The 56,742-nt window shown below is 67.3% G+C and carries 58 protein-coding genes (2 of these 58 running past the window's edge); 29 read left to right on the plus strand and 29 right to left on the minus strand.

The genetic code is table 11. The features are described 5' to 3' along the window. The 3 genes from ABZ827_RS15785 to ABZ827_RS15795 form a co-directional block, all read right to left on the minus strand. Positions 1-688, minus strand: partial view of an NADP-dependent malic enzyme gene (locus ABZ827_RS15785; RefSeq protein WP_357237718.1) — the 5' portion only. It extends 518 nt beyond the left edge of the window; 688 of the gene's 1,206 nt are visible here — the first part of the coding sequence; it begins with the start codon at positions 686-688; the stop codon falls past the left edge of the window. Between the two features lie 477 nt (positions 689-1,165). Further along, positions 1,166-1,432 (minus strand): hypothetical protein, encoded by a 267-nt coding sequence (locus tag ABZ827_RS15790; protein WP_357237485.1) that lies wholly within the window; start codon positions 1,430-1,432, stop codon positions 1,166-1,168. Next, the gene (locus tag ABZ827_RS15795) at positions 1,429-2,283 is read right to left on the minus strand and encodes a PHP domain-containing protein (protein WP_357237486.1); all 855 of its coding nucleotides are present in this window, start codon (positions 2,281-2,283) and stop codon (positions 1,429-1,431) included. The genes ABZ827_RS15790 and ABZ827_RS15795 overlap by 4 nt, the downstream gene beginning before the upstream one ends. Positions 2,284-2,345: 62 nt before the next feature. Here ABZ827_RS15795 and ABZ827_RS15800 point away from each other — a divergent pair, with 62 nt between their 5' ends. Next, positions 2,346-3,419, plus strand: a complete 1,074-nt coding sequence (locus tag ABZ827_RS15800) for a magnesium and cobalt transport protein CorA (RefSeq protein ID WP_357237487.1) — start codon at positions 2,346-2,348, stop codon at positions 3,417-3,419. A gap of 11 nt (positions 3,420-3,430) precedes the next feature. Here the strand turns inward: ABZ827_RS15800 and ABZ827_RS15805 are convergent, their stop codons facing one another. From ABZ827_RS15805 to ABZ827_RS15815, 3 genes are all read right to left on the minus strand, one after another. Further along, positions 3,431-4,012, minus strand: a complete 582-nt coding sequence (locus ABZ827_RS15805) for a suppressor of fused domain protein (RefSeq protein ID WP_357237488.1) — start codon at positions 4,010-4,012, stop codon at positions 3,431-3,433. Between the two features lie 3 nt (positions 4,013-4,015). Next, positions 4,016-4,507, minus strand: a complete 492-nt coding sequence (locus ABZ827_RS15810) for a general stress protein (protein WP_357237489.1) — start codon at positions 4,505-4,507, stop codon at positions 4,016-4,018. An 85-nt stretch (positions 4,508-4,592) separates the two neighbouring features. After that, entirely contained in the window at positions 4,593-5,537 is a 945-nt protein-coding gene (locus ABZ827_RS15815; protein WP_357237490.1) for a CoA ester lyase, read from the minus strand. Positions 5,538-5,590: 53 nt separating this feature from the next. Here ABZ827_RS15815 and ABZ827_RS15820 point away from each other — a divergent pair, with 53 nt between their 5' ends. From ABZ827_RS15820 to ABZ827_RS15865, 10 genes are all read left to right on the plus strand, one after another. After that, positions 5,591-6,871: a CBS domain-containing protein gene (locus ABZ827_RS15820; protein ID WP_357237491.1), complete on the plus strand. Its 1,281-nt coding sequence runs from the start codon at positions 5,591-5,593 to the stop codon at positions 6,869-6,871. Then, positions 6,868-7,479: a DUF1003 domain-containing protein gene (locus ABZ827_RS15825; protein ID WP_357237492.1), complete on the plus strand. Its 612-nt coding sequence runs from the start codon at positions 6,868-6,870 to the stop codon at positions 7,477-7,479. The genes ABZ827_RS15820 and ABZ827_RS15825 overlap by 4 nt, the downstream gene beginning before the upstream one ends. A gap of 144 nt (positions 7,480-7,623) precedes the next feature. Next, positions 7,624-8,973, plus strand: coding sequence for a lytic murein transglycosylase (locus ABZ827_RS15830; RefSeq protein WP_357237493.1), 1,350 nt, complete (start codon positions 7,624-7,626; stop codon positions 8,971-8,973). Positions 8,974-9,224: 251 nt separating this feature from the next. Further along, positions 9,225-10,082 carry a lytic murein transglycosylase gene (locus ABZ827_RS15835; protein ID WP_357237494.1) on the plus strand — a complete coding sequence of 286 codons (858 nt, stop codon included), beginning with the start codon at positions 9,225-9,227 and terminating at the stop codon, positions 10,080-10,082. A gap of 19 nt (positions 10,083-10,101) precedes the next feature. After that, the gene (locus ABZ827_RS15840) at positions 10,102-11,238 is read left to right on the plus strand and encodes an Mrp/NBP35 family ATP-binding protein (protein ID WP_357237495.1); all 1,137 of its coding nucleotides are present in this window, start codon (positions 10,102-10,104) and stop codon (positions 11,236-11,238) included. A gap of 34 nt (positions 11,239-11,272) precedes the next feature. Beyond that, the gene (locus tag ABZ827_RS15845) at positions 11,273-11,593 is read left to right on the plus strand and encodes a DivIVA domain-containing protein (protein WP_357237496.1); all 321 of its coding nucleotides are present in this window, start codon (positions 11,273-11,275) and stop codon (positions 11,591-11,593) included. Continuing rightward, positions 11,590-12,159 carry a DNA-3-methyladenine glycosylase I gene (locus ABZ827_RS15850; protein WP_357237497.1) on the plus strand — a complete coding sequence of 190 codons (570 nt, stop codon included), beginning with the start codon at positions 11,590-11,592 and terminating at the stop codon, positions 12,157-12,159. Before ABZ827_RS15845 ends, ABZ827_RS15850 begins: the two co-directional genes overlap by 4 nt. Positions 12,160-12,317: 158 nt before the next feature. Then, entirely contained in the window at positions 12,318-12,485 is a 168-nt protein-coding gene (locus ABZ827_RS15855) for a DUF3117 domain-containing protein (RefSeq protein ID WP_011211259.1), read from the plus strand. Then, positions 12,472-13,359: a putative RNA methyltransferase gene (locus ABZ827_RS15860; RefSeq protein WP_357237498.1), complete on the plus strand. Its 888-nt coding sequence runs from the start codon at positions 12,472-12,474 to the stop codon at positions 13,357-13,359. The genes ABZ827_RS15855 and ABZ827_RS15860 overlap by 14 nt, the downstream gene beginning before the upstream one ends. A 116-nt stretch (positions 13,360-13,475) precedes the next feature. After that, positions 13,476-13,874 (plus strand): group 1 truncated hemoglobin, encoded by a 399-nt coding sequence (locus tag ABZ827_RS15865; RefSeq protein ID WP_357237499.1) that lies wholly within the window; start codon positions 13,476-13,478, stop codon positions 13,872-13,874. A 17-nt stretch (positions 13,875-13,891) separates the two neighbouring features. Here ABZ827_RS15865 and glgA read toward each other — a convergent pair whose 3' ends face one another. After that, positions 13,892-15,049 (minus strand): glycogen synthase, encoded by a 1,158-nt coding sequence (gene glgA / locus ABZ827_RS15870; protein ID WP_357237719.1) that lies wholly within the window; start codon positions 15,047-15,049, stop codon positions 13,892-13,894. A gap of 133 nt (positions 15,050-15,182) precedes the next feature. Between glgA and glgC the strand changes: the two genes are divergently transcribed. Then, on the plus strand, positions 15,183-16,397 hold the full coding sequence (glgC, locus tag ABZ827_RS15875) for a glucose-1-phosphate adenylyltransferase (RefSeq protein WP_357237500.1): 1,215 nt from the start codon (positions 15,183-15,185) through the stop codon (positions 16,395-16,397). 71 nt (positions 16,398-16,468) lie between these two features. On the opposite strand, the gene ABZ827_RS15880 is transcribed toward glgC, so the two are convergent. The 4 genes from ABZ827_RS15880 to ABZ827_RS15895 form a co-directional block, all read right to left on the minus strand. Further along, positions 16,469-18,124, minus strand: a complete 1,656-nt coding sequence (locus ABZ827_RS15880; protein ID WP_357237501.1) for an ABC transporter permease — start codon at positions 18,122-18,124, stop codon at positions 16,469-16,471. Next, the gene (locus tag ABZ827_RS15885) at positions 18,121-19,041 is read right to left on the minus strand and encodes an ABC transporter ATP-binding protein (RefSeq protein WP_357237502.1); all 921 of its coding nucleotides are present in this window, start codon (positions 19,039-19,041) and stop codon (positions 18,121-18,123) included. Before ABZ827_RS15885 ends, ABZ827_RS15880 begins: the two co-directional genes overlap by 4 nt. 221 nt (positions 19,042-19,262) lie before the next feature. Next, the gene (locus ABZ827_RS15890; RefSeq protein ID WP_357237503.1) at positions 19,263-19,976 is read right to left on the minus strand and encodes a TetR family transcriptional regulator; all 714 of its coding nucleotides are present in this window, start codon (positions 19,974-19,976) and stop codon (positions 19,263-19,265) included. 231 nt (positions 19,977-20,207) lie between these two features. Beyond that, entirely contained in the window at positions 20,208-20,840 is a 633-nt protein-coding gene (locus tag ABZ827_RS15895; RefSeq protein WP_357237504.1) for an O-methyltransferase, read from the minus strand. A gap of 436 nt (positions 20,841-21,276) precedes the next feature. Between ABZ827_RS15895 and sigE the strand changes: the two genes are divergently transcribed. From sigE to ABZ827_RS15925, 6 genes are all read left to right on the plus strand, one after another. Continuing rightward, a complete protein-coding gene (sigE, locus tag ABZ827_RS15900) occupies positions 21,277-21,942 on the plus strand; it encodes an RNA polymerase sigma factor SigE (RefSeq protein ID WP_357237720.1) in 666 nt (221 codons plus the stop codon). Positions 21,943-22,053: 111 nt separating this feature from the next. After that, entirely contained in the window at positions 22,054-22,440 is a 387-nt protein-coding gene (locus ABZ827_RS15905) for a hypothetical protein (protein ID WP_357237505.1), read from the plus strand. A gap of 10 nt (positions 22,441-22,450) precedes the next feature. Next, on the plus strand, positions 22,451-23,992 hold the full coding sequence (locus ABZ827_RS15910; protein ID WP_357237506.1) for a trypsin-like peptidase domain-containing protein: 1,542 nt from the start codon (positions 22,451-22,453) through the stop codon (positions 23,990-23,992). Between the two features lie 33 nt (positions 23,993-24,025). Further along, positions 24,026-24,442: a Sec-independent protein translocase protein TatB gene (gene tatB / locus ABZ827_RS15915; RefSeq protein WP_357237507.1), complete on the plus strand. Its 417-nt coding sequence runs from the start codon at positions 24,026-24,028 to the stop codon at positions 24,440-24,442. Between the two features lie 52 nt (positions 24,443-24,494). Further along, entirely contained in the window at positions 24,495-25,358 is an 864-nt protein-coding gene (locus ABZ827_RS15920; RefSeq protein ID WP_357237508.1) for a hypothetical protein, read from the plus strand. A 230-nt stretch (positions 25,359-25,588) separates the two neighbouring features. Continuing rightward, positions 25,589-26,179, plus strand: a complete 591-nt coding sequence (locus tag ABZ827_RS15925; protein WP_357237509.1) for a hypothetical protein — start codon at positions 25,589-25,591, stop codon at positions 26,177-26,179. 24 nt (positions 26,180-26,203) lie between these two features. On the opposite strand, the gene ABZ827_RS15930 is transcribed toward ABZ827_RS15925, so the two are convergent. The 4 genes from ABZ827_RS15930 to dapE form a co-directional block, all read right to left on the minus strand. Then, entirely contained in the window at positions 26,204-27,142 is a 939-nt protein-coding gene (locus ABZ827_RS15930; RefSeq protein WP_357237510.1) for a glucosyl-3-phosphoglycerate synthase, read from the minus strand. Then, positions 27,139-28,020 carry a dihydropteroate synthase gene (gene folP / locus ABZ827_RS15935; RefSeq protein ID WP_357237511.1) on the minus strand — a complete coding sequence of 294 codons (882 nt, stop codon included), beginning with the start codon at positions 28,018-28,020 and terminating at the stop codon, positions 27,139-27,141. The genes ABZ827_RS15930 and folP overlap by 4 nt, the downstream gene beginning before the upstream one ends. Before the next feature lie 167 nt (positions 28,021-28,187). Next, a complete protein-coding gene (locus ABZ827_RS15940) occupies positions 28,188-28,766 on the minus strand; it encodes a TIGR00730 family Rossman fold protein (protein ID WP_357237512.1) in 579 nt (192 codons plus the stop codon). Beyond that, the gene (dapE, locus tag ABZ827_RS15945) at positions 28,763-29,878 is read right to left on the minus strand and encodes a succinyl-diaminopimelate desuccinylase (protein ID WP_357237513.1); all 1,116 of its coding nucleotides are present in this window, start codon (positions 29,876-29,878) and stop codon (positions 28,763-28,765) included. The genes ABZ827_RS15940 and dapE overlap by 4 nt, the downstream gene beginning before the upstream one ends. 61 nt (positions 29,879-29,939) lie before the next feature. Between dapE and dapD the strand changes: the two genes are divergently transcribed. Next, the gene (dapD, locus tag ABZ827_RS15950; protein WP_357237514.1) at positions 29,940-30,887 is read left to right on the plus strand and encodes a 2,3,4,5-tetrahydropyridine-2,6-dicarboxylate N-succinyltransferase; all 948 of its coding nucleotides are present in this window, start codon (positions 29,940-29,942) and stop codon (positions 30,885-30,887) included. A gap of 395 nt (positions 30,888-31,282) precedes the next feature. Beyond that, positions 31,283-32,083, plus strand: a complete 801-nt coding sequence (locus ABZ827_RS15955; protein ID WP_357237515.1) for a hypothetical protein — start codon at positions 31,283-31,285, stop codon at positions 32,081-32,083. A gap of 21 nt (positions 32,084-32,104) precedes the next feature. On the opposite strand, the gene ABZ827_RS15960 is transcribed toward ABZ827_RS15955, so the two are convergent. Both ABZ827_RS15960 and ABZ827_RS15965 read right to left on the minus strand, forming a co-directional pair. Further along, on the minus strand, positions 32,105-32,473 hold the full coding sequence (locus ABZ827_RS15960; protein WP_357237516.1) for a PPOX class F420-dependent oxidoreductase: 369 nt from the start codon (positions 32,471-32,473) through the stop codon (positions 32,105-32,107). A 66-nt stretch (positions 32,474-32,539) separates the two neighbouring features. Further along, a complete protein-coding gene (locus tag ABZ827_RS15965; RefSeq protein ID WP_357237517.1) occupies positions 32,540-33,979 on the minus strand; it encodes an acyl-CoA synthetase in 1,440 nt (479 codons plus the stop codon). A gap of 172 nt (positions 33,980-34,151) precedes the next feature. On the opposite strand from ABZ827_RS15965, the gene ABZ827_RS15970 reads away from it, so the two are divergent. Next, entirely contained in the window at positions 34,152-35,042 is an 891-nt protein-coding gene (locus tag ABZ827_RS15970; protein WP_357237518.1) for an oxygenase MpaB family protein, read from the plus strand. A 12-nt stretch (positions 35,043-35,054) separates the two neighbouring features. On the opposite strand, the gene ABZ827_RS15975 is transcribed toward ABZ827_RS15970, so the two are convergent. Beyond that, on the minus strand, positions 35,055-35,693 hold the full coding sequence (locus tag ABZ827_RS15975; protein WP_357237519.1) for a TetR/AcrR family transcriptional regulator: 639 nt from the start codon (positions 35,691-35,693) through the stop codon (positions 35,055-35,057). A gap of 128 nt (positions 35,694-35,821) precedes the next feature. Between ABZ827_RS15975 and ABZ827_RS15980 the strand changes: the two genes are divergently transcribed. Continuing rightward, a complete protein-coding gene (locus ABZ827_RS15980; protein WP_357237520.1) occupies positions 35,822-36,688 on the plus strand; it encodes an oxygenase MpaB family protein in 867 nt (288 codons plus the stop codon). Positions 36,689-37,106: 418 nt separating this feature from the next. On the opposite strand, the gene ABZ827_RS15985 is transcribed toward ABZ827_RS15980, so the two are convergent. The 5 genes from ABZ827_RS15985 to ABZ827_RS16005 form a co-directional block, all read right to left on the minus strand. After that, positions 37,107-38,057 carry a proline dehydrogenase family protein gene (locus ABZ827_RS15985; RefSeq protein WP_357237521.1) on the minus strand — a complete coding sequence of 317 codons (951 nt, stop codon included), beginning with the start codon at positions 38,055-38,057 and terminating at the stop codon, positions 37,107-37,109. Positions 38,058-38,106: 49 nt separating this feature from the next. After that, entirely contained in the window at positions 38,107-39,744 is a 1,638-nt protein-coding gene (gene pruA / locus ABZ827_RS15990; protein ID WP_357237522.1) for an L-glutamate gamma-semialdehyde dehydrogenase, read from the minus strand. 51 nt (positions 39,745-39,795) lie between these two features. Beyond that, positions 39,796-40,908 (minus strand): succinyldiaminopimelate transaminase, encoded by a 1,113-nt coding sequence (gene dapC, locus ABZ827_RS15995; RefSeq protein WP_357237523.1) that lies wholly within the window; start codon positions 40,906-40,908, stop codon positions 39,796-39,798. 12 nt (positions 40,909-40,920) lie between these two features. Next, positions 40,921-41,244, minus strand: coding sequence for a ferredoxin (fdxA, locus tag ABZ827_RS16000; protein WP_357237524.1), 324 nt, complete (start codon positions 41,242-41,244; stop codon positions 40,921-40,923). A gap of 520 nt (positions 41,245-41,764) precedes the next feature. Next, positions 41,765-44,344, minus strand: a complete 2,580-nt coding sequence (locus tag ABZ827_RS16005) for a bifunctional FO biosynthesis protein CofGH (RefSeq protein ID WP_357237525.1) — start codon at positions 44,342-44,344, stop codon at positions 41,765-41,767. Positions 44,345-44,511: 167 nt separating this feature from the next. Between ABZ827_RS16005 and ABZ827_RS16010 the strand changes: the two genes are divergently transcribed. Both ABZ827_RS16010 and ABZ827_RS16015 read left to right on the plus strand, forming a co-directional pair. Further along, positions 44,512-45,024: a PH domain-containing protein gene (locus tag ABZ827_RS16010; protein WP_357237721.1), complete on the plus strand. Its 513-nt coding sequence runs from the start codon at positions 44,512-44,514 to the stop codon at positions 45,022-45,024. A gap of 55 nt (positions 45,025-45,079) precedes the next feature. Further along, positions 45,080-46,669 carry a PH domain-containing protein gene (locus tag ABZ827_RS16015; RefSeq protein ID WP_357237526.1) on the plus strand — a complete coding sequence of 530 codons (1,590 nt, stop codon included), beginning with the start codon at positions 45,080-45,082 and terminating at the stop codon, positions 46,667-46,669. 6 nt (positions 46,670-46,675) lie between these two features. Here the strand turns inward: ABZ827_RS16015 and ABZ827_RS16020 are convergent, their stop codons facing one another. Together ABZ827_RS16020 and ABZ827_RS16025 are read right to left on the minus strand one after the other, a co-directional pair. Next, complete coding sequence (locus ABZ827_RS16020) at positions 46,676-47,026, minus strand: hypothetical protein (protein ID WP_357237527.1); 351 nt, start codon at positions 47,024-47,026, stop codon at positions 46,676-46,678. A gap of 313 nt (positions 47,027-47,339) precedes the next feature. Then, on the minus strand, positions 47,340-48,098 hold the full coding sequence (locus tag ABZ827_RS16025) for a hypothetical protein (RefSeq protein ID WP_357237528.1): 759 nt from the start codon (positions 48,096-48,098) through the stop codon (positions 47,340-47,342). 410 nt (positions 48,099-48,508) lie between these two features. Between ABZ827_RS16025 and ABZ827_RS16030 the strand changes: the two genes are divergently transcribed. Further along, a complete protein-coding gene (locus tag ABZ827_RS16030) occupies positions 48,509-49,774 on the plus strand; it encodes a mannosyltransferase (protein ID WP_357237529.1) in 1,266 nt (421 codons plus the stop codon). Here ABZ827_RS16030 and ABZ827_RS16035 read toward each other — a convergent pair. Then, complete coding sequence (locus tag ABZ827_RS16035; protein ID WP_357237530.1) at positions 49,722-50,009, minus strand: 4a-hydroxytetrahydrobiopterin dehydratase; 288 nt, start codon at positions 50,007-50,009, stop codon at positions 49,722-49,724. The two genes, ABZ827_RS16030 and ABZ827_RS16035, sit on opposite strands and share 53 nt — an antisense overlap. A 63-nt stretch (positions 50,010-50,072) precedes the next feature. Next, positions 50,073-50,249 (minus strand): hypothetical protein, encoded by a 177-nt coding sequence (locus tag ABZ827_RS16040; protein WP_357237531.1) that lies wholly within the window; start codon positions 50,247-50,249, stop codon positions 50,073-50,075. Between the two features lie 149 nt (positions 50,250-50,398). On the opposite strand from ABZ827_RS16040, the gene typA reads away from it, so the two are divergent. The 4 genes from typA to ABZ827_RS16060 all read left to right on the plus strand — a co-directional run bounded on the left by typA (position 50,399) and on the right by ABZ827_RS16060 (position 55,608). Next, complete coding sequence (gene typA, locus ABZ827_RS16045; RefSeq protein WP_357237532.1) at positions 50,399-52,297, plus strand: translational GTPase TypA; 1,899 nt, start codon at positions 50,399-50,401, stop codon at positions 52,295-52,297. Between the two features lie 50 nt (positions 52,298-52,347). Continuing rightward, entirely contained in the window at positions 52,348-54,135 is a 1,788-nt protein-coding gene (locus tag ABZ827_RS16050; RefSeq protein WP_357237533.1) for an ABC transporter family substrate-binding protein, read from the plus strand. Further along, on the plus strand, positions 54,132-55,028 hold the full coding sequence (gene mshB, locus ABZ827_RS16055; protein WP_357237534.1) for an N-acetyl-1-D-myo-inositol-2-amino-2-deoxy-alpha-D-glucopyranoside deacetylase: 897 nt from the start codon (positions 54,132-54,134) through the stop codon (positions 55,026-55,028). Before ABZ827_RS16050 ends, mshB begins: the two co-directional genes overlap by 4 nt. Positions 55,029-55,146: 118 nt before the next feature. Then, on the plus strand, positions 55,147-55,608 hold the full coding sequence (locus ABZ827_RS16060) for a hypothetical protein (RefSeq protein ID WP_357237535.1): 462 nt from the start codon (positions 55,147-55,149) through the stop codon (positions 55,606-55,608). A gap of 16 nt (positions 55,609-55,624) precedes the next feature. Here ABZ827_RS16060 and ABZ827_RS16065 read toward each other — a convergent pair whose 3' ends face one another. Together ABZ827_RS16065 and ABZ827_RS16070 are read right to left on the minus strand one after the other, a co-directional pair. Further along, the gene (locus ABZ827_RS16065) at positions 55,625-56,341 is read right to left on the minus strand and encodes a DUF1906 domain-containing protein (protein WP_357237536.1); all 717 of its coding nucleotides are present in this window, start codon (positions 56,339-56,341) and stop codon (positions 55,625-55,627) included. Between the two features lie 292 nt (positions 56,342-56,633). After that, on the minus strand, positions 56,634-56,742 hold the 3' portion of the coding sequence (locus ABZ827_RS16070; RefSeq protein ID WP_357237537.1) for a hypothetical protein. The gene runs 1,037 nt beyond the window's last position; only the last 109 of its 1,146 coding nucleotides appear in the window; the start codon falls outside the window, past its right edge; its stop codon occupies positions 56,634-56,636.

A 56,742-nucleotide genomic window follows, 5' to 3' on the forward strand; every position in this document is an offset into this window, starting at 1 on the left:
GCACCGTCACATCGGCGATACCGGCGGCGAGCAGAATATTCGTGCAGGCCACACCCGCGGCACCGGCGCCCGACACCACGACCTTCAGGCCGGAGGTGGGCCGGCCCTGCACTGCGGCCGCACCGTTGAGCGCGGCCAGCACCACGATGGCGGTGCCGTGCTGATCGTCGTGCATAACGGGGCAATCGAGCGCTTCGACGACCCGCTTCTCGATCTCGAAGCAGCGGGGCGCGGAGATGTCCTCCAGGTTCACGGCGCCGAAGCTGGGGCGCAGCCGCACCAGGGTTTCGACGATCTCGTCGACATCCTTGGTGTCCAGCACGATCGGAATGGAATCCAGCCCGGCGAACTTCTTGAACAGCGCCGATTTACCTTCCATCACCGGCAGCGAAGCCCGCGGGCCGATATCACCGAGCCCGAGCACCGCGGAACCATCGCTGACCACAACCACGAGGCGGTCGGTCCAGGTGTAGCGCTTGGCCAGTTTCTCGTCCTCCGCGATCGCGCGACTCACCTGCGCGACTCCCGGGGTGTAGGCGATCGAGAGGTCACGCTGCGTCTCGAGTGGCGAGCTGAGCTCGACCGAGAGCTTGCCGCCGAGGTGACCGGCGAAGATCTCCTCGTGCGTGATCGCCGCGAGGTCTTCGGCCTCTTTTTTGCTGGCGGTGGCGTTCGGTGCGTCAGTCACAGAGGACACGATTTCACTCCTGCTGGTTGCGGTCGTAACCGGTGGACGGTTACCGCCGGGTATTTGGTGTTATCTGCGTCATATCGTTCATCGGCGGCGCGACCAGGATGTTTCCCGGCAACGCCATAACCCGGGCGCCCCGGAGAGACCGGAGGCGAGGCGAAAGGCGACGGCACTGATTTCGGGCAGCGGGCCCTCCGGGCGGATTTCGGACGGGTTGGTCCGGCAGAACTCGACTGGCGCCCGGCTCCGGCCGCGACGGTGCGTCGCGTGGCGGTGGGCGCCCGATATCCCCGACCCGGCGGTGGCAACGATCGGGAATCCGCAACATTGTGCCAGGTCGCAGGTGATACGCCAAACGCCGGCGCTGCGGATCGGGTATCGGACGCCACGGGCTCAGCGTAAGCGGCCGGGATTACCTTCCCGTAAGCGGAAACTCGCGGCCGACTGCCCGGAAGGGTGAGAAGCGGCCGTAACTCAGCCCCACCATTGGGTCCAGAGCAGGATTGTGGCGGCCCCGATCACCAGCGCGGCGGCGACGAGGGACGCCCGGCCGCGTTTGCGATCCGAATAGACCTGTGCCGCAATGGCGAGCGCCGCGATCACGATATGCCAGCCGACCGATTCCGCGCCCGGGCCGGGGAAGCCGCGGCGGGCACCGATCACCGCCGCACCCACGACGACACAGGCCAGCACGACGAGTCCGGCCGCGACAGCTCCGCTGAGTCCGCGTACCACTTTCATGAGGCGAGCACCGGGACGCCGGCGGCTCTACCGGCCAGCTTCTCGAACTGCGCGGGGTCGGTGGTGCACGCGCCCAGTGCGATCGTTTTGTTCGCACCGTGATAATCCGAGGACCCGGTCGTCAACAGACCGTATTCCGCCGCCAGATCGCGCAGGACGCCGCGATCTCCGGTGTTGTGGTCGGGGTGGTCCACTTCCAGCCCGCCCAGGCCCAACGGTACGAGGTCCGGGATCTCCGCGAGATCGAGCAGACGGCCGCGGCTGCGGGCCCGTCCGTGCGCCAGCACACTCACCCCACCGGCGTCGGCGATCATCGCCACCGCGCGGTGCAGCGGCGTATCCGCCTTCTCCACGTAGTACGGGCCGTTCGAGGCCAGCAACTGAGCGAAAGCGGCTTCGACGCTCGGGACCACACCGGCCTCCACCAGGGCACGGGCCAGATGCGGGCGGCCCGCCGCGGGACCCGCGGAGGCGAGCACCGCGTCCGGGTCGACGGGTAGCCCGTCCGCGGCCATCTGTTCGGCCATGGCTCGTAATCGCTGTACCCGCTCGCCGCGCAGCCGCTCACGTTCGGCCGCGAAACCGCTGTCGGCGGGGTCGAACAGGTAGGCCAGTAGATGCACCGATACCGGCCAGCCGTCGACACCGCGGCCCACACACGACATCTCCATGCCACGAATCAGGGACAATCCGGCCGGGCGCGCGGCCTCGGCTTCGGCCCAGCCGGCGGTGGTGTCGTGATCGGTGATCGCGACGACGTCCAGGCCCGCGCCGGCTGCCTTGCGCACCAGGTCGGCCGGGGTGTCGGTGCCGTCGGAGGCGGTGGTGTGGGTATGCAGATCGATGCGCACGCCGTCCAGTCTGTCAGTGCGGCCCCCCGGTGCTGTCTGCGCGGGCGGGCTAGCATCGACGGGTGCCTTCCCTTCCGCTGCCGTTCCACGGACCGGGACGGGCGCGGCGTTCCACTTCGGCACCGTATATCCGGGTGCCCACCGCCCGCGCGGTCGTCGACTGCGCTGTCTACGTGGACGGCGAGCGGCTCCCCGGGCGACACACCCACAAGAGCGCGCTGGCCGCAGCCCGCGAGCACGGCGGGTTCGTCTGGCTGGGTCTGCACGATCCCGACGCCGCCCAGATGGCCGAGGTCGCCGCGACGTTCGGACTGCACGCCCTCGCCGTCGAGGACGCGGTCCAGGCGCATCAGCGACCGAAACTGGAACGCTACGACCAGACGCTGGTCGTGGTGATGCGCACGGTCGCCTACCGGGAGCACGAAATCCACAGTGTCAGCGAAATCGTGGAAACCGGTGAACTGCTGATATTCATCGCACGCGATTTCGTGATCGCGGTCCGGCACGGCGAACATTCGCCGCTGGCGGTCGTACGGCGCCGGCTGGAATCCGATCCGGACCGGTTACGCCTGGGCCCCGGTTCGGTACTGCACGCGATCGCCGACCATGTGGTCGACTCCTATATCGAGGTCGTGCAATCGGTGGAATTCGATATCGACGCGATGGAAGAGGAGATCTTCACGCCGCGCTCCCCGATCACTGTCGAAGCCATCTATCAACTCAAACGGGAAGTGGTGGAACTTCGGCGCGCGGTGAATCCACTGGCACTGCCGCTGCAATCGCTGGTGCACAACACCGAACTCCCGTTGGACGCCGAGATCCGCCGCTATTTCCGCGATGTCGCCGATCACCACACCACGGTCGCCGAACGTATCACCGATTTCGACGACGCCCTGAGCTCATTGATAAACGCCGCGCTCGCGAAGATCACGGTCCAGCAGAACACGGATATGCGGAAGATATCGGCGTGGGTGGCGGTGGCCGCCGTGCCGACGATGATCGCCGGCATCTACGGAATGAACTTCGAACATATGCCGGAACTGAAAACCACCTGGGGTTATCCGGCGGTGCTACTGGTCATCCTCACGATCTGCCTGACCCTGCTCGCCCTGTTCCGCCGCAACAACTGGCTGTGAACACCGGAACGTCAGAGCGTCGCCGCGCCGCGGCCGGGATCCAGTACATCGATCCCCGCCTCGTTCCAGGCGTCCCGCAGGGCCTGCGCCCCGCGCACTCGCACCCAGGCGGCTTCGGTGGCCGTCACCGGGGTCACCGTGAAGTACCGCACCGGATCGGCGGGTTCGGGCAGGACCACTTCCGGGATAACACCGGGACCGAGCAGCACGGCGGTGAACGGGGCGCCACGCCACAGCGGCTCACCCAGATCCAGCAGTGCGTCGGCCTGCAGGACAACACCTTCCACCGCGGGCGAGGCGGCGAGCACACCCAGCGACCGGGCCACTCCTGCCCCACTCCCGGACCGGGCCCGCAAACTGAGCACCAGTTCGGCCCGCGGACCACGTAGCGGATCGGCGAGCACCGCGGCGGGATCTCCCATCGGATGCCGCGAACCGCCGACGGTCGCGTAATGCACCACGCCGTCACCCGGTATCCGCAGAATCTCGATGGGTTCCAGGCCCAGGAATGTCATCGAAGCGGTGTCCACGGCGGCGGCGTCCACCTCGAAATGGCGCAGCACCGCGGCGCGCACCCGGTCGATCACATCCATCGGCTAGATCGCCAGCCGGGCGAGCATATCCCGGGCCTGCTCGGCGGCTTTCGGATCGCACAGTACGTCGTAACGGCCGGCGACGAGCTGCATGGTCGAGGCGAAATCACGCTGACCGCGGGTGGCGGCGTACGGGATGGTGGTGGAAATAACCCCGAAAATAATGCCGCCGACAAGCCCCACCAGCAGCGGACCGGCCATTCCGTTCGTCGTGAACAAGCTCAGCAGCAGCCCGAGGAAAAGGCCGAGCCAGGCACCCGATACGACGCCCCCGCCGATAACCTTGCCCCAGTTCAGCCGATACAGCACCCGCTCGACCTGCATGAGATCGACACCGACAATGGTCACGTTCTGCACCGGGAACTGATTGTCCGCCAGATAATCCACGGCACGCTGCGCCTCGGCATAGGTCTGATACGAACCGACGGGCCATCCCGAAGGCGGCGTAGGCAGACTCTGTCTGCCGCGATTCGAGCTACCTAATGGGTTCGTCATAGTTATATTGTGCCGCCTCGGGTGGGACGGGTCCGGGACCTGGTCTCGAATCGGGCAATCCTCGGTAAAAGGACAGCCCGAACCCCTACTCGGGAGGCGTGAACACAGACGTCCGCTTCATCCCCGCCGCCCGGCCTTTTTCGGCGATCACGACCGCCATCTTCGCGCTCGCCTCATCGATCATTTCGTCGCCCAGCATCGCCGCGCCGCGGGCGCCGCCATCGGCCGAGGTGTGGTAGGCGTAGGCCTCCAGGATCAGTTCGGCGTGGTCGTAATCCGATTGGCGGGGGCTGAAGATCTCGTTTGCCGCGTCGACTTGGCTCGGGTGCAGGACCCATTTGCCGTCGAAACCCAGCGCCGCGGTGCGGCCGGCCGCGCGGCGGAAGCCGTCTATATCGCGGATCTGCAGGTAGGGGCCGTCGATCGCCTGGAGGCCGTGGGCCCGGGCGGTGAGCAGGATCGTCATCAGGATGTGGTGGTAGGCGTCGCCGGTGTCGTAGCCCTCGGGCTGCTCGCCGACTACCAGGGTGCGCATATTGATACTCGCCATGAAATCGGCGGGGCCGAAGACCAGGGTCTGGACACGGGGGCTGGCGGTGGCGATCTCGTCGATATTGCGCAATCCCAGCGCGTTCTCGATCTGCGGTTCGATGCCGATCCGGCCCGGTTCGATCCCGTTGGCGCGCTCCAATTGGCTCAGCAGCAGGTCGAGCGCCCGGACCTGACCCGCGTCGGTCACCTTGGGCAGCAGGATCGCGTCGAGTGCGGTTCCGGCACCGTCGACCACCGAGATCACGTCGGCGTATGTCCACTGCGTGGTCCAGTCGTTGACCCGGACCACCCGTAGCTGGTGCCCCCAGCCGGAATCGTTGAGGGCGGCCACGATATTGGCTCGGGCGGCGGCTTTCGCCCCGGGGGCGACGGCGTCCTCGAGGTCCAGGAAGATCTCGTCGACCGGCAGCCCTTTGGCCTTGGCGATCATTTTCGGGTTGCTGCCCGGCACGGCGAGCACGGAACGGCGCGGCTTCATCAAGACTCCTGTGGTCGGCCCGGTCCGGCCCCGGAACATCTAGCCTGGCATCCATGGCAGCTACCAGGGTGTACATCGCCAGGCTGACCGGCCTGGCGGTGCTGGGGCCGGACGGCGAGTCTATCGGCCGCGTACGCGACGTGGTCGTGGCCGTCCGGTACGACCGGCAGGAACCGCGTGTCCACGGGATCGTGGTGGAGTTGCCGACCCGGCGCCGGATCTTCGTCCCGATGCTGCGGGTGACCACGATCGAACCCGGTTCGGTGACGCTGAACACCGGGAATGTCAGTCTGCGGCGCTTCGCGCAGCGCCCGGGCGAACTGCTGGCGATGGCGCAGATCGTGGACTCCTCGGTGCGGGTGGACGATCCGGACCTCCCCGATCTCGCGGGTGTCGATGTCTTCGTCGTGGATCTCGGAATCTCCTTGACCCGGACCCGGGATTGGCGGGTCTCGCGGGTCGCGGTCCGCGGGCATCGCCGGCTGGGGCGGCGGCGCACGGTGCACGTGGTGGACTGGGCCCGGGTGCAGGGCCTCACCCCGTACGAGCTGGATCGTCCGGGGCAGGACGTCAGCACCCTGCTCGAACAGTTCGAGGGGCAGCGGGCGGCCGATGTCGCGCATATGTTGCGGGAGCTGCCGGCCAAGCGCCGGCTCGAGGTCGCCGGGGCGCTGAACGACGAGCGCCTCGCCGATGTCGTCCAGGAACTGTCCGGCGACGACCAACTGGAACTGATCGGTCAGCTCGAGATAACCCGGGCGGCCGATGTGCTCGAGGCGATGGATCCCGACGATGCCGCCGATCTGCTCGGTGGCCTGCCGGAGAACGAGGCCGAATCGCTGCTGACGCTGATGGATCCGGAGGAATCCGAGCCGGTACGCCGGCTGCTGGAACATTCGCCGGATACCGCGGGCGGGCTCATGACGCCCGAGCCGGTGGTCCTGAGCCCGTCCACCACAGTCGCCGAGGCACTCGCCCGGATCCGGGACCCCGATCTGACGCCCGCGCTGGCATCCATGGTTTTCGTGGTCCGGCCGCCGACGGCCACCCCCACCGGGCGCTATCTGGGCTGCGTCCATCTGCAGCAACTGTTGCGGGAACCGCCGGCGCATCTGGTCGGCGGGATCCTGGACACCGACCTGGCCACACTGCGCCCGGAGTTGCCGCTCGCCGCGGTGACCCGGTATTTCGCCAGTTACAACCTCGTATGCGGACCCGTAGTGGACGAGCAGAACCATCTGCTGGGCGCGGTGAGTGTGGACGATGTGCTGGACCATCTGCTGCCGCCCAATTGGCGTGAGGACGAGCAACTGTACGAGGGTGTGCGGCCGTGACCGAGAAGAGCACCGTGAGCCGGGCGGCGGCCACCGCCCGGCAGCGTCTGGAGACGCCGGTCGGGTCCCGGTTCCGGTTCGACTGGGACGCCGAGGCGCTGGCGCGCGGCAGCGAGCGGATCGCGCGGTTCCTGGGCACCGGACGCTATCTGGCGCTGCAGACCGTCGTGGTCGTCATCTGGATCGCGCTGAACGTTTTCGTGATCGCGCTGCGCTGGGATCCGTACCCCTTCATCCTGTTGAACCTCGCGTTCTCCACGCAGGCGGCTTATGCCGCCCCGTTGATCCTGCTGGCGCAGAACCGGCAGGACAACCGGGACCGGGTCTCGCTCGAGGAGGACCGGCTGCGGGCCGCGCAGACGAAGGCGGACACCGAGTTCCTGGCGCGCGAGCTCGCCTCGCTCCGCCTGGCCGTGGGCGAAGTGGCCACCCGTGATTATCTGCGCCGGGAACTGGACGAGATCCGGGACGCGCTCGAACGGATCGAAACCACGGCGGGCGTCGGTCCGACGCGCGGCCCGGACAAAGCGACCAAACCGAAACGCAAGAAAACCTCCGGTCACAAGCCGGTTACAGGGTCGGTTTCACCGCCGGTCGCCGATGAATGACCGGAAATCCACAATATGCTCCTGACCGGTAGGTAACCTGGATCACGTTGTCCCGAGCGCGCCATCCGGGATCGTCCGAGACGGTCGCTCACCTGTGACATAGAGGAACGGTGGAGCCGAATGCGGATACCTACCCCTGTGGCAATGTCGGCTCTCGTCATGGCGGGCCTGGTAGCCGGCGGTTCGGCCGCCCATACGACCTTCTCGACGACACCACCGGAAGCACCCGGAGCAGAGCTCGCCGTGAACACCGAACGTACTGGTAACCCGGTCGGCGACCCACAGCCCCCACTGGCCCAGACACTCGGAATGCTGCCGGCCGAGCCCACCACACCACGCAAACTTCGAGCGCTGAGCCCGACTCCCGGCCTTTTCGCCGGAGCCGTGCCGTTACACACCATCAACCTGCCCAGCGGTGGCGGCCCCCTCGGAATCCCGGAGATAGTGCTGGCCGCCTATCGCAACGCGGAACTGGCATTGCAGTCCTCGACACCCGGCTGTGGGGTCAGCTGGAATCTGCTCGCCGGAATCGGCCGGATCGAATCGGGCCACGCGAGCAACGGCCGCACCGACGCCGCCGGCACCACCGACCCGCCGATCCTCGGACCGGCACTGGACGGCACCCTGCCGGGCAACGAGGTCATCCGGACCACCGACGGCGGATACGTCCGGGCCCTCGGGCCCATGCAATTCCTGCCCGGTACCTGGTCGCACTACGCCGCCGACGGTAACGGCGACGGCCACGCGGATCCGCACAATGTTTTCGACGCCACGCTGGCGGCGGGCAAGTACCTGTGCTCCGGCGGGCTGAATCTCCGTGACCCGCAACAGGAGTTGCGGGCCGTCCTGCGCTACAACAACTCGATGTCGTACGCGGCCAATGTGCTGAGCTGGTCCGCGGCCTACCGCACGGGTGGCCGTTCCGCACCGGTCATCCCGTCCCCCGGCCTCGTGCCGCCCGGGAGCGTGCCCACCCAATTGCCGCCGGGCTCGCCGGACCTGCTCGCCGCGCAGACCGATTCCCCGATCCCGCCCCCTCCGCCCGAGTTCGCGATCCGGACTCCGCGCCCCGAACCGATGATCCGCATCCCGGGGCTGCCGCCGATCCCGTGCGGACTGCTGTGCCCACCGGCGCCGGGTTCCCCGAAGGTCGGCGAGGCCCTTCCGGCCCCCGCTCCCGCCCCGGAGGCATCTCCCGGGGTGGGCACCCCCGCCGGCCCCACGCCTGCCACGCCTGACGCACCGGTACCCGGTACACCAGCAGCCCCGGCCCCGGAAAACCCGGCACCGCAAGGGAATACCGAGAACCGGGCGGCACCACCCGCCCCGCCGGCGGCGTCGGCACCCCCATCGATCACCTTGCCGGGCGGGCTGGTCATTCCGCTGCCGATCGCCGTGATCCCCGGGCCCGCGGCACCCACTCCGGCCGATGCGGTGCCGGCACCACCACCGGTCACACCCGCGGCGCCGGCGGAGTCCGCGCCACCCGCCTGATCGGACAGACCGGCCGGGCGTACTGCACCCTCCCGCGCCGAGTTCGGGGCCCGGTCACCGACCGGGCCCCGAATCCGTACATACCGGTTCCCAAGGGGCGCCGGTGCATTCCTTTCCCATTCCGCGGAGAAATAACCGTCACGAGGCAGTAACGAACTGGTCTCGGATGCGGTATTCTCGATGGCGAAGGTCACGGCACGGCAACGCCGTCCGTGGTAGCAGGCTGTGGTTCAGATGAAGGGCTTGAGTACGTGGGGCGTCACCGTAAACAGCAACCTGCCAGTGTCACGCGCAATTCCGTTATCGCGCTGACCGGTCTGGTACCGGCCGGAGTCGTGGCTACGAACGCCGCGGCGGCCATGGCCACCGATCCCACCGCGGCCTCGGTCGAAATGCATGTAGCGGCCCTGGGCGCCGCGGCACCCGCACAGACGATGGCGCCGGCTGTTGTCGACGAGAACGCGGTGCACGCCATGGCGAAGCAGTCGCCCGAAGCGCCGATCGAAGTGAAATCGGTCGCGCTGGACCCGAACCGCGCCCGTAACGATCTACCGGTGGCCGCGTCCGGGATTCCCGGTATCGCCGAGGCCGCCTATATCAATGCCGAGCAGATCCTGGCCGACGAGGATCCCGGATGCAATATGCCGTGGACGATGCTGGCCGGTGTCGGCCGGGTGGAGTCCACCCATATGAACGACGGCAAAGCGGACGGCGACGGTAACGCGCTGGCCCCGGTGTTCGGTCCGGCTCTGGACGGCAGCCTGTCGGGCAACAATGTCATCCACGATTCCGACGGCGGCGCACTCGACGGCTACAGCGGCTACGACCGCGCGGTGGGTCCCATGCAGTTCCTGCCGGAAACCTGGACCCACTACGCCGCGGACGGCAACCGCGACGGGATCTCCGATCCGCAGAACTACTACGACGCGACCCTGACCGCCGGAAAGTACCTGTGCTCCGGCGGGCTGGATATGACCGATCCCGCCCAGCAGACCAGGGCCATCCTGCGCTACAACAACTCGATGGCGTACGTCGCGAACGTTATGGCCTGGGCGCAGTCGTACAAGACGGGTATCGCACCACGGCCCGCGGAACTCCCCCGGATCTGACAGCACTACCATCGGCAGCATGCCAGTGGTAACGGAAGCGGAGGTGCGGGGCGCCCTCGCGAAGGTCGACGACCCGGAGATCCGCAAACCGATCACCGAACTGGGCATGGTGAAGAGCATCCGGATCGATCCGGAAAGCAATGTGCATATCGAGGTCTTCCTGACCACCGCCGGTTGCCCGTTGCGCACGGAGATCACTCAGCGGGTCAGCACCGCGGTAACAGATGTGCCCGGTGTCGGTGCCGTCTCGGTAGAGCTCGACGTCATGAGCGACGAACAGCGCACCGAACTGCGCAAACAGTTGCGCGGCGATTCCGCCGAACCGGTGATCCCCTTCGCCCAGCCCGGTTCCCTCACCCGCGTGTACGCGGTGGCCTCGGGTAAAGGCGGGGTCGGTAAATCCAGCGTCACGGTCAATCTGGCCGCTGCGCTCGCCGATCGCGGTCTGGCTGTCGGCGTGCTCGACGCCGATATATACGGCCATTCCATCCCCCGGATGCTCGGCACCGACGCCCGGCCCACCCAGGTCGAGCGGATGATCATGCCGCCGGTCGCGCACGACGTGAAGATGATCTCTATCGCGCAGTTCACCCAGGGCAACACTCCTGTGGTCTGGCGGGGTCCGATGCTGCACCGGGCCCTGCAGCAGTTCCTCGCCGACGTGTTCTGGGGTGATCTGGATGTCCTGCTGCTGGATCTGCCGCCCGGGACCGGCGATGTGGCGATCTCCATCGCCCAGCTGATCCCGAACGCCGAGATCCTGGTCGTCACGACCCCGCAGATCGCCGCCGCCGAGGTCGCCGAACGCGCCGGGGCCATCGCCCTGCAGACCAGACAGCGGATCGCCGGTGTCGTGGAGAATATGTCCTGGCTGGACCTGCCCGACGGCAGCCGGATGGAACTGTACGGTTCCGGGGGCGGTCAGGCCGTCGCCGACCGGCTCACCCGGGCGGTCGGCGCCGAGGTACCGCTTCTCGGGCAGATCCCGATCGAACAGGCAGTGCGTGAGGCGGGCGACGAGGGCACCCCCATCGTGCTGCGCGACCCGGACTGCCAGTCCGCTGTCGCGCTGCGCGCGGTCGCCGACAAGCTGGCGGTGCGCCGCCGCGGCCTCGCCGGGATGTCTCTCGGTATCGATACCACCCGTAACCTCTGAACGCGCTGTCAGGGTCCGCCCTTAGACTCGGTCCATGCTCACCCTGCTGTTGTACGTCCTGATCGTGGGTTTGGTGGCCACGGTGCTCTTCCTGCTGGCCAGCGCACTCTTCGGTCGGTCGGAGGAGCTGGGGCCGCTACCCGAAGGGACGACCGCGACCGTTCTGCCGGTAGAGGATATTTCCGGCGCCGATGTCCGGGCGCTGCGCTTCCAGCAGGTCGTGCGCGGGTACAAGGCCGGCGAGGTCGATTGGGCGCTGGCCCGGCTGGCCGCCCGGGTGGACGAACTCCAGACGCAATTGGCCGAGGCGCAGGCCACCGCGTCGGCTCGCACCGGCGGCGCGGAGCGGCCGTGACCACCGACACATTGGTGCGCTGCCCGTGGTCGGTAGATTCACAGATCTACCGCGACTATCACGACGAGGAGTGGGGGCGCCCGCTGCACGGGAACGATGCCCTGTTCGAGCGGCTGTGCCTGGAAGCGTTCCAGTCCGGGCTGTCCTGGATCACCATCCTGCGCAAACGCCCCGCGTTCCGGCTGGCCTTCGCCGGATTCGCCATCGACCGAGTCGCGGAATTCGGTGATGCCGACCGTGAGCGCCTGCTCGCCGATCCGGGAATTGTGCGCAATCGCGCCAAAATCGATGCCTGTATCGCCAATGCGGAAGTCGCGCGCGGGCTGGATATCGATCTGGACGAACTGCTCTGGTCGTTCGCTCCCGCCCCACGGCCACGACCGCGCGTGATCACCGAAATTCCCGCCGTAACCCCCGAATCCACCGCACTGGCAAAAGAATTGAAGCGGCGCGGATTCCGTTTCGTCGGACCGACCACCGCCTACGCGCTGATGCAGGCAACCGGAATGGTCGACGATCACCTGGCCGAATGCTGGGTCGATACCCGGCACACCCGCCTCGGCTGACCGATCACATTTGGACGTCGAGTGTCCGCCATCTCCCGCGATAGGGAAGAATAGACCGAGTGCGGTCCGTCGCTTCAGCCGACGGACCGCCCGGTTGGTAACAACCGGGGATCCGAGCAAGTGCGCAGCATACCGCGCAGATCTGGAGGGAGCAGAGGATGGCGGCCATGAAGCCCCGCACCGGGGACGGTCCCCTCGAGGCAACCAAGGAAGGCCGCGGGATCGTTATGCGGGTCCCGCTCGAGGGTGGCGGGCGTTTGGTCGTTGAACTCACGCCTGACGAAGCCGCGGCACTCGGTGACGAATTGAAGAGTGTCACCAGCTAGCCCAATTGCCGAGGAATCGGCGCTGGCCGCGGTCGCCGAGGTACTGAGGTGCCCCGTATGTGGCCGCGGTCTGGTGTGCGTGGACCGTGTTCTGCGGTGCGAACTCGGGCACAGTTTCGATATTGCCCGGCAGGGTTATGTGAGTCTGCTCACCGCGGCCGCCGGCAAGCTGGCCGGCGATACCGCCGAAATGCTCGACGCTCGCGCGGCCTTTCAAAGCACCGGATTTTTCGAGCCGATCGCCGCCGCGATCGCGGAGGCCGCCGTGGTGTCCCGGCCGCCCGGCGGCGACGAGGTGATCGCGGATATCGGCGCGGGCACCGGCTACTACCTGGCTCGCGTCCTGAACGGATTCCCGGCGGCCCGGGGAATCGCGGTGGATATCGCCAAACCCGCCGGCCGCCGGTGCGCTCGTGCCCATCGCCGCGCGGCGGCCGTGGTGGCCGATGTCTGGCGCGGGCTACCCGTGCGCGACCACACACTCACGGCGGCGCTCTCGGTTTTCGCCCCACGCAACCCGGAGTCCGTAGCCCGATCCCTCGCGCCCGGGGGCCGGTATCTGGTGGTCACCCCGACCGTCCGTCATCTCGGGGAGTTGATCGGCCCGCTCGGTATGGTCACTGTCGATCCGGACAAGGAACGACGGCTCGCCGAGAGTATGTCCGGCCTGTTCACCCGGCTGGACAGCAGCATGGTCGAGTATTCGATGAGCCTGACCCGCGCCGATATCGCACGGCTCGTGGCAATGGGTCCGTCCGCGCACCACGCGGCGGCCGCCGGCGACCGCATCGACCGGCTGCCCGAGCCTTTCGAAGTGACCGCATCGGTCACGGTGGGAACCTATGCCGCCGCCCCCGAACCCGGCCGCGACTGAGCTCACCGCCACCTTTGGACCGCGGTGAGGCCTGGGCAATAGCGCTGCCACACAGGGAAATCCACTCGCGACGCCGGCCTGATAGCCAGGTAACACCGCCCTGATGTCCTGGATGTATGCGGTTACCGACATTCGGCAAACAGAAGACCACGACAATCTACGACCGGATCGGCGGGTACGAGGCACTCGAAACAGTAGTCGCCGATTTCTACACCCGGGTTCTCGCCGACGAAGAATTGGCCGGTTTCTTCACCGGGACGAATATGTCCCGGTTACGAGGTAAACAGGTCGAATTCTTCGCGGCGGCACTCGGCGGCCCGGAACCCTATACCGGCGCGCCGATGAAACAGGTGCACCAGGGCAGGGGCATCACCCTGCACCATTTCGATCTGGTGGCCGGGCATCTGACCGATTCGCTGAGCGCGGCCGGGGTGGACGAGGCGACAGTCGGCGAGATCATCGGCGCTGTCGCGCCGCTGGCCGGCGAAATCGCCTCCGGTCCGGCCTCGGCGTAATCGGCGTTGCGCAGCGGTCAGGGTTTGCGGACCGCCCGGTAGACCCGCACAGTCTGCTCGGCGATCCGGTACCAGTCGAATTCGGCCAGGGCGCGGCGGCGCCCGGCCGCGCCCAGTTCGGCCGCCCGGCCCGGGTCCGCGGCCAGTTCGTTGATCGCCGCCGCCAGCGCGTGCTCGTAGGCGCCGGTCTCCCCGGCATCGAAATGCACCAGGCGACCGGTTCGGCCGTCGGCGACCACCTCGGGAATGCCACCGACATCCGAGGCGATCACGGCGGTCGAGCACGCCATCGCTTCGAGGTTGACGATCCCCAGCGGCTCGTACACCGAGGGGCAGACGAACACCGTGGCCGCGGCCAGCAGCTGGCGGATCTGCTCGGTGGGCAGCATCTCCCGCACCCAGAACACGTTCCCGCGCCGCCGATGCAGCCCGGCGACGGCATCGGCGACCTCGGCTTCCAGCTGCGGGGTGTCCGGGGCACCGGCACACAGCACCAGCTGGATCGCCGGATCGACCTCCCGCGCGGCCGCCAGCAGATGCCCGACCCCCTTCTGCCGGGTGATCCGCCCGACGAAGACCGCCAGCGGCGCATCCGCCCGCACCCCGAGCTCGTCCAGAATCCGGCGGCTGCCCGATACCGGCGGGCCCGGGTACCAGACGCCGGCATCGATCCCGTTGCGCACCACATGGACCCGATCCGGGTCCATTGCGGGGTACGCATCGAGGACATCGCGGCGCATCCAGTCGCTCACCGCGATCACCGCGTCGGCGTGTTCGAGCGCGTTGCGTTCCGACCAGGAGGACAACCGGTAGCCGCCACCGAGTTGCTCGGCCTTCCACGGCCGGCGTGGCTCCAGCGAATGAGTGGTGACGATATGCGGGATCCCGTACAGCGTCGCAGCGAGGTGCCCGGCCAGGCCGGAGTACCAGGTATGCGAATGGACAACGTCCACCGCACCCACCGCGTCCGCCATCCGCAACTGCGCCGACATCATCCGCAGCGCCGGATTGGCCCGTTCCAGTTCGGGGTCCGCGCCGTGCACCTGGGCATCCGGGCGGGGTACGCCCATACAGTGCACGGTCACCGTGCTCATCCGCCGTAACCGGGCCACCAACTCCGTGACGTGCACGCCCGCCCCGCCGTACACCTCGGGCGGAAATTCTCGGGTCAGCATCGCCACCCGTAGCGGATCGCCCGCGGACAACCCGGGTGCCACGTCCGCACCGCTGGAACCGAAACTCACGGATTCACGGTAGACGCCGAGCGGTCAACACCCCCCGACCACCTCGTTCGGTAGGTTTGGCTCTGTGAGGAGCCAGCCGCACGTACTCGGAATCGTGCTCGCCGGTGGCGAGGGCAAGCGACTCTTTCCCCTGACCGCCGACCGGGCCAAGCCGGCCGTCCCGTTCGGCGGGGCCTATCGCCTCATCGACTTCGTACTGAGCAATCTCGTCAATGCCGGCTTCCTCCGGTTGTGCGTACTCACTCAGTACAAATCCCATTCGCTGGACCGGCATATCTCGCAGACCTGGCGGCTGTCCGGTTTCGCCGGGGAATACATCACCCCGGTTCCGGCGCAGCAGCGGCTCGGCCCGCGCTGGTACACCGGCAGCGCCGACGCGATCATGCAATCACTGAATCTGATCTACGACGAAGACCCCGATTACATCGTGGTGTTCGGCGCCGACCATGTGTACCGGATGGACCCGGAGCAGATGGTGGCCGCCCATATCGATTCCGGTGCGGGTGTGACCGTCGCCGGTATCCGGGTGCCGCGCAGCGAAGCGGGCGCTTTCGGCTGTATCGATTCCGACGAGTCCGGGCGGATCCTCGGGTTCCTGGAGAAACCGGCGCATCCACCGGGGATTCCGGACGATCCGAATTCGACCTTCGCCTCGATGGGCAACTATGTGTTCACCACGAAGGTGCTGGTGGATTCGATCAAGGCCGATGCCGATAATTCGGATTCCGATCACGATATGGGCGGCGATATCATCCCCGATCTGGTCGCCGCGGGCCAGGCGTCGGTCTACGATTTCGCCGATAACGATGTTCCCGGCGCCACCGAACGCGACCGCGGCTACTGGCGCGATGTCGGCACCATCGACGCTTTCTACGAGGCGCATATGGATCTGGTGTCGGTGAACCCCGTGTTCAACCTCTACAACCGGCACTGGCCGATCCGCGGCGCCGCCGAGAACCTGCCGCCCGCGAAATTCGCCCGCGGCGGCCTGGCCCAGGAAGCGATCGTGGGGGCGGGCAGCTTTCTGTCCGCGGCGACCGTCCGCAATTCGGTGCTCAGCGCCAATGTCCTGGTGGACGAAGGTGCCACGGTCGAAGGCAGTGTCCTGATGCCGGGTGTGCGGATCGGGCGCGGCGCGGTGGTCCGGCGCGCGATCCTGGACAAGAACGTCATGGTGTCCGAAGGGGAGATCATCGGGGTGGATCTCGAGCGGGACCGCGGCAGATTCGCGATCAGCAACGGCGGTGTGGTCACCGTCGGCAAGGGCACCTGGGTCTGATCCGATTCGACGTGATCGCGGCCGTATGCCCGGTCACGAGGACCGGGCATACGGCTGTGGCCGGCGTCGCGTCAGCGCACGTCCCGGGCCCGTATACCGGCCAGTCCGGCGGCCAGCAGTACCGCCGCGACAGCCGTGACCAGGATCGTGGGAGTCACGGTGTACTCCACACCCGGCACCTTGGGGGCGTGGCTGAACGGTTCGAGATTCCGCAGCCACTGCGGGGCACCGGAGATCGAACCGAGCAGGAACACCGCGATAGCGGCGGTCAGCAGCCCCCACGCCACCGGGGTCCAGCGCGGCACCAGACCGAACAACGCGACGGTCAGGGCGGCGAACACCCAGATCGCGGGTAATTGCACCAGCGCGGCCGCGAGCATCCCGGGCAGCGTGCCGCCGATATCGCCGGCTGCGACACCGTAGGCGAGACCACCCAGCAGACCGGCGGTCAGCATGATCACCACCGGCCCGCCGAGAGCGAACACCAGGTGCGACGCCGCCCAGCGGGTTCTGCCGACGGCACCGCTGAGCACGGACTCGGCGAGATGCCCGTTCTCCTCACCGAACATCCGCAGCGCCGCCGATATCGCATACGCCGCGCCCGCGATCCCCAGCATGGTGAACGCGTAGCTGACGAACGAATCCTCCAGCGAATCGGTACCGCCCATCCGGGTGATCAGGTCGCGCAGAGTTTCGTTGCTGCCGAAACTGTCGCCGATACCGTTGACGACGCTGCCGATCACCAGCCCGTACAAACCGACCCCGATTCCCCAGCCCAGGAGCGCGCCGCGCTGTAAGCGGACGGCGAGGCCGAACGGTCCGGTCAGGGCAGGTCCGGCGGCGGCGGGCCCGAGCCGCTCGGCGAGGAGGCCGGCGCCGGAATCGCGGCGGCGCAGCAGAGCGAAGGCCACCGCGACCACCACCGTGAGCAGCGCCAGATGCAGCAGCAGTACCCACCAGTGGTCGCCCGCGTAGGGGCGGACCTGCAACGACCAGCCCTGCGGCGACAACCAGGTGAGCGGGTTCACCGGGCCTGCCCCGGCCTGCGCGTCACCGACCGCCCGCAGGGTGAAGGTCACCGCGAGCACCGCGAAGGCGATTCCCCGCGCGAGCCGGGCGCCGGAGCAGATCTGCGCCGTCACCGCGGCGACTGCCGCGAACACCATGCCCGACCCCGCGAGGGCCAGACCGAAGGCCAGCGACCCGCTCGCCGGAACCCCGGTGGCGGTCAGGCTCACCGCTCCGATCAGACCCGCCAGCAGCGCACCGCCGAGCGCCAGGATCAACGCTGCCGTCAGGTTGGCGTACCGCCCGATCGAGGTGGACGCCAGGACCTCGGCGCGCCCGGTCTCCTCCTCCGCCCGCGTATGCCGGATCACCGTGAGGATCGTGGCCACCGCGATCAGGGTGTGGAACATACCGGCTTTCCAGATGCCGACGGCCCCGATGGATGTGTCGTAGACAGGGCCGTACATCGCCAGCTGCGCGGGGCTCGCCAGAATCGTGGCGGCGAACGAGGCGCGGTCGGCCGCCGTCGGATACACCGATTCGATACTGGCCACATACACCGAGCCCAGCGGTACCGACAACAACAGGATCCACAGCGGCGCGACGATCCGGTCACGCCGCAGATACAGCCGCAGCAACCGGAGGGTGCCGGTGAAATCGGTGCCCGCGGACGTGGAATCGAACATACTGTGCCGGGCTCCGGCCACTGCCGTGGTCATTTCTGCACCTTCTGCAGTTCGCCGGCCTCCTGGCCGTTCACCGAGTAGTGCCGCATGAACAGTTCCTCCAGCGTCGGCGGCCGGCTGACCAGGCTGCGTACCCCGGTATCGCCCAGGATCCGGATCAATTCGGCGAGATGCTCACCGTCGACCTGACAGCGCAGCGTGTGGTCGGTCATGCTGACATCGGCGACACCGGGCAGGGCCGCGATATCACCGGGGTCGCCGGTCAATTCGGCGGTGATGGCCGTGCGGCTCAGATGCCGCATCGAGGCCAGCGTCCCGCTCTCCACGGTGCGCCCGGACCGGATGATGGTGACCCGCTCGCACAGGGCCTCCACCTCCGACAGGATATGGCTGGACAGCAGCACGGTCGCACCGCGTTCGGCCGCTTCGGCGACGCATTCCCGGAATACCTGCTCCATCAGCGGGTCCAGGCCCGAGGTCGGTTCGTCGAGCAGCAGGAGCCGGGCGTGCGACGAGAAGGCCGAGACGAGCGCGACCTTCTGCCGGTTTCCCTTGGAGTAGGTCCGCGCCTTCTTCCGCGGATCCAGCTCGTAGCGCTCGATCAGCTCGGCGCGCCGGGTGGTGTCCAGCCCGCCGCGCATTGTGGCCAGCAGATCGATGGTCTCCCCGCCGCTCAGCGAGGGCCACAGGGTCACATCTCCCGGGACGTAGGCGATCTCGCGGTGCAGTGCCACCGCGTCCGCCCAGGGGTCACGTTCCAGCATCCGCACTTCGCCGGAAGTGCGGGACAGCAGTCCGAGCAGGATCCGGATGGTGGTGGATTTCCCCGCTCCGTTGGGACCGAGGAATCCGTGGACCTCGCCTTCGTTCACCTGCAGGTCCAGTCCGTCGAGTGCGCGGACTTGCCCGAAGTGCTTGTGCAGATCCCGGATCTCAATAGCCGAAATCATCGAATCTCCTTGTGGGACATGAGAATAGAATTGTTCAGAGAGAGTTGTGGTCGCATATGCGTCCCGTGCGCGCACGCGGGGCAGTTCGAGTCGGTAGCCGCCCGACGCTCCACGGCGGCCACGCCCGTCTCGTTCGCCGGCCCAGCCCACCGCTGGGCGTCGCGCCGATTCCACTGCCGAGGTGAGGCTCGAACCCGAAGTGGCCGCCGCGCCGGCCCGGATCACGAGTGCGGCGCTGTGTCCATATCGCCCGCGTGCGGCACATGCTCGGCCGGATCCCTGCCGGACTCGGGGGTCGCGCCGGGCCGGCGCCGCGCCGCGAGCAACGCCTCCACCATCGACGAATCTGTGAGCAGACCGTCGGTATAGAGCTCGAGGGCGGGCAGCATCATCTGGTCGGCGTAATCGCGCAGCGCCTGCCGGTAGTCGACAACTCCGTCCGCCGGGGTGTGTGTCTGCAGGAACATCAGCATGCCGCCGCCGTTGGCCGTGGCCAGATATCGCGCCATGGCCTTGATATCCCGCGGTTTGCGCAGCACACCCGAGGCCACCCCCGCCTCCAAGTACTGCTCGACATCCTCGACCATATGCTCGAACAACACCCCCGCCAGTTGGCCGCCGGCTTGGAAGCTGCGCATCATGTAGGCGATGACCGGGGCGAACTCCTCGATCTCGGCCAGTTGCTGTAGCAGATTCCCGGTGGACGGCCGGTTCATATAGCTCATCTTCGATTCACGGATCACTCCCCGTACGTAGTCGTCGCATTCCCGGCGCAGCCCCTCTTTGGACCCGAAATGGTGGTTGACCAGTCCGGGTGAGACCCCTGCCGCCTTGGCGATGGCCCGCACCCCGACACCGAAGCCCTGTTCACCGAACAGCACAACCGCCGCATCCCGGATACGTGCCCGGGTCGTCAGATCATCGCTTGAACGCATGATCAATACGCTAAACAGCCGTTCAACACCGGCGCAAGAGGGTGTCGCGTAGAGATTCCGTAAAGACTTCCGAACACCGCACGACCCCTCGGCTCAGCTCGCCTTCCGAACCGCGCACCCGGCGATCCCGCAAGCACCGACTGCCCGCGCACAGAAACCAGCACAGTCCGGGCACAAAAGCAGCCGGACTCTGCTGAAAGAACCGCGCGACATCCGGCGGCCGGGCGCGCTCTACCCCTTCGAAGCGCAGAGCAAGCCGTCGCCGAGCGGTATCAGAACGCTGGTCAACGCGGGATCCTCGGCCACGTACCGGGTCGCGGCACGCACCGCCTGGGTGGTCGCGTCACGGTGCGCCGGATCGGGTACCCGCCCCCCGAGCAGCGCGTTGTGCAGCAGCACCGCCCCACCCGGACGTAGCAGCCGGACCGCCTCGGCGATGTACTGCGGCTGTTCGACGGGCGAGGCATCCACGAACACCAGGTCGTAGGCGGCATCCGCCAGTCGCGGCAGCACATCCAGGGCCCGGCCGTTGATCAGCCGGGTGCGCGCGAGGGGTATCTCCGCGGCGCGGAAGGATTCCTTGGCAGCGCGCTGATGTTCGGGTTCGGAGTCGATGGTGGTCAGCGTGCCGTCCTCGCGCATACCGTCCAGCAACCACAACCCGCTGACCCCGGCGCCGGTCCCGACCTCGACCACCGCCCGCGCGTCCAGTAACTGCGTATACATGCTGAGCAGGGCACCGACCGACGGCGGCACCGGAGCCGCACCCAGTTCGGTGGCCCGTTCGCGGGCACTGATGAGTACCTCGTCCTCGACGACGGATTCCTCGACGTAGGCGAGATTTCGCTCCAGGTTCGCTGCCACGCAGTCGAGGCTATGCCAAACGGCGCGAAGCTGGTCGCAACATTCTCAGGTGTCCCTCAGGATCCCCATACCCGGCCCACACGCGAGCAGGGAAGAGTAGGCCCCACGCAAGACCAGCCGACCGAACGTGGCAGCCGGGAACAACGGGACACGACTCCACCGTTGTAACCGGTAAAGGTGGCCCGGAAACCGGGTCACTTGTTCGAGCCTACGCCTCGGTCCCGATCAGGAGGTCGTCACCATCCACATGGTCGATGCGGTACGCGAGTCCGCTACTTTGCCCGAGCTGCCCCGGGCCCGCCGTTCGGCAGCGCCCGCCGGGTACGACCTGCCCGGCCGGGACGAATTCGGCCCCGGAGCGTTTACCGGGCCGGATCGTGCGGTAGCCGCGGATCGTGACCAGGTGACCGCCGACCCCGCCTCGCCGGACGCCCTGATGGAGGTGCCCGATATGTCCACTACTGCCGACCGAGCCGAAGAGTTCGATATCGCCCCCGACGGCACTCCCGAGAATCCCGACGAGGCCCTGACCGGTACGGCCGCCTTCGATGCCACCGGCGATCGCGCGGTTATGCCCACCTGGGACGAACTGGTCCGCGAACATGCCGACCGGGTCTACCGGCTGGCCTACCGCCTGTCCGGCGACGCGCAGGACGCCGAGGACCTCACCCAGGAGACGTTCATCCGGGTGTTCCGTTCCCTTTCCAACTACCAGCCCGGAACGTTCGAGGGCTGGTTGCACCGCATCACCACCAACCTCTTCCTGGACATGGTCCGGCGCCGCAGCAGGATCCGGATGGAAGCACTTCCCGAGGACTACGACCGGGTTCCCGCCGAGGGACCCGGGCCCGAACAGGTCTTTCACGACGCCCGGCTCGATCCGAACCTCCAGTCCGCACTCGATTCACTCGCCCCGGAATTCCGTGCCGCTGTCGTGCTCTGCGATATCGAAGGACTTTCCTACGAGGAGATCGGCGCGACGCTCGGAGTGAAGCTGGGGACAGTCCGCAGCCGGATCCATCGTGGACGGCAGGCACTGCGCGAGTATCTTGCGCATAATGGAGTGGAGGAGCGATTCGCCACCGAGGCGAGCCTCGCGTGACAGACCGAGGCAAGCCTCGGATGAAACACCGAGTCGAGCCTTGGGTGCTCCGGCGATAACGACGCCGGATCCCGGCGGTCAGCGATGTCGGTTGGGAAGGATGGATAGCGAATGAGTGGCGACTCCAGTACGCCCGGTCGTCGTTCCCCGCAGTTCCACTCCACCGAGCATCTGGCGAGCGAGGCGGTCGCCGCCTATGTCGATGGCGAACTGCGGATGAATCCGTATCTGCGCGCGGCCCAGCATCTCTCGGTGTGCCCGGAATGCGCGGCCGAGGTCGAGGCACAACAGCAGGCGCGGATCGCGCTGCGACGAGCCACTCAGGTCTCGATTCCGACGGGTCTGCACGACAGCTTGTCGCGTATTCCGCTCGCCGAACCACCGAGCGGGCCGAATTCTTCCGGAAATCCTCGTAACGAGGCCGTATTCGGTTTTTCCGGCCAGTCCTTTTCTACAACCTTCGACAGCTTCCGGTGGTCCGTGTGGTGGCGCAAGTAGAGTCTGCCGAGTGAGTTCCGAATCGACGCACAATTCCCCTGCCGATACTCCTGATTCGGCGGACGAAAACGGCACGACGGCCGATAACGGCACGCTGCGCCCGCCCGGGGCGCCGGTGTTGGCTCCGCGACCGGTTTACCGGCCCCATGTGGACTCACATACCGCGCATGCGTTCCGTCGCCCCAGCGGGCAATCCGGATCGTTCGCGCCGCGTGCCGCCCGCAGCGATGCCGAATCGTCCCCACCCGCACCCAAAGGACCGCCCACCGCGGTGCTGGCCGAGGCATTCGGCCGGCCGGCCGGTTCCACCGAACTGCTCCAGCGGGATCCGGACGCCGGCCCGGCGTCCGCTCCGGTCGCGGGTCCGGCGGACCCCTGGCGCGATCCGGACGCCCCGGCCCGGCTGGGCGCACCCGCGGTCCCGTCTCCGGCCACCCAGGAATTGCCGCGGGGCGAGAAGCTCTCGGCCCGGCAGGTGCTGTTCGGCTCCCGGGTCGCACCCAAAGCCCTGCTGATACTGGTCGCGATCGCCCTCGCGATAGGTCTCGTCGGCGGTCTCGTCGGCCGGCTGACTGCCGAGACGGCCTCGACCCTGACCTCACGCAAAGTAAGTCTGGAACAGAACGACGGCGATCAGCCGCACGGACCGATCGCCCAGGTCGCGGACGCGGTACTGCCATCGGTGGTCTCCATCCGCACCACGGTCGGCGAGAACGGCGCCACCGGGTCCGGAGTGGTCATCGACGGCAACGGCTATATCGTCACCAACAATCACGTCGTCTCCATGGCCGCGCAGGACACATCCGGCAAGGCCCGGATACAGGTCACGTTCTCCGACGGGACCCGGACTCCGGCGAATATCGTCGGCCGGGACCCGAAGAGCGACCTCGCGGTCCTGAAGGTAGATGTGAAAAATCTCACTGTCGCGCAATTGGGTAAATCGGACGATGTCCAAGTCGGCGACGCGGTTCTGGCCGTCGGTTCGCCTCTCGGCCTCAGCAAGACAGTCACTTCCGGCATCGTCAGCGCCCTGCACCGGCCCGTGAAACTCGAGGGTGAGGGCAGCGATACCAAGGCCGTGATCGACGCGGTCCAGACCGACGCCTCGATCAACCCGGGCAATTCCGGTGGTGCGCTGGTGGACGCGGACGGCCGCGTTATCGGCATCAACACCGCGATCCGCAGTGAGAGCGGCGGCTCGGTCGGGCTCGGCTTCGCGATCCCCGTCGACCAGATGACCCAGGTGGCACAGACTCTCATTCGCGACGGGTCGATCCACCACCCGAAGATCGGCGTCAGCGCCCGCCAGAAAACGGTCGCCAACGAAGTGATGAGCGGTGCGGAAGTCGCGGATGTGGAGCCGGGCGGCCCGGCCGCGAACGCGGGCATCGTCGAAGGCGATGTGATCGTGCGGGTGGGCGACCGGGAGGTCACAAATCCCGACGAGCTGGTGGTCGCCGTGCAGATGAACGGTATCGATCAAACGGTGAATGTCCAGCTCATCAGGGAAGGCCGGCAGGTGGATATTCCGGTGACGCTCGCCTCCGACTGACCCACCGCGCGCGGCGCCGGGTAATCTGGTGAGGTGTTCAGCAGTATCGGGTGGGGCGAGATGCTCGTTCTACTCGTCGCCGCCCTCGTCATCCTCGGCCCGGAACGTCTGCCCGGCGCCGCGCGGTGGACTGCCCGCAGTCTGCGCCAGGTGCGCGATTACGCCACCGGTGCCACATCGCAATTGCGCTCCGAACTCGGGCCGGAATTCGAGGACCTGCGAAAGCCTCTCGCGGATCTTCAGGAATTGCGCGGGATGTCTCCCCGTTCGGTGGTGACGAAACATCTTCTGAACGGCGACGATTCCCTTTTCAAGGATCTGGACGGCGCATTGCCGGATAGTAAGAATGTTCTGGGCGCCAGCAGTGGGATGCCGGATTACCCGCAAAAGCATCAGAGTAAACCACTGGAGCACAACGAACGTCCGCCGATCGACACCGACGCCACCTGATCCGTCAACTGCTCTAGACGCCGTTCAGGGGCCTGATGTCTACACTTCGCACATGTCGGCCGATGACGTGGCGCGGATATTCGCGATCGAAGACAAAGTCGAGCGACTCAAGGCCGCAACGGAGGGTGTCGCAGCGGCTCAGCAAACGATCAACGAGCTCACCCGAATTCGGCGTGCGGTGATCAGGGAGTTGCACGCCGAAGGGTGGACCTTCGCCAGAATAGGAGCTGCCGCGGGACTTTCCCGCGCTCGCATCCACCAGGTGAGTACACAGGGCCCGGCGCCGGAGGGTTTGTTCTTCGGGCACGGACCGCTCACCCTCCTGGTCCCGGATATGCGGGCGGGCAGGCTCATGGGCGCACCGGATCCGGCGGCGGCGCCGCGGCTGGCCGAGCAGCTCAAAGAACTCGGTTTCGGAGTGACCATCGAACCGTTCGCGCCCGGACGCCCGATCGACCTGATGCGCGACGGGCTCATCGTGCTCGGCGGCCCGGAACTCTCACCGAGCCTGCGCCAGCTCATCGCCGGCGACCCGCGCCTCCGGCGGGCGGTCGCCCGGCCCGGCGACGGGCGCCGCGGTATCGAAGACCGGGCCGCCCGCCGGATCTACCGCCCGGCCAGCCCGGACCCGCACGATATCGCCTACCTGGCCCGGCTGCCGCGGCTGGACGGCCGCGGGACGATCCTGGTTATCGACGGGCTGCACCCGCCCGGTTCACTCGGCGCGGTCCGGCTGCTGGCCACCCGGTTGGCCACCCTGCACGAGCGTGCGGCGAACCGGCGGTTCTCGGTACTGATCGGGGTTCGTTACGAACGCGGCACCGGCGAACCGGTGGACGCTGATCTGCTGACGCCCGTCTATTTGCACGAATCGGTGGATTCCCGTGCCCGGCCGCCGGTGCGTCAACGCCGCTGAGCCGATACCCGCGTTTCCGGACGGATGAAATTCGACGGTGCCCCGGAAATCCGACACGCCCGGAATACACGATAGCGACAACAAATATTCGCTAGTCAACGCTATTGCTACGCTGGGGTTACACGGCCGATCGCATTTGTCGAATTCGGCAGGTGTTCGGCGTCCGGGAAAACACCTTCGCACCGATAGGTGCATCCCCGTGACGATGTCCGGCTCCGACAAGGTAATTCGTGGAGGCGCAGGTGGACGCGTTGATCATCGTGGCGGTGGTTCTGGTCGCGGCCGGATTGCTGGCCTCGGTGCTCCTGTGGTTACGCAAACCGGGCTCTCCGGAGAGCGAATACGTGACAGTCGCCGAACTCCAGGCACGCCTGGAACACGAACAGGATATTCCGGAGGAATCCCGGGAACCCGGCGACCGCCCCGCCGAAGCGGCTGGACCGAGCCAGGACGTAGCCGCTACCGACGAACCGGAGTCGGCGACCGAATCCGCGACAGCCACCGAACCGGCTGCCGCCACAGAACCGGAAGCCACCGCCCAACCCACATCCGCCGAACCGGAGACCGTCACCGAACCCGCGATCACTTCCGAAACGGAGCCCACAGAGACTCCGGAAACTTCGGAGAAGCCCGCATCCGATGACTCGGGAACGCCTGATTCGGACCCGGCCACTGAAGCTGGGCACCCACTGCCCACCGACAAGCCCGGTGCCGGCGGAAAAGCACCGGCGGAGCGGTCCGACGGACACGCCGGCGAATCCCCGGACGCTACGGCAGCACCGGATACGGCACCCGGCCCACGCCCGGAATCCGAGCGCTGATCGACGCGCCCGGCCCCGCCGGGCTCAGGCCGCGGCTACATCAGGTCGAACCGTGTTCATCGGCGGCCGGTCGACCAAGTCCACCGCGGTGCTGCGCGGGGTGAACTCGTCGCCGATCAGCGGGAACTGGGTGAGTGCCGCTCCCGAATCCGGGACACCGCTGCGCCCCAGTACCGTGCCCAGAATCTGCCGGCTCATCACCCCGAGATCGGCCAGCGGGCGGTTGCGGTGGGTCCGTACGCCCAGATTGACCTGTCCGATCGCGTGCAGACCCAACCGGTCATAGGTATCGAGCAACAAACCGATCTCCACCCCGTAGCCGGGGGCGAACGGGACGGCGGTGAGCAGTTCCCGGGTACCGGCGTACTCCCCGCCCAGCGGCTGCAGCACCGAGGCCAGCCCCGGCCGCAACGCGGCCAGCAGCGGTCGCGCCACGAGTTCGGTGACCCGCCCGCCGCCGTGCGCGTCCACCCCACCACCGTGCCGCAGCGGACGGCGGTAGTACGCCTTGACCAGATGCAGATCCGGAGTGGTCAGGAGCGGTCCGAGCAGTTTCGGTACGAAAGCCGGATCGGGGTCGATCAGATCGGAGTCGACGAACGCCACCAGATCACCGGTGGTCACCGCCAGCGACCGCCACAGCACCTCGCCCTTGCCGGCGATCGGTTCGAGCTCGGGCACGGCCTGCTCCCGGCTTATGACCTCGGCACCGGCCGCCCGGGCACGTTCGGCAGTGGCGTCGGTGGACCCGGAATCGAGCACCACCAGTTCATCTACCAGGGTGCCCAGCAGCGGCCGGATACTGGCCACCACCTCGGCGACCGTTTCCTCCTCGTTCAGCGCCGGCAGCACCACCGAAACGGTGCGTCCGGCTTTCGCGGCGACCAGATCGGCCACCGCCCATTCGGGGGTGTCCCACGTGTTCGTCGTCGCCCAGCCGGGCTCGTGGTGTGAGAGTTTCATACGAGACCTCGCAGAGTTCGTACGGGGGGCCGGATGCCCTGGATCGCGGCGATCATGTCGACTACACGCCTGGTCGCGGCGACCTCGTGCACCCGGAAAACGCGGGCGCCGGCCGCGGCGGCCCAAGCTGTTGCTGCCAATGTGCCCTCCAGCCGTTCGGAAAGATCGACACCTAATGTCTCTCCGATGAAATCCTTGTTGCTCAGCGCCATCAAGACTGGCCATCCGGTTTTTACAAGAACGTCCGCTGCCCGCAACAGTGCGAGGCCGTGATAGGTGTTTTTCCCGAAATCGTGAGTCGGGTCGATGAGCACGGAATCCCTGCGTACCCCGGCCGCCGCGGCGGCCTCGGCAGCGCGCACCACGGTATCGGTGACCTCCGCCACCACATCGTCATACCGGACACGATGCGGACGGGTGCGCGGCACGGCGCCACCGGTATGACTACAGACGATGCCCGCCCCGGACTCCGCGGCCACCGGCACCAACTCCGGATCGGCGCCGGCCCAGGTGTCGTTGATCAGATCGGCGCCCTCGGTGACCGCCGCGCGCGCGACCTCCGCGCGCCAGGTATCGACACTGATCAGCAGCTCGGGATACTTTTCCCGGATCGCCGCGACGAACGGTACGACCCGCCGGGTTTCCTCCGCGGCATCCACCGACTCCCCGGGCCCCGCCTTCACCCCGCCGATATCGACGAGATCGGCGCCTTCCCCCACCGCCCGGTCCACCGCCGCCAGCGCCGCACTGTCGCTGAAGGTGGCGCCACGGTCGTAAAAGGAATCCGGGGTCCGATTCACGATGGCCATGACAAGGGCGCGATCCGTCGCCACCGCCCGGCCGCACAGCGTCGGTGACGGACGCACGGGCTCGAACATGAACACGAGTCTATGGCGCCGCCTCCGGCGTCGCGGGCCCGAGTCCTCCTCGGCGCTGTACGCCCCTCGACTCTTCCGACCGTCCCTGGCGCTTGTCACCTGTACGGGCCCAGCGCGACGAAAATTCAAGTTTGGAACTTCTGACAACAGTGCGGCGAGCCCGCGCCCTACATCGCCCCCCGGGCCGGACCATCGGACGATGCCGAGCCCAACGCGTCGAAGGCCACCGCCAAATCCGCGGTGACCGTGACCCGGTCGAGTGCTTCCTGCGGGACGAAGCCACGCTCCCGGAGCTCCGTGAGCCACTCGAACAGGCCCGTGTAGTGTCCGTCCGGGTCCAGAATCGCCATCGGCTTGGCGTGCTGGCCCAGGTGGCCACCGGTCCAGGCCTCGAAGAATTCCTCGAGCGTGCCGATACCGCCCGGGAGAGTGAGGAAGGCGTCCGCCCGGTCCTCCATGACCTGTTTGCGCTGACGCATGGTGTCGGTGACGACGAGCTCGTCCGATTCCACATCGGCGACCTCACGGTGCACCAGGTGTTTCGGTATGACCCCGATCGTGTTCGCACCGCCCGCGCGGGCCGCGGTGGCCACGGCACCCATCATCGACACATGCCCGCCGCCGGAGACCAGCTGCCAGCCGCGCCGGGCCAGTTCGGTACCCACTCGAGCCGCCAGAGCCAAGTGGGCAGGGTCGGTGGTACTGGCGGAGCAGTACACACACAGAGCGAAGGGTCGCCGATTCACCGCGCCACCCCCGTTCCGGCCTCGCCGGTCAGGTAGGCGCGCAGCATATCGGTGACAGCGGTTATCTGGGCCAGCGGGACGTGCTCGTCACGTTTGTGCGCGAGATTCGGGTCACCGGGCCCGAAATTCACCGCCGGGATTCCCCGGGCCGCGAACCGGGAGACATCGGTCCAGCCGTACTTCGCGCGCACTCCGGCCGAGCCGTGCGCACCGACGGCGTCGAGGAGGCCGCGAGCGGCGGGAGCGGTGAGCCCCGGTAGTGCGCCGGGTGCCGCGTCGGTGACCGTGAACTCCAGGTCCAGGCCCGCGAAGATCTCGCGGACATGCTCGATCGCCTGTTCCACCGTCCGGTCGGGCGCGAACCGGAAGTTCACCTCCACCGTGGCCCCGTCGGGCACCACATTGCCGGCGACGCCGCCCTCGACGCGCACCGCCGACAGACCTTCCCGGTAGCGGCAGCCGTCGATATCGACGTCGCGGGCCCGGTACTCCGACAGCCGGGCCAGGACGGGCGCTAGCCGGTGGATCGCATTGTCACCCAGCCAGGAACGCGCCGAATGCGCCCGCACTCCCGCGGCACTGAGCCGCACCCGCAATGTGCCCTGGCAACCGGCCTCGATCCAGCCGCCGGACGGTTCCCCGAGTATCGCCAGATCCGCGTCCAGCCATTCCGGGAACTCACGTTCGATCGTGTTCAGGCCGTTGAATTCGGCGGCGATCTCCTCGCAGTCGTAGAAGATCAAGGTCAGGTCGTGCGCCGGGTCGGCGACAGTGGCGGCCAGATGCAGGAAAACCGCGTCCCCCGATTTCATATCGACCGATCCGCAGCCGTACAGCACCTCCACCCCGTTCTCCGTGGTGAACCGGCCCGGAACATTTTCCGCGATCGGCACGGTATCGAGATGCCCCGCCAGCACCACCCGGGTGGGCAGCCCACGATTCGTCCGCGCGAGAACCACATTGCCGTGGCGCACCACCTCGAAACCGCTGGTCTGAGTACGTAGTGCCGATTCGACGGCGGTTGTGATCGCGGCTTCCTCGCGGGACACGCTCGCGATATCGACGAGGGCCGCGGTCAACGCGATGGGGTCGGCGTGCAGGTCGAGGGTCACGAGATACGAGCGTAGAGGGGCCGCATCATTATGTGGTCGCTGGTGGGTAGGCTGCAGTGTCGTGAGCACTCAGGGAGCAACCGCTATCGGCATCGCCAATGTGACCGCGGACGGAACCGTTCTGGATACCTGGTTCCCCAGCCCGCAGCTGGGTGAGTTCACCGAAACCGGTTCCGAGCGGCTTGCCGAGGCTCCTGCCGAGTTGGCCGAGCTGGTGGGTCCCGATCCCGCGCGCGGGGTCGACGTGGTAGCGGTCCGCACAACAATTGCCGACCTGTCCGCCGCCCCGGTGGACGCGCATGATGTGTACCTGCGCCTGCATCTGCTGTCCCATCGGCTGGTCCGCCCGCACTCGGTGAGCCTGGAAGGGCAGTTCGCGCTGCTGGCGAATGTCGTCTGGACCAACCACGGTCCGGCCGCGGTCGACGGTTTCGAAACGACCCGCGCCAAGTTGCGTGCCCGCGGCCCCGTCACCGTGTACAGCATCGACAAATTCCCGCGCATGGTCGACTACGTGGTCCCCGCCGGTGTCCGCATCGGTGACGCCGACCGCGTGCGGCTGGGCGCCCATCTGGCGGCCGGAACGACCGTGATGCACGAGGGTTTCGTCAATTTCAACGCCGGAACGCTCGGCACATCCATGATCGAGGGCCGCGTCTCGGCCGGTGTCGTCGTGGGCGACGGCTCCGATATCGGTGGCGGCGCCTCCACCATGGGCACGCTGTCCGGCGGCGGCAAGACCGTCATCTCTATCGGTGAACGCTCGCTGCTGGGCGCGAACTCGGGCTTGGGTATCCCGCTCGGCGACGATTGTGTGCTGGAGGCCGGGCTCTACCTGACGGCCGGAACGAAGGTCACCACGCCGGAAGGCAAGGTGATCAAGGCGGCCGAACTCAGTGGCACGAACAATCTGCTGTTCCGCCGTAATTCGCAGACGGGTGCGGTGGAGGTGACCCCGCGTTCGGGCACAGGCATCGAGCTCAACGAGGCACTGCACGCCCATAACTGATCAGCTGTGCCTATTGGGCGTCGCCCGCCCGGGCAGCCGCCATCACAAGCCGCCGGCGACCGGGTTCGCAGTTCCCTCTGAGCGCAGTTTCCGAGCTGTATGGCGAGGTCGTGGTCCGGCGCACCGGGCTGCTCGTCGATTGCGAATTACACGTCGTGGCCGCACGGGAGCTACTTCACCGCAGATGGGAACCCATGCCTGTGGTGATCATGGACTGGCCGGCCGATACTTGCCCTGTGCTCATGGCTCATGCGGGCGATCCCGTACTCGCAGACCCCATGAGCTCTGCGGCACGTGGGGCCGCGAAGATGTTGGCAGGGTCGATCACAAAAGCGATCAGCCGGGCAGCATCCGCTTCTGCGCGTCCCTTGTATAGGGCAGCGGATCATCTCGGCGTGGCTCGGCGCGCGGCGAGGACGGCCGATAACGAAGGATTCCATCGGGTAGCGGGCCGGAATTCCGGCACCGCGGTGACCCGGATACGTGGCAAAGACGAAAACGGAAAACCTGCGGTGTTCTCACCGGACGACGTGATCTTCGATCTATTGGCGGACAGTCACGGACAACTCCGCAGCATCAGCTTTCCGACAGCCCCCGACGACAGGGCTCAGAATGCCGCATGGATGAGCCGGGTCGGCGAAAGGATTGATCGCGAGTTCAGCCACTATTGGCCTGCCACCAAGGTGGCTACGAAGAAACAGACTTGGGTGCGCGACCCCACTGCCCAGCCCGTCCCCGGCGCAGACGTCGCAGGGACGAAGAGCTGCATTTTGGTGATCACGCACGCCAACCCAGATGTGTTCGCCGTCGCTGTGCGGACAGCTGACCCGCCATCCTCGCCAGGCGAGATCGCGTATCCCGCACGGACAATTTTTTTGGGGGGAGCCGAGTACGGACGGTTACTCGCGGCGAAGAAGTCTGTACTGGACGATGTCGCGGCAACGCCGGACAGCCCAGTACGAATGGTGTCGTGTGGCGCCGGAGCGCCTGAAGGAGACGCTGCCGAGAGTGCAGCGGAATCGATGCAAGCCAACGGGGTGCTCCGGGAAGTTCAGGCCGGAACAGACATGGTGTTCCCGGAGCGGGACGATGCTGGTTCTTCGGTCTTCGGCGTCGCCGGCCGCGGAGACTCGGACGGGAACGTCGAGCCCGCGTTGCGAATATTTCCGGCACCTCCGCGCGGCGATACCAGCTGATGCCCGGTCCCTCAGCTCGATTCAGATGCCGAAGGCGATAATCCGTTCCGGGTGGACGCGGATGAGTTCGCCCGGTTCCGTTCCTATGTAGGTCGTGGTCCCGGTCAATGCCTCTGCCCTCCCCCGGATCTCCAGACAACGCACCCGCCATGGCTGGACCGAGGCGATATCGTCGACCACGAACGCCACCCTGTCGTTCTTCGCCAGGTTGCGGAACTTGCGTGAGCGCTCCATATTCCAGCCCGCGATATCGATAGTGCCCAGATCGCCGTTGTAGCGGAAGCCGACGGGATTGTTCTGCGGCGACCCGTCCGGCGCGACAGTGGCCAGCCGGCCGAGTCGCTGTCCGGTGAGGTAGTCGATCTGTTCGGGGGTGAGCGTCGCGTTCATGGAACCGACGGTATGACCTCGAGTTCGGTTCAGGTCAATAGTCGATGGGTGTCTGCCGTAGCCGGGTTATCCGCCCGATTTCTCGGGCCTGTTCAGCTGTTTCTTCTGTACCTTGCCCATGGCATTGCGCGGCAGCGCGGCCACGAAGTGGATTTCGCGTGGGCGTTTGTGGGCCGAGAGCTTTTCGGCCACATGGTCGATCAGTTCTTGTTCACCGGGCGCCGCCCCGCGCGGGACCACGAATGCGACGATCCGCTGGCCGAGGTCGGTATCCGCCAGGCCCACCACCGCCACTTCGGCGACCGCGGGATGCCCCAGCAGAGTCGTTTCCACTTCACCGGCCCCGATCCGGTATCCACCGGATTTGATGAGGTCCACCGATTCGCGGCCGACGATCCGGTGGAACCCGTCCGCGTCGATCGCGGCGACATCGCCGGTGCGGAACCACCCGTCTTCGGTCCAGCATTGCGCGGTGGCCTCCGGCCGGCCGAAATAGCCGTCGAACAGCATCGGTCCGCGAACCTGCAACCCGCCGATACTCGTACCGTCGTGCGGAACCGGTTGTCCCGCTTCGTCGCGCAGGCGGGTCGCTACGCCGTCCACCGCCACGCCGACCCAGCCGGGCCGGCGTTCGCCGTCGGCGCGGGCAGACAGGGTGATCATCGTTTCGCTCATGCCGTAGCGCTCGACCGGCTCGTGGCCGGTGAGTTCCGCGAGACGCTCGAAAACCGGCGCCGGTAGGGGTGCGCTGCCGGAGATCAGCAGCCGGGCGGCATTCAACTGTTTCGCGGCGCCGGGGTCCTCGGCGATCCGGGTCCAGACGGTGGGCACGCCGAAATACATGGTGCCCGCGGCCGCCGCATAGTTCGCCGGGGTCGGTTTTCCGGTGTGTACGAGCGGGCTGCCGATCCGCAACGGCCCGAGCAGGCCGAGGATCAGGCCGTGCACATGGAACAGCGGCAGACCGTGTACCAGCACATCGGCCGCGGTCCACGACCATGCCGCGGCGAGCGCGTCCAATCCGGCGGCGATCGCGCGGCGGCTCAGCACAACGCCTTTCGGTGGCCCGGTGGTGCCGGAGGTGTACAGCACGAAAGCCGGGGAGCCGGGGTCGGGTTCGGGGTAGGTATGCCAGGACCGCGCGTGCTGCCGGACCGGCACGACCGGTAGCCCGGTGCCTTCCGGGGCCTCGCCCAGCCAGGCCTGCGCACCGGAATCGGTGAGCATATGGTCGAGTTCGGCCGTACCGGAGTCGGGCGGTATCGGCACCACGGTCACACCGGCGATCAGGCAGCCGATCACGGCGAGCACTGTCGGCGCGGTGGGGCGGGCCAGTACCGCGACCCGTTTCGCGCGCGCCACCCGTTCCGCCACCGAAGTAGCGGCGCCGAGTAGATCACTGCGCGACAGTGTCACGCCGTCGATGGTGACGGCGTCGGGGATATCCGCTCCCGCGGCGACGGCTTGGGGGTCCAGTGAACTGAGCAGACGCGGGCCGAGGGACATGCGCCCAACCTACTGCCCGGCGCCGGACCGCTTCCGCGGACCTGTCCGATCCCGCCACTTTCCGGTGAGCGAGACAATCCCACTGCTTCCCAACAGTGACACTTGACACATTTATGACACAACGAGAAGGTGATCGGACAACCTTCGCATGCCTCCGAACGGTGCACATCAAATGACCAGCTCTCCCGCCGAGGAGCCGACCTCCCGGTCCGGCATCGGCAACGGTCGCCGACCGGGCACCATCCCGGCCGATGACCAGGAAATCGATTTCCGGAAGTACATCGACGGCGCCGCGGTTCTCGGCGCCGCCGCCAATGTGATCATGCAACTCGCTTCCCCCGGCGTGGGGTACGGAGTCCTGGAAAGCCCTGTCGACAGCGGCAACCTCACCAAACACCCGGTCAAACGCACCCGGACCACGCTGACCTACCTGGCGGTGGCGATGCTCGGCACAGAGCCGGAACGGATCGCGTACCGCCGGGCGGTGGATACCTCCCATCGCCAGGTCCGGTCGACGGCGCAGAGTCCGGTGCGCTACAACGCGTTCGACCGGAACCTGCAGTTGTGGGTGGCTGCCTGCCTGTACTGGGGCGCGCGCGATCTGCGTGATCGTATGCGCGGCGCCATCGACCCCGAGATCCAGGCGGCGATCTACCGCAATTCCGCGCGGCTCGGCACCACCCTGCAGGTACCACCCGATATGTGGCCGGCCGACGAGGACGCCTTCGACCGATACTGGGCCGAGAATCTGGCTCGCACGAAGATCGACCCGCCGGTCCGCGAGATGCTCGACGAGATCGTCGATCTGCGGATGTTCCCCCGGCCGGTCCAATTGCTGGGCGCACGGTTCAATCGCTGGGTCACCGCGGGCCTGCTGCCGCCGCATCTGCGCGAGGAGATGCGCATGCGGTGGTCGGATCGCGACGAACGCCGTTTTGCCCGGATGCTGCGCGTACTCGGTCGCGTTTCGTCGGTACTGCCCACAGCACTCCGCTGTTTTCCCATCAACGCGTATCTGCTCGATTTCCGGATCCGCCGGAAGCTGGGAATGAAACTTGTCTGATCGGGCGCGGATTCAGGAATCCGAGGCCGGCACCCGGAACGACACCACAACGTGATCGCGGGCGTATTTCCGGACGGCGATATCGTCGCCCAGCGGAATCACGGTCTGCGGTGTGAGTGCCAGCGATAACGCGGTGCGTGCGATCATCTCGGCCACCGGAAGCGGATCGTAGGCCGGCAGTTTGCCCTCGTTCTGTAGCCGGGTGACGAACTCGGCGAGGTAGTCGCGGCCGAGTTCGATAACCGGGGCGCCCTTGGTGGTCAGGTAGGGCAGCACGATCTCGGGTTCGGTGTCGAGCAGCCGATCCAGCAATTCGTTACTACGCAGACCGTCCAGGAATGCCACGAAGAGTTCGACGATCTGATCCTCGGCACCCGCGTCACGGTCGACCTGCCGCTGTACTGCGGCATCGACGCTCTCGATGAACTCCCGGGTCTGCTGCAGCCCGACGGCCTGGATCAGATCGGATTTACTGGAAAATCGGCGGTACAGTGTGGCAAGGGAGAGCCCGCCACGCCGGGCGACCTCCACCATGCTGGTGCGTTTGATCCCGAAATCGAGAAACGCCTGTAGCGCGGCCGACAGCACCGATTGGTCCTGATCCCGGCGCGGCGATCGCACCAGCGGCAACAATTGAGCCAACGCACCCATCTCGGCACCCTCCCGCGCTCATTGATGCAATGACACCGTAAGCATTGCACAATTGCGGTATCGGTTGACGCATCTTCGAGTGAATGAGATGGTTATCATATCACCTTCTCAGACGAAAGAGGTCACCGATGACCGCTCCCTGGCCGACGTCACAGAGCGAACCCGAGCCCCGCCCGCTCTACGCTCCCGATTTCGATGTCGAGGACCATATCGTCGGGATCACCGCCTTCCTCGGCGGCACCGCGAATGTGATCATGCAGCTGGGCTTGCGGCCGGTCGCCTACGGCGTCATGGAGAGCGACGTCAAGAGCGGCAACGTGATGGTCCATCCGTTCAAACGGTTACGCACCACTCTCACCTACCTGGCCGTCGCCATGCTGGGAACCGAAGAAGAACGGAACGCCTACCGGCTGGCCGTCAACACCTCACACCGCCATATCCGTACGAAGCCCACCAGCCCGGTCAAATACAACGCCTTCGACCCGAAGCTCCAGGTCTGGGTCGCTGCCTGCCTGTACTTCGGATTCGTCGACCTCCTGGACAAGGTCCGGGGTCCGATGGACGAGGCCACGGCCGATACGTTCTACGCACACAGCATCCGGCTGGGCACCACGCTGCAGGTACGACCGGAGATGTGGCCGCCGAACCGGGCGGCGTTCTGGCAGTACTGGGAAGCGAACCTGAACAACCTCGAAATCGACGACACCACCCGCGCCTATTTCAACGACCTCATCGACCTGAAGATGCTGCCGCTCCCGGTGCGCTGGATGTCGGCCAAGTTCCACCGGTTCGTGGTCTCGGGCTGCCTGCCCCCGCAGATCCGCGAGCAGATGTACATGGACTGGACCGAGGGCAATCAGCGCTGGTTCGACCGCACGATGAAGGTCATCGGCTTCGCTCTCAAGCTCCAGCCACGCTTCATGGTGCAGTTCCCGATGAACTACTACCTATGGGATATGCGCCGGCGTATGCGCAAGGGCAAGCCGCTGGTGTGAGTTTCTGCGTCGGCTGTATCTGTGGCGCCGCCTTCGGGGGTCGGGGGTCGGGGGGTCTGTTGACCCGGGTCTCGACGTGGACCATCGGTGAAGGTAACCGGGGTGTCGGCATGGACCACCGGTGAAGGTAACCCGGTCTAGGCGTAGACCACCGGCGAAGACAACCCCGATCTCGACGTAGACCAACCGCGGAGACAACCCCGATCTCGGGATAGACCAACCGTGAAGGGGCGGGCTGTGATTTTGGAGCCGCTCCGCGGCTCGAGGGCGGGGCCCTGTTGACCCGGTTCTTCACTTCCGGCGCTCAGTCGCTGCGCTCCTTCGCTCTGGTCGCTCCAGAACCGGGCGGGCCCCGCCCGGAAAGGTTGACGGGTTGTAGGGGTAGTGCGTAGGGCTGCGCGAGATGATCGGTGACGGTTCAGTTGCCGGCGAGGGCGCGGAGGAAGAAGGCCAGGTTGGCGGGGCGTTCGGCTAGGCGGCGGGTGAGGTAGCCGTACCACTGGGTGCCGTAGGGGACGTAGACGCGGACGAAATCTCCGCGGGCAGCGAGGCGGAGTTGCTCGTCGGTGCGGATGCCGTAGAGCATCTGGTATTCGAAATCGCCGGGAGCGCGACCGGTCTGCGCCGCGAGGGCGGCGGCCGCGGCGATCAGTGCGGGGTCGTGGGAGGCCACCAGTGGGCGAGATGGGCCGTGCATCAGGGTGTGCAGGCAGCGCAGATAGGCGCGGTCGACCTCGGCGCGGTGCTGATGGGCCACCGTGTCCGGTTCCCGGTAGGCGCCCTTGCACAAGCGGACCCGGGCGCCGGCGTTCGCGAGATCCCGGCAGTCGTCCTCGCTCCGGTACAGATATGCCTGAACCACCGTGCCCAGCCACGGGAATTCCGGGCGGGCCTGCCGGATCGCGGCCAAGGTCGAAGCGGTGGTCGTATGGTCCTCGGCGTCCACAGTCACCCACACCCCAGCCTCCCCGGCCTTGGTGCAGAGAACCCGCAGATTCTCGGCGGCGATCGCCGGGCCGTCCGCGCCGAGCGACTGGCCGAGCGCGGACAATTTCACCGAGACCTCCAGGGGCGCCGCGCCACCGGGTACGGCGCTGGTGTCCAGCGCTGCCAGATCGTTGATCAGCGCCAGATATTCGGCGACCGCGCTGTCGGCCCGGGCGCGATCGGTGGTGTACTCGCCGAGGAAATCCACGCTCACCGCCCGGCCGCTCGCCAGCAGTTCCCGGACCGCCGCGACCAGCGCGGACCTCGTTTCGCCCGGTACGAAGCGGCGGACCATGGACGCGGACACCGGGCTGGTCGTCAGCGTCCGTTTCACCCGATCCGATCCGGCCGCCGCGAGGATCACCGGGCGCAGTGGGTTCACCGGAATCGCCGCCCGCGCCGGCTCCGGACTGTGTCTGTGCGCCCTCGGCTCATTCGCGCTCCATATGCGGATAGCGGTGATCGGTGTGCGGGACGAAGGTCTCCTTCAGGGCCCGCGGCGCAACCCAGCGCAACAGGTTGAGCGGGGAGCCGGCTTTATCATCGGTGCCGGATGCCCGGGCACCGCCGAACGGCTGCTGGCCCACGACCGCTCCGGTGGGCTTGTCGTTGATATAGAAATTACCGGCGGCGAACCGCAACTGCGCGGACGCCTGCTCCACCGCATGCCGATCCTGTGCGAAAACAGCGCCGGTCAAGGCGTACGGGGCGGCCGATTCCACATCCTGCAGAACCGTATCGAACGCGCCGGGCTTGCTGTCGTCGTAGAGGTACACCGAAAGGATCGGCCCGAAATATTCGGTGGCGAATGATTCGTCGCGTGGATCGTCGGCCAGCAGCACCGTGGGACGAACGAACCAGCCCTCGCTGTCGTCACAGACGCCCCCCACCGGTATCGGAACACTCGCGGACCGGGCTCGTTCGATCGCTCGCACGCTCTTGTCGTACGCCCGCCGGTCGATCACGGCGCCGCCGAAATTCGACAGATCCGATATATCGCCATAGCTCAGCGTCTCGGCGGTACCGAGGAAATCATCACCGATCTCCCGCCACAGCGACCGCGGCAGGTAAGCGCGCGAGGCAGCCGAACATTTCTGCCCTTGATACTCGTAGGCGCCGCGGATCAGCGCCGTGCGCAGCGCAACCGGATCCGCTGAGGGATGCGCGACGATGAAATCTTTACCGCCGGTCTCCCCGACCAACCGGGGATATCCGCGATACCGGCCGATATTCGCCGCCACCTGACCCCACAGGTACTGGAAGGTGGGAGCGGATCCGGTGAAATGGATACCGCCGAGGCGCGGGTCGGTCAATGCGACTTCCGACAACTCTTTCCCGTCGCCGGTGACCATATTGATCACCCCCGGCGGTAGGCCCGCGGCTTCCAGCAGTTTCATCGTGTAATACGCGGCCAATGTCTGGGTGGGCGAAGGCTTCCACACGACGGTATTGCCCATCAGCGCCGGCGCGGTGGGGAGATTCCCGGCAATGGCCGAGAAGTTGAACGGGGTGATCGCGTAGACGAACCCCTCGAGCGGCCGATAGTCGAGACGGTTCCAGACTCCCGGACCGGACTCCGGCTGCTGGGCCAGGATGCCGCGGGCGAAGGAAACATTGAACCGCCAGAAATCGACCAATTCGCACGGCGCATCGATCTCGGCCTGCGCCACCGATTTCGACTGACCCAGCATGGTCGCGGCGGCCAAGGTCTCCCGCCACGGACCGGACAGCAGGTCGGCGGCACGCAGCAGCACGGCGGCACGTTCGTCGAACGGTAACGAACGCCAGCCCGGGGCGGCCGCGGTTGCCGCCTCGATCGCGGCGGCGGCCTCGTCGTGAGTGGTGTTGGTGTAGGTCCCGAGCACCTGCCGATGACGATGCGGAGCCACGATCTCGTGACGCTCACCGATCCCCGGACGGTGTTTACCGTCGATGACCAGCGGAATGTCTAGGGTATCGCCCGAGATCCCGGCCAGCCTGCCGAGCAACCTTTCCCTCTCGGGGCTACCCGGAGCGTACGTGTGCACCGGTTCGTTCACGGGGGTCGGGACAACTGTGACAGCGTCCATACCCCAGGCTAACCCCGTCGGGGTCCGGCACGTCCGCGGCGCGCGCCGGAATTACAGCCGTTCGGCCGCCGTGCCGATCCGCTCGTCGGTGGCCGTGAGCGCGATGCGGACATGCTCGGCGCCGGCCGGGCCGTAGAAATCGCCGGGAGCTGCGAGAATTCCCCGATCGGCCAGCCAGTTCAGGGTGTCGCGGCAGGGTTCGCCGCGAGTGGACCACAGATACAGTCCGGCTTCGGAATGGTCGATCCGGAAACCGGCACCCAACAGGGCGGACCGCAGAATCTCCCGGCGTGCCCGGTAGCGCTCCCGTTGCGCGGATTCGTGCTCGTCATCGGCCAGCGCCGCGGTCATCGCGGCCTGGATCGGGAACGGGACCATCATGCCGGAGTGTTTGCGCACTTCCAGCAGTTCGGCCACCAGTTCCGGGTCGCCGGTGACGAAACCCGCCCGGTAACTGGCCAGGTTCGATGTCTTCGACAGCGAATGCACGGCCAGCAGGCCGGTGTGGTCACCGTCGCAGACCCGGGGATCCAGGATCGAAACCGCCGGTTCGTCCCAGGCCAGGCCGAGATAGCACTCGTCGGAGGCGACGACCGCACCGCGTTCCCGGGCGAAGGACACGACCTTGCGGAGATGATCCACACCCAGGATCCGGCCGGTCGGGTTGGACGGCGAATTGAGATAGATGAGCGCCGGTTTCTCCGGACCCAGCCGGGTCAGTCCGTCGGCCCGCAGGATCCGGGTCCCGGCCAGCAGGCCACCCACCTCGTAGGTCGGATACGCGACCTCGGGAATCACCACCAGATCCGTGGCTCCCAGACCCAGCAGCCTGGGCAAACCGGCGATCAACTCCTTGGTGCCGATCACCGGCAGCACAGCCGCCTCGGCCACGCCCGTGACACCGAAACGGCGGGCCAGCGCGGCGACGGCGCCGGCCCGCAACTCCGGTGTGCCATGGGTGGTCGGATAGCCCGGAACCTCGGAAACCGAGTTCAGTGCCGCCCGGATCACCGGGGCCACCGGATCGACCGGGGTACCCACCGAAAGATCGACGAGCCCGCCGGGATGAGCCGCGGCCCGCGCCTTGACATCGGCGATGGTGTCCCACGGGAAGTCGGGCAGTGCCGCGCTCACCCGGGGACGGTGGGAAACCTCAGTGCTCATGTACCGGTCGCTCTAGTCTTCGGCCATCGGCGGCAGTTCCTTGATGAACGCCGGATCGGAATCGACTTTGCCCAGTTTGGTGGCTCCGCCGGGCGAACCGAGTTCGTCGAAGAAATCGACATTGGCGTTGACGTAACCGCTCCACTGATCGGGGGTGTCGTCCTCGTAGAAGATCGCCTCCACCGGGCAGACAGGTTCACACGCACCACAGTCGACGCATTCGTCGGGGTGAATGTAGAGCATGCGGCCACCCTCGTAGATGCAATCCACGGGGCATTCCTCGATGCACGCCTTGTCCTTCACGTCAACGCACGGTTCGGCGATGATGTAAGTCACTCCCGCTCTCCTCGTCTTCCTTCTTCTCCGGGTAACTGCGCCCGCGCACAAGTATCCCTGGCGCCCCATACGCTACTCCGGTGAGCCTGGCCTAATCTCTTTGCGCCGCCTTCGGCGTCGCGGGGTCGGCCTCTGTCTGTGATCCAGCTGTCCCAGGGCCGGAAGTCCCGGAATCGAGGAACTCCAGGCGACCCTCCGTCGATGCCTGTGTTTTTGGCGCCGCCTGCGGCGTCGCGGGTTCGGGGCCCCCTTGGTCTCGTTCTTCACTCCCGGCGCTCAGTCGCTGCGCTCCTTCGCTCTGGTCGCTCCAGAACGAGACGGGCCCCGAACCACCAACGCTGACCGGCCGCATGCAGGAAACGGGGGTGGGTTCACATGCCGACCGGCTGGTGGTAAGGGGATCAAACGCGCCTGGGGCGGCGGCGAGTTCGGCCGGGTGGTGGGGTTGTATGCGGGCGGACTGACGGTTGGGGGATCGTACTCGCGCCGGGGGCGGCGGGTGGTGTGGTTCGGAGGGGGTTCATACCAGCTCCAAGCCGGGGACCTGGCCGCGGGACGGGGGGATGCCGTAGGTGGTGGTGCGTTCGCGGATGGGGCGGTCGATACCTTCGGCGATCTCGGTGAGTTCGGCGACGGTTTTCGCCGAGCCGTGCTGGGAGCCGGCCATGCGGGAGATAGTCTCCTCCATCAGGGTGCCGCCTAGGTCGTTGGCGCCGCTGCGCAGCATCACCTGGGTGCCGGTGGTGCCGAGTTTCACCCAGCTGGTCTGGATATTGTCGATCCGGCCGTGCAGCATGATCCGGGCCAAGGCGTGGGCGGCACGGTTGTCGCGGTTGGTTGGCCCTGGGCGGGAGGCGCCCGCGAGGTAGAGCGGGGCGCTCTGGTGCACGAAAGGCAGCAGGACGAATTCGGTGAAACCGCCGGTTTCGTCCTGGATGCCGCGCAGTACGCGCAGGTGCCCGACCCAGTGGCTCGGATTGTCGACGTGCCCGTACATCATGGTCGAGCTGGACCGGATCCCGACCTGATGGGCCGTGGTGACGACATCGATCCAGGCCGACGCGGGCAGTTTGCCCTTGGTGAGCACCCAGCGGACCTCGTCGTCGAGGATTTCCGCGGCCGTTCCCGGGATGGTGCCCAAACCGGCTTCGCGCAGCGCGGTCAGCCAATCCCGGACACTCGCACCACCGCGCGAGGCGCCGTTGACGATTTCCATGGGGCTGAAAGCGTGCACATGCATCGACGGCACCCGTGCCTTCACCGCACGCACCAGGTCCGCGTAACCGGTGACGGGCAGGTCGGGGTCGATACCGCCCTGCATGCAGACCTCGGTCGCGCCGTCCACATACGCTTCCCAGGCCCGGTCGGCGACCTCGTCGGTACTGAGCGTGAACGCGTCGGCGTCACCCTTGCGCTGCGCGAACGCGCAGAAGCGGCAACCGGTGTAGCAGATATTGGTGAAGTTGATGTTCCGGTTCACCACGTAGGTGACGTCGTCACCGCAGACATCGCGGCGCAACTGGTCGGCGAGACCGGCGACGGCTTCCAGATCCGGACCGTCGGCGGTGGCGAGCGCGAGGTACTGGGAGTCGGTGAGACCGGCCGGATCCTTTTCGGCGGCCCGCAGCGCGGCCAGTACATCGGCGTCCAGTCGCTGTGGCGCGGCGGCGAGATCGCGGACCTGTTCGCGGATGGTGTCCCAATCGCCGAACGCGTTGTCGATATCGCTGCGGGTATCGGTATTACGCCCGGCGGTGTCGATCTCGGTGTTCAGATCGGTACGGCCCGCGGATTCCCACGATTCGTCCGGTTCCTGCCAGGGCAGACCCACCGGCATCGCGTCCGGCCGCGCCAGACCCGTTTCCGGATCGCTGAGCGCGGCGACATGCGCGCCGATCCGTGGATCGATCCACGGATTACCGGCCCGGACGTATTTCGGATGGGCGGAGGTGCGCTCCACCAGTTCGAATCCGGCGGTCGCGGTGATCTCGGCGAGGGTATCGAGATTGGGCCAGGGGCGTTCGGGATTGACGTGATCGGGAGTCACCGGCGAGACGCCGCCCCAATCGTCGATCCCGGCCTCGAGCAGCGCGCGGCATTCCTCGCCCGAAACCAGATTCGGCGGCGCCTGCACCGAGACCTCCGGGCCGAGCAGCAGACGGGTCACCGCGATGGTGGCCAGGAATTCGGTCATATCGGCATCGGGGGCGTTCCGCATGGCGGTGTCGTCCTTGGCACGGAAGTTCTGCACGATGACTTCCTGGATATGGCCGAACGCCTTGTGTTGTTTGCGTATCGCCAGGATCGTGTCCGCCCGCTCGGCGATGTTCTCACCGATACCCACCAGGATCCCGGTGGTGTAGGGAACCGAGAGCCGACCCGCGTCGGTGATGGCGCGCAGCCGCACCGCGGGATCCTTGTCCGGGCTGCCGTAATGACAGTTGCCCTTCTCGGTGAACAGCCGGGTCGACGTGGTTTCCAGCATCATCCCCATCGACTGGGCGACCGGCTTCAGGCGGGAGATCTCCTCCCACGACATAACGCCGGGATTCAGATGCGGAAGCAGCCCGGTCTCCTCGAGCACCAGGATGGATACCGCCCGCAGATAGTCCAGGGTGGAATCGTATCCGCGCTCGTCCAGCCACTGCGCGGCCTCCGGCCAGCGTGCTTCCGGCCGGTCGCCGAGGGTGAACAGCGCTTCCTTGCAGCCCAGTTCGGCACCGCGCCGGGCGATATCGAGCACTTCGTCCGGTTCCAGGAACATACCGCGCCCCTGTGCCCGCAATTTGCCCGGCACGGTGACGAACGTGCAGTAGTGGCAGGTGTCCCGGCACAGATGAGTGAGCGGGATGAAGACATTGCGCGAATAGGTGATCGTGCCCGGCCGGTCGGCCGAGGCGAGTCCCGCGTCGCGCACTCTGGCGGCGCTGCGGCACAGATCCGCCAGATCGGCATCACGGGCATGCAGCAGCACCGTGGCCTCGTCGGCGTTCAGCGTCACCCCGTCGCGGGCCCGGCGCAATGCCCGCCGCATCGCAGACGGGCTGGGCACAGGGGTCGGGACGGTCGGTTCGGCTAGTTCGGTCACGCCCTCGATCATGCGGCACACATCCGGAACTGTCTCCTCCCAGGTCGTTGAGCGTTCACAACCCCGGTGTATCTCGGGCTATTCCGTGCAGGTCGGGGCGGTAGGCGAGGGACGACGGGTCATTGCTCGATCTTGTCCGGGGCCTGAAGGCACCGAACAACCGTGCGACGATGAATAATATGTCGCCGGACAGCCCGCCACGGTCAACCGATCCGATACTCGATCCCGCATGGCGGCCCAGTCCCCGCGCGAAGACCCTGTGGACTGTGGAAATCGCCCTGACCTGGCTCGTCGTGATCGCCGGCCTGGTGGCCTGGGCTGTATTCGATTCCGATCGCCGCGCCTGGCAGGTGGCCGCGGCGGCGATCGTGGTTCCTGTAGCTGTACTCGCGACGATCGTAGTGCCCCGGTGGCGATATCGGGTGCACCGCTGGGAGGTGACCGGCGATGCGGTGTACACGAGGGTGGGCTGGCTGTCCCTGGAGAGCCGGGTAGCGCCGATATCCCGGGTACAGACCGTGGACACCGAACGTGGTCCGCTGGAGCGGTTGCTGGGACTTTCGACCATCACCGTGACCACGGCGTCCTCGGCGGGCGCCGTGCGCATCGGCCTGCTCGAACGCTCCCTGGCCGAGCAGACGGTGGCCGGGTTGACCGAGATCGCGGCCCGGCACCGCGGTGACGCGACATGATGCGATACCTCCGCCTTCGCCGCGGACCGCATGAACCTGCCCCAGAGGAGTGTCGATGACCGACCCGTCCGGCGACGGACCGGCTGCCGGGGCACCCCCCGAGTCGCCGGCGAACGAGTCGTGGCAGCGTCTCGATCGCCGGATGCTGCTGGTGCATCCGATTCAGGCGGTCGTGAAGTTCCTCCCCGCGGTGATCGGCGCCGCGATACTCGGTGTGAGCTCCGGTAATCCACTATGGGCACTCCTCGGCCCGGTCATAGTCGTTCCGTATGGTCTCGCCCTCTGGTTCACCACCACCTACCGCCTCGGGGCCACCCACGTCGAACTCCGTACCGGAGTGATCCAGCGGAAACGGCTGTCTGTCCCGCGCGCCCGCATCCGGTCGGTCGATATCGAGGCCGACCCACTGCACCGGATCCTGGGACTGGCCGCCGTCGTGATCGGCACCGGCCAGGAGGCCGGTGCCGATGACCGGTTCACCCTCGACGCGCTCGCCGCCGACCAGGTGCGACCGTTGCGCTCCGAACTATTGGCGCACACCCGGGCACGCCATATCGCCGCCGACGACCCGGACGCGGCCGCACCGGACGACAAGACCGCCCCCGCCCCGGAGAGTCCCGGCGACGGCCGCGAGATCGGACGTTGGCGGCCGGAGTGGGTGCGTTACGCACCGCTGTCGCTGACCGGGTTCGCCCTCGCCGCCTCCGCGCTCGGCGTTGCCGCCCAGTTCGGCTTCGGTTCCACCGGGATCCGGGTCAGCCGGGAAACCGTCGACAATGTGCGCGGATTCGGGTCGGCAGTACTCGTCGTCGCCGGCGTCTCGATCCTGGCCGTCCTCGTGCTGCTCGTCAGCGTCGCGGCCTGCGCACACTATCTGATCACGTATTTCGGCCTGCGGGTCACCGACCAGGGCAGCACCCTGCAGATTCGCCGTGGTTTGTTCACACTGCGCCGGATAACACTCGATACCGCACGACTCCGCGGCGCCACCGTCATCGAGCCCCTGCTGCTACGTCTCGCCGGTGCCGCGCAACTCGAAGCGATCATGACCGGGGAGAACCCCCGGCAGAAAATTCTGCCGCAGTCCCCGCGCCCCGCCGTCGAGCACACGCTGGCCGAGCTGCTGCGCCCCCGGCGGGACCAGGTCACGCCGGGCCCGGCCACCCGAGCCGGCCTTTCGGCCCCCGCGCGGATTCCCCTGACCCCACACGGACCGGCCGCCCGGCGACGCCGCCATATCCGGGCAGGCTGGCCGGCCCCGCTGATCCTGCTCGCCCTGGTGCTGTCGGCCGCGGCCGGATGGCATATCGCGGTGTGGTGGTGGCTGGTACCGGTCGCGCTGCTGCCCGCCTGCGCGCTGCTCGCCGAGGACCGCTACCGCGGCCTCGGCCATGCCGTCCTGCCCGCGAGCTCCGGCGCCCCGACCTGGCTGGTTGTCCGCTCGGGCTCACTCGACCGCGAGCGCTCCTGCCTCGAAGCACCCGGTGTTATCGGCTGGACGGTACGGCAGACGTTCTGGCAGCGCCGATCCGGTTTGGCCACGCTCTCCGCCGCCACCGCCGCCGGCAAGAAGGTCTACTCGATCCCCGATGTCCCGCTGGACCGCGCCAGAACCATCATCGAGCAGACGACCCCAGGTTTGTAGGACGACTCAGGTCTGGCAGTGGCGGGTCGGAGCGACCCGCAGATCGGGTTCTTCCGCGACCACCCGCAGCCCGGGTCGTTCATCCGGGCTGGAGTGGTCACCCATCCACGCCAGCAGCGACCAGCGGGACAACCCCGACAGCGCCGAGCCGAGGCTCAGAAAAGACCCACTGGAGATGAGCGACCCGAAGGATCCGATCGAACCGATCGACAGCACCGAACCGGCACTACCGATGGACAGAATCGAGTACGCCGACCCGATCGACAGGATCGACCCTTCCGAGCGAATCGACAGAATCGACCTGGACGAACGCCGATTCCGGAGGCTGGACTTGTGCGAATGCTCGACAGTCGCCATAACCCCTGGTCTACCACAGTTTCCCCGGCGCGCCCAGTTGCGCCACCGGCTCTTACGAGCCGCTTGCAGGTCACCTGTCCCCGATCGAACGTACGCCAGCGGCGCCGCCGAGTTTTACGAGGCGCTTGCAGGTCACCTGACCCCGATCGAACGTGCCCAGCGGCGGTGCCGAGTCTTACCAGGCCCTTGGAGGTTTTGGCCCGTCCATGCGTTCAGCCCTCGAAGCGCATGCGGCGAAGCCGCGAGTCTCGAGGGCTGAAAACAGGGCCCAAGGGGGGCCGAAATCCCGCGCGCCGGAGGCGCGCCAAAAGACTCAGCCGACGGTGAAGAAGCCCAGGGTCGGGGCGAAGGAGCAGGTGCGTGCTTCGGTTTCGGTGGCCTGGGTGGTGAGCCCGCCGCCGATCACCGCGACGATACGACCTGTGCCCGTGTTCGCGATGGCCGAGAGCGTCGCCGGCCCGTCCGGGTTGATCTTCGCCTTATCGGTCAGCACTTCGCTGCCGGCCGCGCCGGTGTCGAGGTTGCGCCACTGCACCGTCATTGCCTGCGGCTGTTCGGGCGTGGGGCGTTCGGTTCCCAGCGCCGTGAAGACGAAACCCGTCTGGCCGGCGGCCGGGCCGGGCGGCGGGAGCTGCGCCGGGCCGGGTACCGCGAGAGCCGTTCCGACCGAATCGCCGGACGGGGCGATGCAGCCCTTGCCGATCGTCGGGTAGAGGAATTGGGCGATCGCGGGCCCGCTTTCGGGGATATCGGGGCCGCCGCCACCGCTGCCGTCCAGGAAGGTGATGACCCGTTCCAGGGTCGATTTGATCTGCGGGGGCAGATTCACCGTGTCCAGCAGAGCGCGGGCCTGGCCGAGGATGGCGGCCTGCGGACTTCCCGGCGCGGCGATGTCCTGGGCGGCCGGGGCCGGCGCATGGACGATGGCCGGGGCAAGTGCGGCGAGAACGTCGACCGGCACCCCTTCGGGCACCATCGGGACACTGTTCACCGCCGCCTCGCCGGCCGGGGCCGCGACGCCAGTCGCGGGCGCCACGAGGGAGGCGCCCGCCGCAATGGCGAGCGCGGACATTGCGATCCGCGATCCTCGGGTGCGAAGCACTGGTCTAGCCGTCCTTACCTCGGGTACATCTGGGCGACGCTGAAATGCCGTCGTTTCGGGGTCACTCTAAGGACACAGTCGCGCGTTGTACAGCACCGGGGTCGGGATTACGACCCCGGTTTCGCTGTGCTACCTGACGGTAGCCGGTCACTCGCGTAAGTGGCGTGAGGTTCGAGGCGGAGGGATACGTGTGTCGCTCGGGTTGCCCGGTCGTCACCCGGACCCCGCGCAGCTGCCGACACCCGGGAACCATCCGGGCAACCGGTCGCGCCGCACCGGAACACGGTCGGGTTAATGTATTCCGGGCCGGAAACTCCTGCCGACGCGCGCCGCCGCGCCGGGTCCGGTCGCCGACCCGGACCGACTCGAAAGCTCCTGTCTTGAATCAGCCCAGCGCCCGGACCGTTCCACGGCGGTTCACACCATTTCGCCTGGCCCTGGCGGCGCTCGGGATCACCGTTGCGGTGCGGCTGCTGTGGATGCTGCTGACGCCCAACGGGATGAACCTGGTGGACCTGCACGTTTACGTGGACGGATCGGCGGCACTGCTCACCGATCATCTCTACGATTTCACCTACGCGGACAAGACCCCCGACTTCCCGCTGCCCTTCACCTATCCGCCGTTCGCCGCGGTGGTGTTCTTTCCGTTGCATTTTTTGCCGTTCACCGTGGTCGCGGTGCTGTGGCTGTTCGCGATCGTCGCCGCCCTCTACTGGGTGGTGCGGATCGCGTTCGAACTGTTGCTGGGCCCGGAGGCACTCGCCGAGCCGCGGTGGCGTACCGCGGCGGTCGCGTGGACCGCGGTGGGACTGTGGTTCGAACCGGTGCGCACGACGATCGACTACGGGCAGGTCAACGTCTTCCTGATGCTCGGGGTGATGCTGGCGATCCGGAGTACGCGCTGGTGGTTCTCGGGAACCCTGGTGGGGTTCGTCGCGGGAATCAAACTCACGCCCGCGATCAGCGGCGTGTACTTCCTGGCGCGGCGCCGCTGGACAGCGGCGATCTGGTCCGCTGTGGTTTTCGGACTGACCGTCGCGGGCAGTTTTCTGATCAACCCCGAGGAGACCCGGCGCTACTTCGGCACGCTCCTCGGCGACGCCGACCGGATCGGCCCGGTGGGTTCGGTGTGGAACCAGTCGCTGCGCGGTGCGCTGAGCCGATTGCTGGGTAGTGATATCGGCACCGGGCCGTGGTGGATCGCCGGTGTGCTGGTGACGGGGGCGCTGGCCTGGTTCGCGTGGCGGGCGCTGCGCCGCGACGATCTGCTGGGTACCGCGCTGATCGTCCAGTTGTTCGGGCTGCTGGTCTCACCCATCTCTTGGTCCCATCACTGGGGCTGGCTGCTACCGGCCGTCCTGTGGCTGCTCTACGGACCGTTCCGCGAGGTGCCGGGTGCGAAGATCCTGGCCGGCTACTGGCTTTTCACCACCCTGCTGGGCGCACCGTGGGTGCTGTCTTTCCTGCAGGACTCGATCTGGACCATCTCCCGGTGGGGGGTGTGGTCCTGGCTGGGCGCGGTCGATCTGGCCGGGGTCCTGGCTCTCTACGGCTGGACCATCTGGGCGGGCCGGACAGTTTCCCGCAGCACCCCTAGCCCGCAAGCCGATCTATCTCCTGGGCCATCGCCACGTCCTGTGCCGTGAGCCCGCCCGCGGAATGCGTGGACAGCGTGAAGGTCACCTTGCGCCAGCGGATATCGATATCGGGATGATGATTCGCGGATTCGGCGGCCTCGGCTACGCGGACCACCAGATCGATCCCGGCCGGGAACGAGGACGCCTCGACAGTCCGGGTGAGCGCATCGCCCGCACGCGCCCATTCGGGGAGGTTGTCCAGTGCGTCGGTGATCTCGGTTTCGTTCAGCAGTTGTGTAGTCATATCGCCGTGGTACCCACGATTCCGGGATCGAACAACGACAGCCGCGGCGCGGCGCGAAGAAGGTCAGGCGGCGCGTGCCTTCTTCAATCCCTTCTTCAGTTCTTTCCCGGAGGCACCCTCGGCTTCCAGGCGCTTCATCCGCATGATGACCACAGGGCATTTCACGCAGCGCGTCTTCTTCCGACAGCACTTCTTCTTCGGCTTGAGGCTCGATACCTCTTTCGCCTTGACCTTGCCCATGCGGGTTAGCATACCCTTACCTTTGGGCGGCGCCGACGGCCTGCCTCGGCCCCGGTAAGGTGGAACCGGCCCAGATGCCCGGTGAGTCCGTCTCTCCCTGTTTTGGGGTCCGGCCGATAAGCAACAGCCAACCAGCAGGAGGAACCGGCGTGTCGTCTGCACGCGATTTTCGCAACGTCGCCATCGTGGCCCACGTCGACCACGGCAAGACGACGCTCGTCGACGCCATGCTGCGGCAGTCCGGCGCCTTCGCCGAACGAGCCGAACTCGTCGATCGAGTGATGGATTCCGGCGATCTGGAGCGCGAGAAGGGCATCACCATTCTCGCCAAGAACACCGCCGTACACCGGCACCATCCGGACGGCAGCGTCACCGTCATCAATGTCATCGACACCCCCGGTCACGCCGATTTCGGCGGTGAGGTCGAGCGCGGCCTGTCCATGGTCGACGGTGTCGTACTGCTGGTCGACGCCTCGGAGGGCCCCCTTCCGCAGACCCGTTTCGTCCTGCGCAAGGCGCTGGCGGCGAGCCTGCCGGTGATCCTGGTGGTCAACAAGACCGACCGGCCCGACGCGCGTATCGCCGAGGTCGTCGAGGAGAGCCACGATCTGCTGCTGGACCTGGCCTCCGATCTCGACGACGACGCCGCCGAAGCCGCCGAACTCGCCCTCGACCTGCCCGTGCTCTACGCCTCCGGGCGCGCCGGCAAGGCGTCCAAGGAGCAGCCGCAGAACGGCGAGGTGCCGAACGCGGAGAACCTGGACGCCCTGTTCGACGTGCTGCTGGAGAACATCCCCGCCCCCAAGGGCGACGCGACCGCGCCGTTGCAGGCCCATGTCACCAACCTCGACGCCTCGGCCTTCCTGGGCCGGCTCGCGCTGGTGCGGATCCACAACGGTGAACTGCGCAAGGGCCAGAACGTCGCGTGGATGCATGCCGACGGGGTGAAGAACGTCAAGATCACCGAACTGCTGCAGACCGTCGGCGTCGAGCGGCAGCCGGGTGAGGTGGCGGTGGCCGGCGATATCGTCGCCGTGGCCGGTATCTCCGACATCATGATCGGCGATACTCTCGCCGATCCCGAGCAACCGGTCGCGCTGCCCCGGATCACCGTGGACCAGCCGGCCATCTCGGTCGTCATCGGCACCAACACCTCGCCGCTGGTCGGCCGGGTGCAGGGACACAAACTCACCGCCCGCATGGTGAAATCGCGGCTCGACCAGGAACTGGTCGGCAATGTCTCGCTGCGCGTGCTCGATATCGGCCGTCCGGATGCCTGGGAAGTGCAGGGTCGCGGCGAACTCGCGCTCGCCATCCTGGTCGAGCAGATGCGGCGCGAGGGATTCGAGCTGACCGTCGGTAAACCGCAGGTGGTGACCCGCCAGGTCGACGGCAAGGTGCACGAGCCCTACGAAGAGCTCACCATCGACTGCCCGGACGAATACCTGGGTGCCATCACCCAGCTGCTGGCCGCCCGCAAGGGCAAGATGGTGCAGATGAACAACCATGCCGCCGGATGGGTGCGGATGGAGTTCATCGTGCCCTCACGCGGGCTGATCGGGTTCCGTACCGATTTCCTCACCGAGACCCGCGGCACCGGTATCGCCAACGCCGTTTCGCACGGTTATGCGCCGTGGGCCGGCGAGATCCGGGCCCGGCACACCGGATCGCTGGTGTCCGACCGGTCCGGCAGCGTCACCCCGTTCGCGATGATCCAGCTCGCCGACCGCGGCCAGTTCTTCGTGGAACCGGGCGCGGAGACCTACGAGGGCATGGTCGTCGGGGTCAACCCGCGAGCCGAGGATCTCGATATCAATGTGACCAAAGAGAAAAAGCTCACAAATATGCGGTCCTCCACCGCCGATGTCATGGAAACGCTCGCCAAACCGCTGCAGCTCGACCTGGAAGCCGCCATGGAATTCTGCGCCGCCGACGAATGTGTCGAGGTGACCCCGGAGTTCGTGCGGGTGCGCAAAGTCACCCTGGCCGCCAACGAGCGGGCCCGGGAACTGTCCCGCCGCAAGGCCCGCGACCGGGCCGCGCTGTAGCCGGTTTCGCGGCCGGACGTGGCGGCACGGGTATGGGTAGAGTGCCGAGGATGATTTCGGGGAGGCGCGCGGTGTGGCGCGTGCTGGTGCTGTTGGCGGTGTTCATCCCGGTACTGGCCGGGTGCACCGCCGACCCGCCGCCGCCCATCGCCAGTACCGACAGCCCGAAAACCGAACCGGCGCTGCCGACCAAGAACACGGTCGTGGTCGCTGTCGACGACATCGGGATCGGCTTCAACCCGCATCTGCGATCGAACCTGTCCCCGGCGACGTCCGCGGTCGCGGCCATGGTGCTGCCCAGCCCGTTCCGCCCGACCCCCGATCCGGCGGTGCCCGGGGCGACGCAGTGGGTACCGGATACCGCGCTCATCGAATCCGCCACGGTCACCTCGCAGGCACCGTTCACCGTCACCTACAAGTTGAAGGACCAGGCCAACTGGTCCGACGGCGCCCCCATCGCGGCCGAGGACTTCTGGTACCTGTGGCAGCAGATGATCACCCAACCCGGTGTGATCGACCCGGCCGGTTATCGGCACATCTCCGACGTCCGGTCCTCGGGTGGCGGGAAAACAGTCACCGTGACCCTGAACGAGCAGTATCCGGCGTGGCCGCAACTGTTCGCCAATCTGCTGCCCTCGCACCTCATGAAGGATTCGCCGGGCGGTTTCCAGCGCACCCTGGTCGAGCAGATACCGGTGTCCGGCGGTAATTTCAGCATCGAATCCGCTGATCCGGGCCGTGACGAAATTCTGCTGGAACGCAACGACCGGTTCTGGGGCAGCCCGGCGCGCCCGGACCAGATCCTGCTGCGCCGCGGCGGCACCCCGGCACAGCTCGCGGATTCGCTGCGCAACGGCGATACCCAGATGGCGCTGGTGCACGGCGGGGTCGCCACCGAAGCGCAGCTCGCCGCGATCCCCTCGGTCCGCACCGCGATCATGCCGCAGTCCCGCCAGCTCCGGCTCACCCTCAACGGACGCGGGGGCGTGCTCGAAGATCAGCGGGTCCGCACCGCGATACTCGGCCTGCTCGATCCGGCCCTGCTGGCCACTGTCGGGGCACAGACCGGGAACTGGGTGGAACCGGTACGCGCACAGGTGCTCTCCCCCTCCGACCCCGGCTATACGCCGACCCAACCGCCCCCGCTCAGCACCGACCAGGCATTCGGACTACTGGCCGAGGCCGGTTTCGGCAGATCACCGGAGCCGCCGCCTGTCTCGGCGACCTCCCCCGCGCCGCGGCCGCGTTCGCTGGCCCGCAACGGCGAACCTCTGGTGATCCGGATCGGCGCGGTCACCGGTGACGACACCGCCCTGTCCGTCGCCAACACCGCCGCCGACCAGCTGCGCAGCGCCGGTATCGACGCCTCGGTGCGCAATCTGCCGGCCGATGAGCTGTACGGCAAGGCGCTGGTCGAGAACACGGTCGACGCCGTGGTCGGCTGGGAGGCAACGGGAGTGGATCCCGCGACCTCGCTGGCCTCCCGATACGGGTGTCCGCCCGTGGCTCCGGTCGTGGCGGACAAGGACGAAGACGAGGACTCGACCGAATCCGAGGTTCCGGCGGCGGTGGAAGCGGCTCGGCAGGCGCCCAGCAACCTGTCCGGTATCTGCGATCCGGAATTCCAGCCGGCGATCGACGGTGCACTGCGCGGGGTGGAGGTCCCCCGGACGCTGGCCGATGCCGAACCCCGGCTGTGGGGCGAATCCATTGTGCTGCCGATCGTGCAGGACAATGTCGTCGCCGCGGCAGGCCCGTCGGTGGACGGCGCCTCACTCAGCGGGGCTATCCAGGCCGGGATCTTCGGCGACGCGGCCATGTGGCGGCGGGTGCCGTGAGCGCGGCGGAACCGGACCGGCAGGGTGGACTGCTGCTGGTACACGCCCATCCCGACGACGAATCCATCACCACCGGCGGCACCATCGCCCACTACCGCCGCCTCGGGATACCGGTCACGGTCGTGACCTGCACACTCGGTGAAGAAGGCGAAATAATCGGCGAGGAATGGGCGGGGCTCGCCGCGGATCGCGCCGACCAGCTCGGCGGCTTCCGCATCTCCGAACTCGCCCGGGCACTCACCGAACTCGGTGCCGGGCCACCCTGTTTTCTCGGTGGCGCCGGCCGCTGGCGTGATTCCGGTATGGCCGGGACCCCGGCGGCCGAGCACCCGCGTGCGTTCGTCCACTCCGGCGACGCCGCCGTCGCCGCGCTCACCGAGGTGATTCTGCGGCTACGGCCACGCGTTGTGGTGACCTACGACCCCAACGGCGGCTACGGTCACCCGGACCATATCCGGGCGCACCTGATCACCACCGCGGCCGTCACCGACGCCGCCGCCCGGGGCTGGGACACTCCCAAGCTCTACTGGACCGTGACCGACGCCGATATCCTGCACGACCATCTGCGGGCTCTGGCACGGCGAACCGTCGACGGTCTGCCCGGGGCCCTCCCGCCCGGCTGGCGACTGGCCGTGGAGAACGAACTGGCCTGTGTTCCGAGCAGTTCGGTCACCACGACGATCGACGTCGCCGAGGTGCTGACCGATAAACGCGCGGCCCTGCGCGCGCACGCCACGCAACTCATGGTCGCGCCGTCGGGGCGCGAATTCGCGCTGACCAATATGGTCGCCCAGCCGGTACTGCCCGAGGAGCACTATGTGCTGGCCCGCGGCCGTACCGGACCCCGGGCCGCGGACGGGCGCGAAGACGATCTGTTCGCCGGACTCACCTGACCGGGCACGCCGCACAGCCGAATAGACTCGTCCGCATGCAGCACTGGGAATTCGAGGGTGGCCGTGCCCACGCGGCGCGGGAAACAGCAGGTTCGCCGCCGGCAGCCCGGCCGCGCGGATGACCACCGGCGTGGAGAACTCGGCGGCCACCACCGGGACCCCGGGCGCCAAGGCACGAATCGGCAGATGGCTCGACGCGGCGGCGAACAGTATCCCCCGCCCCGTGATCATCGCGGTCCTGATGCTGGACGCGGTGATCGCGCTGATCCTCGAGGTCCTCTACCTGCCCCTGTACATCGGCGCGGTGGCGTTCCCGATCACCGCGCTGCTGGCCGGCCCGGTGAATCTGGCCCTGGTGTGGGCGGCGGAGACGGTGAGTACCCGGCTGTCGGTGCTGTTCCTGCCGGTCGGCGCCTGGTTGGCCGCCTTCCTGACCGCGGCCAGCCGGGGGCCCGGCGGTGACTTCCCGCTCCGCAGCGATCTGCCGACCCTGCTGCTGTTCCTGTGCGGTGCCGTGGTCCCGCTGATCTACATGTTCGTGGTGGCCAACCAGTCGAAACGCCCGGCGCAGAAGAAGTGAGCGACGGACCGGGCGTTCACCAGGCCCCGTATTCGGCGGCCCGGATATCGTTCACATCCACCCCGACCCCGTCGACCGTCCGGTCGTCGATCTCGAACTGGTGCAGATGCGCTGCCGGATGCACGAATCCCGCCGGCGTCCCCCAATCGTGCTGCCAGAACCAGGCACCGACACCGGCCACCCGGGCCAGTTCGATGGTGGGCGCGTTGGCGTAGACGCCGGTGTTCGGCCGCCCGACCACTTCCTGCCACCCGTGCAGATACGGCAGGATCATCGTCGCGAAATCGATCGGAGTGGGATTGTCGTCGATCGAGGCATAGATCGGCCGATTCTCCGGCCCACCGGCGGCACGGTGCAGCGCCAGTCCACGTTCGGCGTGCCGCCGCCCGGCGTCGAACCCGCCCCGCCAGTCCGCCGTCGGTCCCTTCCCGAACTGGTAGCAGGACACGATCGCCAGCCCGGCCGCCCGCAATTCCGCCACTTCGTCGGCCAGCAGGGGTTTTCCGGCCATCCATTCCGCCCCCGGCCGGCGATCCGAGACATACCGGATAACGCCCACATGCCCGGCCGCCTTGATCGCCTCGGCTCCCGGCACACCCCCCGCGTAGTCGAGCAAGGTACCCAGCGGTGCCGCGCCCGCGCGCGATGTCGTCACTGCGGACCCCACCGCCCCCACCGCGACAGCAGCACCGGCATACCCGAACAACGCACGACGAGACAGGCCGGAAACCATCAAGGAACTCCTTCGCACACCGGGTGGACAACAACGTGCCCGGCGCACCCTCCCCATCAGCAACACACGCGCCGGGGCCTCGAACGTGGAGAGTATTGCATCACACACAGCGCATCTCGACGCGTCGGCGCGCTGGCTGCCACCCGGAGTCCGCAACCTTTCCCTGCATCGCAGGACTCGGCGGCCCCAGTGCGCGTTCTGTCTCAGGAACCGAAACCCGCAGCGCCTTGCCGGACTCGGCAGATCCGGCGGCCACTGACCTCGATGGAAGTTCCGGCCGGGCCTGTCACGACTACAACAGACGGTCGATTCGCTCGGCCACATCCAGCGTCCGAGTGGCCGGGTCGGCCAGCTCCGCACGGACCACTCGCACCACCTGGGCGACGATCTGTTTCTTGATC

The organism is Nocardia sp. NPDC019395, from assembly GCF_040632335.1.
Classification (GTDB): domain Bacteria; phylum Actinomycetota; class Actinomycetes; order Mycobacteriales; family Mycobacteriaceae; genus Nocardia.

Excerpts from the sequence above, each read along its gene's own strand:
- ABZ827_RS16025 (WP_357237528.1), bottom strand. The coding sequence starts at position 48,098 with ATGTCCGCGCTCGCCATTGCGGCGGGCGCCTCCCTCGTGGCGCCCGCG.
- ABZ827_RS15885 (WP_357237502.1), bottom strand. The coding sequence starts at position 19,041 with ATGATTTCGGCTATTGAGATCCGGGATCTGCACAAGCACTTCGGGCAA.
- ABZ827_RS16040 (WP_357237531.1), bottom strand. The coding sequence starts at position 50,249 with ATGGGCAAGGTCAAGGCGAAAGAGGTATCGAGCCTCAAGCCGAAGAAG.
- ABZ827_RS16005 (WP_357237525.1), bottom strand. The coding sequence starts at position 44,344 with ATGATCGAGGGCGTGACCGAACTAGCCGAACCGACCGTCCCGACCCCT.
- pruA (WP_357237522.1), bottom strand. The coding sequence starts at position 39,744 with ATGGACGCTGTCACAGTTGTCCCGACCCCCGTGAACGAACCGGTGCAC.
- ABZ827_RS15970 (WP_357237518.1), top strand. The coding sequence starts at position 34,152 with ATGACCAGCTCTCCCGCCGAGGAGCCGACCTCCCGGTCCGGCATCGGC.
- ABZ827_RS15845 (WP_357237496.1), top strand. The coding sequence starts at position 11,273 with ATGCTCACCCTGCTGTTGTACGTCCTGATCGTGGGTTTGGTGGCCACG.
- ABZ827_RS15865 (WP_357237499.1), top strand. The coding sequence starts at position 13,476 with ATGCGGTTACCGACATTCGGCAAACAGAAGACCACGACAATCTACGAC.
- ABZ827_RS15820 (WP_357237491.1), top strand. The coding sequence starts at position 5,591 with ATGGCAGCTACCAGGGTGTACATCGCCAGGCTGACCGGCCTGGCGGTG.
- dapC (WP_357237523.1), bottom strand. The coding sequence starts at position 40,908 with ATGAGCACTGAGGTTTCCCACCGTCCCCGGGTGAGCGCGGCACTGCCC.
- ABZ827_RS15790 (WP_357237485.1), bottom strand. The coding sequence starts at position 1,432 with ATGAAAGTGGTACGCGGACTCAGCGGAGCTGTCGCGGCCGGACTCGTC.
- ABZ827_RS16020 (WP_357237527.1), bottom strand. The coding sequence starts at position 47,026 with ATGGCGACTGTCGAGCATTCGCACAAGTCCAGCCTCCGGAATCGGCGT.
- ABZ827_RS16035 (WP_357237530.1), bottom strand. The coding sequence starts at position 50,009 with ATGACTACACAACTGCTGAACGAAACCGAGATCACCGACGCACTGGAC.
- ABZ827_RS16010 (WP_357237721.1), top strand. The coding sequence starts at position 44,512 with ATGTCGCCGGACAGCCCGCCACGGTCAACCGATCCGATACTCGATCCC.
- ABZ827_RS15960 (WP_357237516.1), bottom strand. The coding sequence starts at position 32,473 with ATGAACGCGACGCTCACCCCCGAACAGATCGACTACCTCACCGGACAG.
- ABZ827_RS15810 (WP_357237489.1), bottom strand. The coding sequence starts at position 4,507 with ATGACGAACCCATTAGGTAGCTCGAATCGCGGCAGACAGAGTCTGCCT.
- ABZ827_RS15965 (WP_357237517.1), bottom strand. The coding sequence starts at position 33,979 with ATGTCCCTCGGCCCGCGTCTGCTCAGTTCACTGGACCCCCAAGCCGTC.
- sigE (WP_357237720.1), top strand. The coding sequence starts at position 21,277 with ATGGAGGTGCCCGATATGTCCACTACTGCCGACCGAGCCGAAGAGTTC.
- ABZ827_RS15890 (WP_357237503.1), bottom strand. The coding sequence starts at position 19,976 with ATGCGTTCAAGCGATGATCTGACGACCCGGGCACGTATCCGGGATGCG.
- ABZ827_RS15815 (WP_357237490.1), bottom strand. The coding sequence starts at position 5,537 with ATGAAGCCGCGCCGTTCCGTGCTCGCCGTGCCGGGCAGCAACCCGAAA.
- ABZ827_RS15920 (WP_357237508.1), top strand. The coding sequence starts at position 24,495 with ATGTCGGCCGATGACGTGGCGCGGATATTCGCGATCGAAGACAAAGTC.
- ABZ827_RS15805 (WP_357237488.1), bottom strand. The coding sequence starts at position 4,012 with ATGGATGTGATCGACCGGGTGCGCGCCGCGGTGCTGCGCCATTTCGAG.
- ABZ827_RS16015 (WP_357237526.1), top strand. The coding sequence starts at position 45,080 with ATGACCGACCCGTCCGGCGACGGACCGGCTGCCGGGGCACCCCCCGAG.
- ABZ827_RS15880 (WP_357237501.1), bottom strand. The coding sequence starts at position 18,124 with ATGACCACGGCAGTGGCCGGAGCCCGGCACAGTATGTTCGATTCCACG.
- ABZ827_RS15980 (WP_357237520.1), top strand. The coding sequence starts at position 35,822 with ATGACCGCTCCCTGGCCGACGTCACAGAGCGAACCCGAGCCCCGCCCG.
- ABZ827_RS16050 (WP_357237533.1), top strand. The coding sequence starts at position 52,348 with ATGATTTCGGGGAGGCGCGCGGTGTGGCGCGTGCTGGTGCTGTTGGCG.
- ABZ827_RS15830 (WP_357237493.1), top strand. The coding sequence starts at position 7,624 with ATGTCGGCTCTCGTCATGGCGGGCCTGGTAGCCGGCGGTTCGGCCGCC.
- ABZ827_RS16065 (WP_357237536.1), bottom strand. The coding sequence starts at position 56,341 with ATGGTTTCCGGCCTGTCTCGTCGTGCGTTGTTCGGGTATGCCGGTGCT.
- folP (WP_357237511.1), bottom strand. The coding sequence starts at position 28,020 with ATGTTCGAGCCCGTGCGTCCGTCACCGACGCTGTGCGGCCGGGCGGTG.
- ABZ827_RS15975 (WP_357237519.1), bottom strand. The coding sequence starts at position 35,693 with ATGGGTGCGTTGGCTCAATTGTTGCCGCTGGTGCGATCGCCGCGCCGG.
- ABZ827_RS16060 (WP_357237535.1), top strand. The coding sequence starts at position 55,147 with ATGACCACCGGCGTGGAGAACTCGGCGGCCACCACCGGGACCCCGGGC.
- ABZ827_RS15905 (WP_357237505.1), top strand. The coding sequence starts at position 22,054 with ATGAGTGGCGACTCCAGTACGCCCGGTCGTCGTTCCCCGCAGTTCCAC.
- glgA (WP_357237719.1), bottom strand. The coding sequence starts at position 15,049 with ATGCTGACCCGAGAATTTCCGCCCGAGGTGTACGGCGGGGCGGGCGTG.
- ABZ827_RS15930 (WP_357237510.1), bottom strand. The coding sequence starts at position 27,142 with ATGAAACTCTCACACCACGAGCCCGGCTGGGCGACGACGAACACGTGG.
- ABZ827_RS15855 (WP_011211259.1), top strand. The coding sequence starts at position 12,318 with ATGGCGGCCATGAAGCCCCGCACCGGGGACGGTCCCCTCGAGGCAACC.
- ABZ827_RS15840 (WP_357237495.1), top strand. The coding sequence starts at position 10,102 with ATGCCAGTGGTAACGGAAGCGGAGGTGCGGGGCGCCCTCGCGAAGGTC.